This is a genomic window from Inquilinus sp. OTU3971 (genome assembly GCF_038440215.1).
Genome location: NZ_JASATH010000005.1, coordinates 1 through 55294, shown reverse-complemented (window position 1 = coordinate 55294; position 55294 = coordinate 1). Strand labels below are relative to the sequence as shown.

The 55294-nt window shown below is 69.8% G+C and carries 54 protein-coding genes and 1 tRNA gene (1 of these 55 cut by a window edge); 23 read left to right on the top strand and 32 right to left on the bottom strand.

Annotated elements, in window-relative coordinates:
• From AAHM41_RS02425 to hisN, 4 genes are all read right to left on the bottom strand, one after another.
• A protein-coding gene (locus tag AAHM41_RS02425) for a cis-3-hydroxy-L-proline dehydratase (protein WP_342234906.1) crosses the window boundary here: on the bottom strand, positions 1–720 show its 5' portion. It extends 387 nt beyond the left edge of the window; the window shows 720 of its 1107 coding nt (coding positions 1–720); it begins with the start codon at positions 718–720; its stop codon lies off the left edge, out of view.
• Positions 721–824: 104 nt separating this feature from the next.
• The gene (locus AAHM41_RS02420) at positions 825–2030 is read right to left on the bottom strand and encodes an NAD-dependent formate dehydrogenase (protein WP_342234905.1); all 1206 of its coding nucleotides are present in this window, start codon (positions 2028–2030) and stop codon (positions 825–827) included.
• 291 nt (positions 2031–2321) lie between these two features.
• Positions 2322–2771: a nucleoside 2-deoxyribosyltransferase gene (locus tag AAHM41_RS02415; protein WP_342234904.1), complete on the bottom strand. Its 450-nt coding sequence runs from the start codon at positions 2769–2771 to the stop codon at positions 2322–2324.
• A complete protein-coding gene (gene hisN / locus AAHM41_RS02410; RefSeq protein WP_342234903.1) occupies positions 2771–3544 on the bottom strand; it encodes a histidinol-phosphatase in 774 nt (257 codons plus the stop codon). Before hisN ends, AAHM41_RS02415 begins: the two co-directional genes overlap by 1 nt.
• Before the next feature lie 130 nt (positions 3545–3674).
• Between hisN and AAHM41_RS02405 the strand changes: the two genes are divergently transcribed.
• Positions 3675–4181, top strand: a complete 507-nt coding sequence (locus AAHM41_RS02405) for a DUF2199 domain-containing protein (protein WP_342234902.1) — start codon at positions 3675–3677, stop codon at positions 4179–4181.
• 9 nt (positions 4182–4190) lie between these two features.
• Here AAHM41_RS02405 and parA read toward each other — a convergent pair whose 3' ends face one another.
• Positions 4191–4805, bottom strand: a complete 615-nt coding sequence (gene parA / locus AAHM41_RS02400) for a ParA family partition ATPase (protein ID WP_342234901.1) — start codon at positions 4803–4805, stop codon at positions 4191–4193.
• Positions 4806–4945: 140 nt separating this feature from the next.
• Here parA and AAHM41_RS02395 point away from each other — a divergent pair, with 140 nt between their 5' ends.
• The 3 genes from AAHM41_RS02395 (at position 4946) to AAHM41_RS02385 (ending at position 8145) form a co-directional block, all read left to right on the top strand.
• Positions 4946–5920, top strand: coding sequence for an L-threonylcarbamoyladenylate synthase (locus AAHM41_RS02395; protein ID WP_342234900.1), 975 nt, complete (start codon positions 4946–4948; stop codon positions 5918–5920).
• 10 nt (positions 5921–5930) lie between these two features.
• Complete coding sequence (locus tag AAHM41_RS02390) at positions 5931–7343, top strand: FAD-binding oxidoreductase (RefSeq protein ID WP_342234899.1); 1413 nt, start codon at positions 5931–5933, stop codon at positions 7341–7343.
• 97 nt (positions 7344–7440) lie between these two features.
• Positions 7441–8145, top strand: a complete 705-nt coding sequence (locus tag AAHM41_RS02385; protein ID WP_342234898.1) for a DUF899 family protein — start codon at positions 7441–7443, stop codon at positions 8143–8145.
• A 39-nt stretch (positions 8146–8184) separates the two neighbouring features.
• Here AAHM41_RS02385 and AAHM41_RS02380 read toward each other — a convergent pair whose 3' ends face one another.
• Together AAHM41_RS02380 and AAHM41_RS02375 are read right to left on the bottom strand one after the other, a co-directional pair.
• The gene (locus AAHM41_RS02380; RefSeq protein WP_342234897.1) at positions 8185–8430 is read right to left on the bottom strand and encodes a hypothetical protein; all 246 of its coding nucleotides are present in this window, start codon (positions 8428–8430) and stop codon (positions 8185–8187) included.
• Positions 8431–8731: 301 nt separating this feature from the next.
• Entirely contained in the window at positions 8732–9949 is a 1218-nt protein-coding gene (locus tag AAHM41_RS02375) for an OpgC family protein (protein ID WP_342234896.1), read from the bottom strand.
• A gap of 120 nt (positions 9950–10069) precedes the next feature.
• Between AAHM41_RS02375 and AAHM41_RS02370 the strand changes: the two genes are divergently transcribed.
• Together AAHM41_RS02370 and AAHM41_RS02365 are read left to right on the top strand one after the other, a co-directional pair.
• Positions 10070–10987 carry a dienelactone hydrolase family protein gene (locus AAHM41_RS02370; protein ID WP_342234943.1) on the top strand — a complete coding sequence of 306 codons (918 nt, stop codon included), beginning with the start codon at positions 10070–10072 and terminating at the stop codon, positions 10985–10987.
• Entirely contained in the window at positions 10984–12729 is a 1746-nt protein-coding gene (locus AAHM41_RS02365; protein ID WP_342234895.1) for an acyl-CoA dehydrogenase, read from the top strand. Before AAHM41_RS02370 ends, AAHM41_RS02365 begins: the two co-directional genes overlap by 4 nt.
• A gap of 6 nt (positions 12730–12735) precedes the next feature.
• Here AAHM41_RS02365 and AAHM41_RS02360 read toward each other — a convergent pair whose 3' ends face one another.
• From AAHM41_RS02360 to AAHM41_RS02320, 9 genes are all read right to left on the bottom strand, one after another.
• A complete protein-coding gene (locus AAHM41_RS02360) occupies positions 12736–13437 on the bottom strand; it encodes a hypothetical protein (RefSeq protein WP_342234894.1) in 702 nt (233 codons plus the stop codon).
• A gap of 65 nt (positions 13438–13502) precedes the next feature.
• A complete protein-coding gene (locus AAHM41_RS02355; protein WP_342234893.1) occupies positions 13503–14447 on the bottom strand; it encodes an ABC transporter permease in 945 nt (314 codons plus the stop codon).
• Entirely contained in the window at positions 14444–15493 is a 1050-nt protein-coding gene (locus tag AAHM41_RS02350; RefSeq protein ID WP_342234892.1) for an ABC transporter permease, read from the bottom strand. Before AAHM41_RS02350 ends, AAHM41_RS02355 begins: the two co-directional genes overlap by 4 nt.
• Positions 15483–17042, bottom strand: a complete 1560-nt coding sequence (locus AAHM41_RS02345) for an ABC transporter ATP-binding protein (protein ID WP_342234891.1) — start codon at positions 17040–17042, stop codon at positions 15483–15485. Before AAHM41_RS02345 ends, AAHM41_RS02350 begins: the two co-directional genes overlap by 11 nt.
• Positions 17039–18034 carry a BMP family protein gene (locus AAHM41_RS02340; RefSeq protein ID WP_342234890.1) on the bottom strand — a complete coding sequence of 332 codons (996 nt, stop codon included), beginning with the start codon at positions 18032–18034 and terminating at the stop codon, positions 17039–17041. Before AAHM41_RS02340 ends, AAHM41_RS02345 begins: the two co-directional genes overlap by 4 nt.
• A 133-nt stretch (positions 18035–18167) precedes the next feature.
• Positions 18168–19418, bottom strand: coding sequence for a hypothetical protein (locus AAHM41_RS02335; RefSeq protein ID WP_342234889.1), 1251 nt, complete (start codon positions 19416–19418; stop codon positions 18168–18170).
• 206 nt (positions 19419–19624) lie between these two features.
• Positions 19625–20614, bottom strand: a complete 990-nt coding sequence (locus AAHM41_RS02330) for a LysR family transcriptional regulator (RefSeq protein WP_342234888.1) — start codon at positions 20612–20614, stop codon at positions 19625–19627.
• 651 nt (positions 20615–21265) lie between these two features.
• Complete coding sequence (locus AAHM41_RS02325) at positions 21266–22438, bottom strand: isovaleryl-CoA dehydrogenase (RefSeq protein WP_342234887.1); 1173 nt, start codon at positions 22436–22438, stop codon at positions 21266–21268.
• 171 nt (positions 22439–22609) lie between these two features.
• Complete coding sequence (locus AAHM41_RS02320; RefSeq protein ID WP_342234886.1) at positions 22610–25111, bottom strand: calcium-binding protein; 2502 nt, start codon at positions 25109–25111, stop codon at positions 22610–22612.
• Positions 25112–25413: 302 nt separating this feature from the next.
• Between AAHM41_RS02320 and AAHM41_RS02315 the strand changes: the two genes are divergently transcribed.
• Both AAHM41_RS02315 and AAHM41_RS02310 read left to right on the top strand, forming a co-directional pair.
• Positions 25414–25722 (top strand): hypothetical protein, encoded by a 309-nt coding sequence (locus tag AAHM41_RS02315; RefSeq protein ID WP_342234885.1) that lies wholly within the window; start codon positions 25414–25416, stop codon positions 25720–25722.
• Positions 25723–25851: 129 nt separating this feature from the next.
• Complete coding sequence (locus AAHM41_RS02310) at positions 25852–26127, top strand: hypothetical protein (protein WP_342234884.1); 276 nt, start codon at positions 25852–25854, stop codon at positions 26125–26127.
• Between the two features lie 55 nt (positions 26128–26182).
• On the opposite strand, the gene mgtE is transcribed toward AAHM41_RS02310, so the two are convergent.
• The 3 genes from mgtE to AAHM41_RS02295 all read right to left on the bottom strand — a co-directional run bounded on the left by mgtE (position 26183) and on the right by AAHM41_RS02295 (position 30127).
• The gene (mgtE, locus tag AAHM41_RS02305; RefSeq protein WP_342234883.1) at positions 26183–27571 is read right to left on the bottom strand and encodes a magnesium transporter; all 1389 of its coding nucleotides are present in this window, start codon (positions 27569–27571) and stop codon (positions 26183–26185) included.
• Between the two features lies 1 nt (position 27572).
• Entirely contained in the window at positions 27573–29909 is a 2337-nt protein-coding gene (locus AAHM41_RS02300) for an NADP-dependent malic enzyme (RefSeq protein WP_342234882.1), read from the bottom strand.
• A gap of 131 nt (positions 29910–30040) precedes the next feature.
• Positions 30041–30127, bottom strand: a tRNA-Leu gene (locus AAHM41_RS02295).
• Positions 30128–30214: 87 nt separating this feature from the next.
• On the opposite strand from AAHM41_RS02295, the gene lipB reads away from it, so the two are divergent.
• On the top strand, positions 30215–30901 hold the full coding sequence (gene lipB, locus AAHM41_RS02290; RefSeq protein WP_342234942.1) for a lipoyl(octanoyl) transferase LipB: 687 nt from the start codon (positions 30215–30217) through the stop codon (positions 30899–30901).
• 1 nt (position 30902) lies between these two features.
• Here lipB and AAHM41_RS02285 read toward each other — a convergent pair whose 3' ends face one another.
• The 3 genes from AAHM41_RS02285 to AAHM41_RS02275 form a co-directional block, all read right to left on the bottom strand.
• On the bottom strand, positions 30903–31205 hold the full coding sequence (locus AAHM41_RS02285; protein WP_342234881.1) for a CcdB family protein: 303 nt from the start codon (positions 31203–31205) through the stop codon (positions 30903–30905).
• Positions 31205–31462 carry a type II toxin-antitoxin system CcdA family antitoxin gene (locus tag AAHM41_RS02280; RefSeq protein ID WP_342234880.1) on the bottom strand — a complete coding sequence of 86 codons (258 nt, stop codon included), beginning with the start codon at positions 31460–31462 and terminating at the stop codon, positions 31205–31207. The genes AAHM41_RS02285 and AAHM41_RS02280 overlap by 1 nt, the downstream gene beginning before the upstream one ends.
• A gap of 78 nt (positions 31463–31540) precedes the next feature.
• Positions 31541–31711 carry a type II toxin-antitoxin system CcdA family antitoxin gene (locus tag AAHM41_RS02275; protein ID WP_342234879.1) on the bottom strand — a complete coding sequence of 57 codons (171 nt, stop codon included), beginning with the start codon at positions 31709–31711 and terminating at the stop codon, positions 31541–31543.
• 46 nt (positions 31712–31757) lie between these two features.
• On the opposite strand from AAHM41_RS02275, the gene AAHM41_RS02270 reads away from it, so the two are divergent.
• Positions 31758–33296 (top strand): ABC-F family ATP-binding cassette domain-containing protein, encoded by a 1539-nt coding sequence (locus AAHM41_RS02270; RefSeq protein ID WP_342234878.1) that lies wholly within the window; start codon positions 31758–31760, stop codon positions 33294–33296.
• 193 nt (positions 33297–33489) lie between these two features.
• Positions 33490–35061, top strand: a complete 1572-nt coding sequence (locus AAHM41_RS02265) for a methyltransferase regulatory domain-containing protein (RefSeq protein ID WP_342234877.1) — start codon at positions 33490–33492, stop codon at positions 35059–35061.
• A 14-nt stretch (positions 35062–35075) separates the two neighbouring features.
• On the opposite strand, the gene AAHM41_RS02260 is transcribed toward AAHM41_RS02265, so the two are convergent.
• From AAHM41_RS02260 to AAHM41_RS02235, 6 genes are all read right to left on the bottom strand, one after another.
• Positions 35076–35480 carry an NUDIX domain-containing protein gene (locus tag AAHM41_RS02260; RefSeq protein ID WP_342234876.1) on the bottom strand — a complete coding sequence of 135 codons (405 nt, stop codon included), beginning with the start codon at positions 35478–35480 and terminating at the stop codon, positions 35076–35078.
• The gene (locus tag AAHM41_RS02255; protein WP_342234875.1) at positions 35477–35764 is read right to left on the bottom strand and encodes an acylphosphatase; all 288 of its coding nucleotides are present in this window, start codon (positions 35762–35764) and stop codon (positions 35477–35479) included. Before AAHM41_RS02255 ends, AAHM41_RS02260 begins: the two co-directional genes overlap by 4 nt.
• Positions 35761–36237 (bottom strand): hypothetical protein, encoded by a 477-nt coding sequence (locus AAHM41_RS02250; protein ID WP_342234874.1) that lies wholly within the window; start codon positions 36235–36237, stop codon positions 35761–35763. Before AAHM41_RS02250 ends, AAHM41_RS02255 begins: the two co-directional genes overlap by 4 nt.
• On the bottom strand, positions 36234–36536 hold the full coding sequence (locus AAHM41_RS02245; RefSeq protein ID WP_342234873.1) for a hypothetical protein: 303 nt from the start codon (positions 36534–36536) through the stop codon (positions 36234–36236). The genes AAHM41_RS02250 and AAHM41_RS02245 overlap by 4 nt, the downstream gene beginning before the upstream one ends.
• 16 nt (positions 36537–36552) lie before the next feature.
• On the bottom strand, positions 36553–38517 hold the full coding sequence (locus AAHM41_RS02240) for an acetyl/propionyl/methylcrotonyl-CoA carboxylase subunit alpha (RefSeq protein WP_342234872.1): 1965 nt from the start codon (positions 38515–38517) through the stop codon (positions 36553–36555).
• A gap of 81 nt (positions 38518–38598) precedes the next feature.
• Positions 38599–39057, bottom strand: a complete 459-nt coding sequence (locus AAHM41_RS02235) for an Lrp/AsnC family transcriptional regulator (protein ID WP_342234871.1) — start codon at positions 39055–39057, stop codon at positions 38599–38601.
• A 120-nt stretch (positions 39058–39177) separates the two neighbouring features.
• On the opposite strand from AAHM41_RS02235, the gene AAHM41_RS02230 reads away from it, so the two are divergent.
• The 3 genes from AAHM41_RS02230 (at position 39178) to glgB (ending at position 43592) form a co-directional block, all read left to right on the top strand.
• A complete protein-coding gene (locus AAHM41_RS02230) occupies positions 39178–39810 on the top strand; it encodes a LysE family translocator (protein ID WP_342234870.1) in 633 nt (210 codons plus the stop codon).
• Between the two features lie 118 nt (positions 39811–39928).
• Complete coding sequence (locus AAHM41_RS02225) at positions 39929–41239, top strand: hypothetical protein (RefSeq protein WP_342234869.1); 1311 nt, start codon at positions 39929–39931, stop codon at positions 41237–41239.
• Between the two features lie 103 nt (positions 41240–41342).
• A complete protein-coding gene (glgB, locus tag AAHM41_RS02220) occupies positions 41343–43592 on the top strand; it encodes a 1,4-alpha-glucan branching protein GlgB (RefSeq protein ID WP_342234868.1) in 2250 nt (749 codons plus the stop codon).
• Positions 43593–43675: 83 nt separating this feature from the next.
• Here glgB and AAHM41_RS02215 read toward each other — a convergent pair whose 3' ends face one another.
• Positions 43676–44356 (bottom strand): hypothetical protein, encoded by a 681-nt coding sequence (locus AAHM41_RS02215; RefSeq protein ID WP_342234867.1) that lies wholly within the window; start codon positions 44354–44356, stop codon positions 43676–43678.
• A gap of 152 nt (positions 44357–44508) precedes the next feature.
• Between AAHM41_RS02215 and glgX the strand changes: the two genes are divergently transcribed.
• From glgX to AAHM41_RS02190, 5 genes are all read left to right on the top strand, one after another.
• A complete protein-coding gene (glgX, locus tag AAHM41_RS02210) occupies positions 44509–46623 on the top strand; it encodes a glycogen debranching protein GlgX (protein WP_342234866.1) in 2115 nt (704 codons plus the stop codon).
• 101 nt (positions 46624–46724) lie between these two features.
• The gene (bfr, locus tag AAHM41_RS02205; protein ID WP_138888471.1) at positions 46725–47201 is read left to right on the top strand and encodes a bacterioferritin; all 477 of its coding nucleotides are present in this window, start codon (positions 46725–46727) and stop codon (positions 47199–47201) included.
• A gap of 88 nt (positions 47202–47289) precedes the next feature.
• Positions 47290–47553 (top strand): hypothetical protein, encoded by a 264-nt coding sequence (locus AAHM41_RS02200; protein ID WP_342234865.1) that lies wholly within the window; start codon positions 47290–47292, stop codon positions 47551–47553.
• A gap of 25 nt (positions 47554–47578) precedes the next feature.
• A complete protein-coding gene (locus AAHM41_RS02195) occupies positions 47579–47932 on the top strand; it encodes a DUF6152 family protein (protein WP_342234864.1) in 354 nt (117 codons plus the stop codon).
• Positions 47933–47936: 4 nt separating this feature from the next.
• Positions 47937–48440, top strand: coding sequence for a hypothetical protein (locus AAHM41_RS02190; RefSeq protein ID WP_342234863.1), 504 nt, complete (start codon positions 47937–47939; stop codon positions 48438–48440).
• 17 nt (positions 48441–48457) lie between these two features.
• Here the strand turns inward: AAHM41_RS02190 and phaR are convergent, their stop codons facing one another.
• Positions 48458–49096, bottom strand: coding sequence for a polyhydroxyalkanoate synthesis repressor PhaR (gene phaR, locus AAHM41_RS02185; RefSeq protein ID WP_342234862.1), 639 nt, complete (start codon positions 49094–49096; stop codon positions 48458–48460).
• 360 nt (positions 49097–49456) lie between these two features.
• Here phaR and AAHM41_RS02180 point away from each other — a divergent pair, with 360 nt between their 5' ends.
• A complete protein-coding gene (locus AAHM41_RS02180; protein ID WP_342234861.1) occupies positions 49457–50767 on the top strand; it encodes an alpha/beta fold hydrolase in 1311 nt (436 codons plus the stop codon).
• Here the strand turns inward: AAHM41_RS02180 and AAHM41_RS02175 are convergent.
• Positions 50655–51509 (bottom strand): 2-keto-4-pentenoate hydratase, encoded by an 855-nt coding sequence (locus tag AAHM41_RS02175; RefSeq protein WP_342234860.1) that lies wholly within the window; start codon positions 51507–51509, stop codon positions 50655–50657. The two genes, AAHM41_RS02180 and AAHM41_RS02175, sit on opposite strands and share 113 nt — an antisense overlap.
• A gap of 130 nt (positions 51510–51639) precedes the next feature.
• Between AAHM41_RS02175 and AAHM41_RS02170 the strand changes: the two genes are divergently transcribed.
• On the top strand, positions 51640–52812 hold the full coding sequence (locus tag AAHM41_RS02170) for an acetyl-CoA C-acetyltransferase (RefSeq protein ID WP_342234859.1): 1173 nt from the start codon (positions 51640–51642) through the stop codon (positions 52810–52812).
• 87 nt (positions 52813–52899) lie between these two features.
• The gene (gene phbB / locus AAHM41_RS02165; RefSeq protein ID WP_342234858.1) at positions 52900–53622 is read left to right on the top strand and encodes an acetoacetyl-CoA reductase; all 723 of its coding nucleotides are present in this window, start codon (positions 52900–52902) and stop codon (positions 53620–53622) included.
• 32 nt (positions 53623–53654) lie between these two features.
• On the opposite strand, the gene AAHM41_RS02160 is transcribed toward phbB, so the two are convergent.
• Positions 53655–54008, bottom strand: a complete 354-nt coding sequence (locus tag AAHM41_RS02160; RefSeq protein ID WP_342234857.1) for a winged helix-turn-helix transcriptional regulator — start codon at positions 54006–54008, stop codon at positions 53655–53657.
• Positions 54009–54140: 132 nt separating this feature from the next.
• Here AAHM41_RS02160 and AAHM41_RS02155 point away from each other — a divergent pair, with 132 nt between their 5' ends.
• Entirely contained in the window at positions 54141–55157 is a 1017-nt protein-coding gene (locus AAHM41_RS02155; protein ID WP_342234856.1) for a zinc-dependent alcohol dehydrogenase family protein, read from the top strand.
• Positions 55158–55294: the final 137 nt, after the last annotated feature.

Here is a 55294-nt window from a genome sequence, read left to right as displayed (position 1 = left end):
CAGCACGAAGGGCCGGGCGGTGCGGCGGCGGATCGTCAGGCACTCCTCGTAGCTGCGGCAGGGCTGCTCGATATAGACGTCGACATCGCGCACGGCGTCGACCACCCGCGCCGCCTGGTGCATCAGCCAGCCGGTGTTGGCGTCGGCGATCAGCACGTCGCCCGGCTGCAGCGTCGCGGCCACGGCGTGGATGCGGGCGATGTCGGTGTCGGCATCGCCGCCGACCTTGAGCTGGAACTTGGTGTAGCCCTGGGCGCGGTATTCCGCGACCCGCGCGGCCATCGCCTCCGGGCTCTCCTGGCTGATGGCGCGATAGAGGGCGAAATCGTCGCCATAGCGGCCGCCCAGCAACTCCGCGACCGGCAGGCCGGCGGCCTTGCCGAGGATGTCCCAGCAGGCGATGTCGACCGCCGACTTGACATAGGGATGGCCGCGCATCGACCGGTCGAGATGACGGTCGAGCACGCCGAGCTGACGCGGGTCGAGCCCGATCAGCCCCGGCGCCAGCTCGCGCAGCCCGGCGCGGGCGCCCGCCGCATAGGCCGGCAGATAGGCCGGCCCGAGCGGGCAGACCTCGCCCCAGCCGGTCAGGCCGGCATCGGTGTCGATCCGCACCAGGGTGCTGTCGAACACGGTGACGGCATTGCCGCCCGACCATCTGTAGCTGCCCTCGTGCAGCGGCAGGTCGACCTGGTGGACGGCGATCCGGGTGATGCGCATCGGGCTCCTCGCGGCAATGGCGCGGAACCTTCGCGCGCCCCGGCCTGGGCTGTCAAACCGCCGGGGACCGGCCGATGCGGACCGCACCGGCCGGCCGCAGGGGCTCAGGTTGTCTTCTTGAACCGGGCGGCCTCGCCCGATCCGCCGGTGGCGTTGCCGGCACTGTAGGAATGGGCGCCGGCGCCCGCCAGCTTGCCGCCGTCGACGATCAGGTACTCGTCGCGGATGGCCCGGCCCTCGAACCAGCACTCCAGGATCTCGCGCACGCCGGCGGCGTAGCGCGCCTGGGCCGACAGCGACGTGCCGGAGATGTGCGGCGTCATGCCGTGATGCGGCATGGTCCGCCAGGGATGGTCGGCCGGGGCCGGCTGCGGGAACCAGACGTCGCCGGCATAGCCCGCCAGCTGACCGCTCTCCAGCGCCGCGGCGACGGCGTCGCGGTTGCAGATCTTGCCGCGCGCGGTGTTCACGAGATAGGCGCCGCGCTTCATCTTGGCGATCATCGCGGCGTCGAACAGGTTCTCGGTCTCCGGGTGCAGCGGCGCGTTGATGGTGACCACGTCGCAGACCTTGACCATGTCCTCCGCCGTCGGATGCCACGTCAGGTTCAGCTCGGTTTCCACCGCCTCCGGCAGGCGGTGCCGGTCGGTGTAGTGCAGATGCACGTCGAAGGGCTTCAGCCGGCGCAGCACGGCGAGGCCGATGCGGCCGGCGGCCACCGTCCCGACATGCATGCCCTCGACGTCGTAGGACCGGGCGGCGCAGTCGGCGATGTTCCAGCCTCCCTTCACCACCCACTGGTAGGAGGGGATGTAGTTGCGCACCAGCCCGAGGATCATCATGACCACATGCTCGGCCACGCTGATCGAGTTGCAGTAGGTGACCTCGGCGACCGTCAGGCCGCGGTCGATCGCCGCCTGCAGGTCGACATGGTCGGAGCCGATGCCGGCGGTCAGGGCCAGCTTCAGCTTCGGCGCCTTGGCGATGCGCTCGGCCGTCAGATAGGCCGGCCAGAAGGGCTGGGAGATCACGATGTCGGCGTCCGGCAGCTCGCGGTCCAGCCGGGAATCGGCGCCGTCCTTGTCCGAGGTCACGACCAGGGTGTGGCCGAGGGATTCGAGCCAGCGCCGCAGGCCGAGCTCGCCCGAGACGCTGCCCAGCAGCGTGCCGGGGACGAAGTCGATCGCCTTCGGCGTCGGCAGGGTCTGGCCGCCGGGATAGCGCTCGAGCTTGGGCAGGCCGTCGCGGGCATAGGAGGTCGGGTAGCCCGTCACCGGGTCGTCGTAGAGAACGCAAACGATCTTGGCCATTCCAGTCTCCTCCCTTGGAGAAGAGCCGGTCCGATCCGCCGCCGCGGCGGGATCACCGGGCGGTCCGGCGGGATGGCGAAGGGCTGAGCCCGTCTGGTCTCGCGGAGATCTAGGGGCCTGGCCCGGATCGGACCGTGACACCACGGACAGGATGCGACCGGCGAGGCGCTCTGTTCAAATCGATACTTCCGATCGAATGATCGACGTTGTCTATCAATCGTGAGCATTCGATGGACTCAGGATCGCCAAGCGGGTGAGACGCGGGCGAAGCCGCCCCAGCGGCCGCGCCGGTCAGCGAATGCCGGCGAGATAGCCCAGCAGCGCATCCGCATCGTCGAACACGGCGTCGAGCGGCATCGCCAGCATCGGGTTCAGCTTGGCGCCGAGGAAGGCGGCGCGGGCATCGGTGTGCAGCCCGACCAGCCGGCGCCCGGGCTTGGCCAGCTGGCGGTGGGCATAGGCCATGCCGAGCTCCAGCGCCGCGCCCTCGTCCGGCACCCGCCCGTCGAGCACGACCAGCAGCACGTCGCAGGCGAAGACCTGGTCGCGGTCCATCTCGAAGATCGCGCGGCGCCGCTGCTCCGGCGGCATCGACGCCCAGGGCTCGCGGCGGCTCTCGACCCCGTCGCGCTGCGGCAGGAAGACGGTGAAGCCCAGCGCCTCGATCCGCTCCGCCAGCACCGCGTTGAAGACGAGCTCGGCAGCCGAGAATAGCGGCGCGGCGAAGTACAGGTGCGGCATCAGCCGCGGCCGATCACGTCCAGCGCCGCCCGGTGCAGCGCCGGGGTGGCGGCGGCCAGGACCTCGCCCGAGGAGTCGAGGCCGAGCGGCTGCCCCTGCCAGTCGGTGATGACGCCGCCGGCGCCCTCGATCACCGGCACCAGCGCCATGTAGTCATAGGGCTGCAAGCCGCGCTCCATCACCAAGTCGATGCAGCCCAGCGCGACCAGGGCATAGCCGTAGCAGTCGAGGCCGTAGCGGCGGTGCTTCACCGCCCCGGCCAGCCGCTCGAAGGTCTTGATGGTGTCGCCCGAGAACACCTCCGGCGAGGTGGTGGTGAGGATGGCGTTGCCGAGCCCGCCGCAGTCGCGGGTGCGGCAGGGCTTGCTGTCGGCCAGCGACGGGTGGCCGGCATGGCCGACGAAGCGCTCGCCCAGCGCCGGCATCTCGATCACCCCGACCAGCGGCTTCCCCTTCTCGACCAGGGCGATCAGCGACCCGAACAGGGGCACGCCGGCAATGAAGGCGCGGGTGCCGTCGATCGGGTCCAGCACCCAGACCAGGTCGCGGTCGACGCCCTCGCGGCCGTGCTCCTCGCCGAGGATGCCGTGGCCGGGGTAGCGGCCATTGATCATCTGCCGCATCAGCTGCTCGACCGAGCGGTCGGCCATGGTCACCGGCGAGTCATCGGCCTTGTCCTCGACCGCAAGCCCGGTGCGGAACCAGCGCATCGCCGCCGGACGGGCGGCATCGGCGAGGCTTTCGGCGAAGGCGACGAAGGGATCGGCGGTCATGGCGCGGACTCTGGGCTTCAGGCTGAGGGGCGCAGCCTCGCCGGAAATAGAGGCCGGGGCAAGCGTTCAGCGAAGCGGGACGGGCCCCGGCCTGCTATCCTGGCCCGGCTGAATCGAGAAGGGTCGCCGGATGCTGCGATACGCCTGGGCCTGTTCCTGCTGCAACCGGCAGCACGACGAACTGCCGCTCGCCTTCGCCGCCGCCGCGCCGTTGGACTACTATGCCGTCCCGGAGGCGGAACGGGAGGCGCGGACACTGCTGACCGACGACATGTGCACGATCGACGAGGCCTTCTATATCCGCGGCTGTCTCGAGATCCCAATCATCGGCCATGACGAGCCGTTCTCCTGGGGCGTCTGGGTGTCGGTGTCGGGTGAGAGCATGGCGCTGATCCTGGAAACCTGGGAGGCGCCGGACCGGGCCCGGCACGCGCCCCGCTTCGGCTGGCTGTCGGCGACGCTGAACACTTATCCCGAGATCCTGAACCTGAAGACGATGGTACGTCTGCGGCCACCGCCGACCCGCCCCTTCATCGAGCTGGAGCCGACCGATCATCCGCTGGCTGTCGAGCAGCGGCAGGGCATCACCCTCGAGCGCGTCGTCGAGATTGTGGAGGCCCATCTGCCGAGGCATTGAGGGTACGGGCTATTCCCGCAGCGCCGCCGCCAGGGCAGCGATCTCCTCCGCCCCCTTGGTGGACGGCGCGGTCTCGACCAGGGTGCGGCCGGACAGCATCGCCGCGGCGAAGCCGGTGCGGTTGCCGATCCGGGCCGCCAGCACCGGGATGCCGAGCTTGCCGATCTCGATCTCCAGCGCGTCCGCGACCTTGGAGCGCGGCGGCACCCGGTTCAGCACGATCCAGGCCGGCACCTTCTCCTCCGCCGCCAGGTCCAGCGTCGGCTGGGTCGCCCACAGGTCCATCGGGCTGGGCTGGATCGGCACCAGCACCAGTTGCGCCGCCCGCACCGCGATGCGGGCGTCGGAGGCGGCGTGCGGCGGGCTGTCGATCAGCACCAGATCATGCGTCGCCCGGGCGCGGTCGACCGCCGCCGGCACCCGCCAGCCGGTGATGCGCAGATGGGTGAAGCCGGGGTCGGCGCCGCGCGCCTCGACCCAGCGGCTGAGGCTGCCCTGCGGGTCGATGTCCACGGTCGCGACCGTGAGGCCGGAGCGGATGAAGGCGGCAGCGAGATGCGCGACCAGCGTGGTCTTGCCCGCCCCGCCCTTCTGCTGCGCCACGGTGATCGTCCGACCGGCCATTCGCACTCTCCGTTTCGCGGAAGTGTCGCGCGGCTTCTGCTGCAGCGCAACATGAGATCTCCGGAGAACGGCCTCGCGGCGGCAGCAGATGGCCGCTCAGCGCATATCGCCTTGGCCGCGGATCGGGCTATAGAACGGGCATGAGCACCCACGACCCGATCCGGACCGAGATCGTCGATGACGGCCCCGCCGGCATCGCCCGCGCCGCGGCGCTGCTGCGCGAGGGCCGCCTAGTCGCCTTCCCGACCGAGACGGTCTACGGCCTGGGCGGCGACGCCACCAACGACCGCGCCGTGGCCGCGATCTTCGAGGCCAAGCAGCGCCCGAGCTTCAACCCGCTGATCTGCCACCTGGCCGATTCCGGGCAGGCCGAGGATCTGGTGCGGTTCGACGACCGCGCCCGGCGCATCGCCGAGACGCTGTGGCCCGGCCCGCTGACCCTGGTGCTGCCGCGGCGCGACGGCGCGCGCGTGTCACTGCTGGCTTCCGCCGGGCTGGACAGCCTGGCGATCCGGGTGCCGGCGCATCCGGCGGCGCGGCGCCTGCTGGCCGCGGTCGGCCGGCCGGTGGCGGCGCCCAGCGCCAATGTCTCCGGCGCGGTCAGCCCGACCACGCCGCAACATGTTTTGGACGGGCTGTCCGGCCGGGTGTCACTGGTGGTGGCCGGCGGGCGCTGCGCCGTCGGGCTGGAATCGACCGTGCTGGACCTGACCGGCGAGCGGCCGGTGCTGCTGCGCCCCGGCGGGGTGACGATCGAGGAGCTGACCGCCCTGCTCGGCCCCGTCGCCCTGCCCGAGAGGGACCCGGAGCGGCCGGCCTCGCCCGGCCAACTGGCCAGCCACTACGCGCCGCGGGCGCAGGTGCGGCTGAACGCCGGCGCGATCGGGCCGGACGAGGTGCTGCTGACCTTCGGTCCCGACCTGCGCAGCGGGCCGAAGGTGATGAATCTGAGCGACAAGGGCAGTCTGGCCGAGGCCGCCGCCAACCTGTTCGCCATGCTGCGGGCGCTGGACAAGACCGGCGCCGGCACCATCGCCGTGGCGCCGATCCCCGAAGCCGGCCTGGGCGCCGCCATCAACGACCGGCTGCGCCGCGCCGCGGCCCCACGATCCTAGGGAGCGACCCATGACCGACGCCGCGCTGCTGGAGGCCCTGGTCGCCATCACCGGCCCGCAGGGCGTGCTGTACGAGGCGGCGGATCTGGCGCCCTATCTGAAGGAATGGCGCAGCAAGTACCAGGGCACGGCCGGCATCGTGGTGCGGCCGGCCACGACCGCCGAGGTGGCGGCGGTGGTCACGCTGTGCGCCGAGCGCGGGGTCGGCGTGGTGCCGCAGGGCGGCAACACCGGCCTGTGCGGCGGCGCCGTGGCCGTGGCCGGGCAGATCCTGCTGTCCACCGACCGGCTGACCCGGATCCGCGAGGTCGATGCCGAGGGCGACCACATCACGGTCGAGGCCGGGGTGATCCTGGCCCAGGTGCAGGCAGCGGCGGAGGCGGCCGACCGGCTGTTCCCGCTGAGCCTCGGCGCCGAGGGCAGCTGCCGCATCGGCGGCAACCTGTCGACCAATGCCGGCGGCACCGCGGTGCTGCGCTACGGCAACACCCGCGACCTGGTGCTGGGGCTGGAGGTGGTGCTGCCCGACGGGCAGGTCTGGGACGGCCTCAGGGCCCTGCGCAAGGACAACACCGGCTACGACCTGAAGCAGCTGTTCATCGGCGCCGAGGGCACGCTGGGCGTGATCACGGCCGCGGTGCTGAAGCTGTTCCCGCGGCCGCGCAGTGTCGCAGCGGCGCTGGTGGCGGTGCCGGACCCGGCCGCCGCCGTGGCCCTGTTCGGCCGCGCCCGGACCGAGGCCGGCGGGTCGGTCACCGGGGTCGAGCTGATGCCGCGGCTGGCCATCGACTTCGCCCTGCGGCATGTCGCCGGCGTCGTGGACCCGCTGGCCGAAGCGCACCCCTGGTACGTGCTGCTGGAGCTGTCCTCCCCTGCCGCCGACGCCCCGCTGGCGGAGCAGCTGGAGGCGATCCTGGCCGGCGGCCTGGAGGCCGGGCTGGTGACGGACGCCGCGATCGCGTCCAGCGAGGCGCAGCGCAAGGCCTTCTGGCGGATCCGCGAGGCGATCGTCGAAGGCCAGCGCTTCGAGGGCGGGGCGATCAAGCACGACATCGCCGTGCCGGTGGCGAAGGTGCCGGAGTTCCTGGAGCGGGCGACGGCGCTGGCCGAGGCGATGGCGCCGGGCGTGCGGGTGATCGGCTTCGGCCATCTCGGCGACGGCAACATCCATTTCAACCTGAACCAGCCGGTGGGCGCCGACCGCGCCGCCTTCATGGCGCGCTGGGAGGAGATCAGCCACCGGGTGCACGACATCGTCGCCGCCCTGGACGGGTCGATCAGCGCCGAACACGGCGTCGGCCTCTTGAAGCGCGACGAGATCGCCGAGCGCAAGCCGGCGGTCGAGATCGACCTGATGCGCCGGATCAAGCGGGCGATCGACCCGGCCGGGATCATGAATCCGGGCAAGGTGATCGAAGCGTAGGGCACCGCTGGCCATCCCGATCGGTTCTAGAGTCGTCTGCTGTCGAATCCGGCCCTGCGCCGACGACAAGATGCGTCAACCCGTGGAGGACCTCCCGATGGACGCGAAGACCCTGACCCCGGCGGCCGAGCTGGCCCGCGCCAACCCTGTCCGCATCCCCAATGAGAGCGCCGAATACCGCGCCGCCCGCACCGCCCTGCTGGCCGAGGAGATCGAGCTGCGGCGCCGGATCGAGAGCGTCGCCGCCCAGCGCCGCGCGCTGCCGCCCGGCGGCCCGGTGACCGGAGACTACCGTTTCGAGGGCGCGGACGGCCCGACCGACCTGGCCGGGCTGTTCGGCGACAAGCAGACCTTGGTGGTCTACAGCTACATGTTCGGGCCGCAGCGCGAGCGCCCCTGCCCGATGTGCACCAACCTGCTGGACGCCTGGGAGGGCAACGCCGCCGATATCGGCCAGCGCGCCGCCCTGGCCGTGGTCGCGCGCTCGCCCTTCGCCCGGCTGGCCGCGTGGAAGCGCGAGCGCGGCTGGCGCGACCTGCGCCTCTACAGCGACCTCGACGGCGCCTATTCGCACGACTATTTCGGCGTCGCGCCCGACGGGTCGGACATCCCCGCGCTGAACGTGTTCACCCGGCGCGACGGCACCATCCGCCACTTCTGGGCCGGCGAGATGACCGGCGAGACCGCCGATCCCGGCCAGGACCCGCGCGGCGCCCCCGACCCGTCGCCGCTGTGGATGGTGCTGGACTGCACCCCGGAGGGCCGGGGCACGGATTGGTACCCGAAGCTGAGCTACGACTGAGAGGAGCGGCCGGGCGCTGTCGTCCCGGCCGCGCCCGCCTCACCAGTGGCCGCGACGCCCCCAGCCGCCGCCGCGGTAGTGGCGGTGACCGCGATAGCCGTCGTCATCGTCGGCCAGGGCCGCGCCGAGGGCGATGCCGCCGATCGCCAGCAGGCCGGCCGCCACCGCGGCGTTGGTGTCCTGCTGCTGCCGCTCGGCCTGGGCCTGGTACGACAGCGGGCCGACGGAGTCGCAGGCATAGGGATCGCCATAGGAGCATTGCTGCGAGGCGTAGTTCAGCTGCATTTCGCTCGGGGTCGGCCCGCAGGCCGCCAGGGCAGCCAAGACGTCGACGATACCAACCCGCGAGAGTCGGGACCCCAACGAACCGGCAACCATATCCATCTCCACCCGACCGGGTTTCAGCCAGTCGGCACGCCGTTTTCCAATTGAGGCAATTCCATGGCAACTTTACGGCGAACCTTGGAATTACCCACAGGGCGGCGGGATGACTTTCCAGACCCAACGCCCCTTCCGCCTCAATACACGGATGACGCAGATCACTCCGTCGTCTGATTGCGCGGAACGGGGAGGGCTGCCGATCCGGCTACAGCGCCCGGCGGGGGGCCAGGCGCAGCCGGGCCATGGCCGGGGCCGGCATCGGCGCGGTCCGGGCCGGGCGGATGCGGAAGGCCGGGGCAGGCTTGGCCGGCAGATCGCGGCCGCGCTTCCAGGGCTGGCCGTTGAACCAGGCAGCGCCGCGAGCCCAGAACCAGAGCAGCCCGATGCCGCCGAGATTGACCGCGAGATGCGGCAGCAGCCCCTGCCCCGCCTGGTCGAAGACGATGCCGCCGACGAAGGACAGGGCCATGCCGAGCAGGAACACCGACAGCGAGTGGCGGCCCATCACGGCCACCGGCTCGGCCCCGCGCGGGGTGATCAGATCCGGCACGGCGCGCAGCAGCGACACCACGACATAGGCCAGGGCGAAGAAGTGCAGCAGGCGCAGCGGGCCGTTATCCGTCTTGCGCGCCAGCGGCTCCAGGATGTCGCGCATGCCGGCGAACAGGCCGCCGTCCAGCCGCACCAGCGACAGCGCCAGGGCCGCGCAGAACACCAGGTAGATCAGCGCCACGGTGATGCGGCCGCGCGTCACCCGCGGCACCTCGAACCAGCCGGCGCCGTAGCCGTAGCCGGCGACGAACAGCACCTGCCAGGCGAAGGGGTTGAAGAACCAGCCGCGGCCTTCGGTGCTGTCGGCCGTCAGGTTCCAGCCATCGGCCACCGCCCCGATGTAGAGCACAGCCGAGACGGCCACCACCAGCACCGGCGAGATCCGCGCCAGCAGCACCATCGCCGGGATCGCGGCCAGCAGCAGCATATAGAGCGGCAGGATGTCGAAATAATGCGGCACATAGTGCAGCGACAGCAGCTCGAACAGCGATCCGCCGGGGTCCTGGAAGAACCGGTCGATGCCCAGGCGGGAGATGTAGTTCGGCTCGGCGAAGATCCGGTTCGCGCCGATGATGATGCCGCAGATGACGATGAACAGGCCGATATGGGCGCGGTAGAGCTGCCAGACGCGCTGGACCACGCGGCCAAATCCTGCCAGGAATCCGGCGCGGTCGAAGCTACGGCCGAACGCCATCGCCGAGGACAGCCCGGCCAGGAAGATGAAGATCTCCGCTGCGTCGCTCAGACCATATATCCGCGGCGTGAACATTCCTGCAATGTTCCCGGGGACATGGTTTATGAAAATGATGATCAGCGCCAGACCACGGAAGAAATCAATCCGAATGTCCCGCGCCGGCTTCTGTGCGGTCATTTCATCTCTCCGGCTGCATCAGCCCGACGAGGCGATGCAATTGGGGAACGCTTCATACAGGACGAGGTTCCCTCGAAAACCAGGGTGTGGAACACTGCCGCACGGAGGGGCGGATTGAGCATGTTTCGCCTGTGCATCGCGATCCTGCTGCTGGCCGTCGCGCCGGTGCTGGACCGGCCTGCCCGAGCCCAGGGCATGGCGCCGGCCGAGACCGTGATGTTCAAGAGTCTGTCCGGCGAGGTGATCACCGGACGCCTGTTCCTGCCCAAGGGCGCGGGCCCGTTCCCGGCCGTCGTCGGGCTGCACGGGTCCGGCGGCTATGCCCCGGCGCATGACCGCTGGGCCACCCGGCTGACCGCCAGCGGCTATGCCATGCTCCTGGTCGACAGCTACACGCCACGCGGCTACCGCGAGATCATCTCGGTCGGCCTGTCGACGATCCCGGTCGAACTGCGCGTCAAGGACGCGGTCGGAGCCCTTGAGTATCTACAAACTCGCAAGGAAATCAATCCCAAACAGATCGCCGTGCTGGGCTGGTCGCAGGGCGCCACCACCGCCGTCGCCACCACGGCGACGATGCGGCAGTCGCTGATCGCCAAGACCGCGCCGCATTTCGCCGCGGCGATCGCCCTCTACCCCCGCTGCAACCAGTACATGACCGACGCCCAGCCGGTCGGCGACACGCCGCTGCTGGTGCTGATGGGGGCGGCCGACAGCGTCACCCCGGCCGCGGCCTGCGACACGCTGTTCGACGCCTGGCTGTCCAAGGGCGCCGCGGTCAGCCTGATCGTCTATCCCGGCATGCAGCACAATTTCGACTTCACCGCCCCGACCACGGCGATGCTGGACCGGGCCCAGCCGATCGCCGACCCGCCGGCGCTGAGCCCGAGCTGGACCCCGGTCGACGACGCCGAGGTGCGCGCCTTGAGCTTCCTCGACAAGCGGCTGGGGCTTGATTTGGGCGCCGGTTCGGTGAAATCTCCCCTTTACGTAAACGGAAACCCCAATCCACCGGGGAACCAGGGAGTCGTCCGATGACCGCCTATGCCGCGCCGCTCGCCGACATGCGCTTCGTGCTGCGGCATCTGGTCGGGCTCGACCGCATCGCCGCCCTGCCCGGCAAAACCGAGACGACGCCGGAGCTGGTCGACGCGGTGCTGGAGGAGGCCGGCAGGCTGGCGGCCGAGGTGATCGCGCCCTTGAACGCCATCGGCGACCGCGAGGGCGCGAAGCTGGAGAACGGCGTGGTGCGCACCGCCCCCGGCTTCCGCGAGGCTTATGCGCAGTACCGCGACGGCGGCTGGAACGCCCTGCCCTTCGAGGCGGCATGGGGCGGCCAGGACCTGCCCTGGGCGGTGGCGATGGCGGTGTCGGAGATGTGGCAGTCGGCCAGCCTGGCGTTCGGCCTGTGCCCGGTCCTGAACCAGGGCGCGGTCGAGGCGCTGCAGGCGCATGGCTCGGACGAGCAGAAGCGGACCTACCTGCCGAAGCTGGTCTCCGGCGTCTGGACCGGCACCATGAACCTGACCGAGCCGCAGGCGGGATCCGACGTCGGCGCGGTGCGGACCAAGGCGGAGCGGCGGGCGGACGGCAGCTACCGCATCACCGGCCAGAAGATCTTCATCACCTATGGCGACCACGACATGGCCGAGAACATCGTCCATCTCGTGCTGGCCCGCACGCCCGACGCGCCGGCCGGGATCAAGGGCATCAGCCTGTTCCTGGTGCCCAAGCTGCTGCCCGACGCCGCGGGCGAGCCGGGCGAGCGCAACGACCTGCGCTGCGTCAGCCTGGAGCACAAGCTGGGCATCCATGCCAGCCCGACCTGCGTCATGGCCTATGGCGACGCCGGCGGCGCCACCGGCTTCCTGATCGGCCAGGAGAACCGCGGCATCGAGTACATGTTCACGATGATGAACAACGCCCGGCTGACCGTCGGGCTGCAGGGCGTGGCGATCGCCGAGCGCGCCACCCAGGCGGCCGAGGCCTATGCCGCCACCCGGGTCCAGGGCAAGCCGATCGGTGCGGAGAACGGCACGCCGATCGCGGCCCATCCCGATGTCCGCCGGATGCTGCTGTCGATGCGCTGCCTGACCGAGGCGGCGCGGGCCCTGACCTACAGCGCCGGCGCGGCGCTGGACCTCGCCCGCTTCCACCCCGACCCGGCCGAGCGGGCGAAAGCGCAGGCCCGGGCCGACCTGCTGACGCCGGTGGTGAAGGGCTGGTCGACCGATGTCGGCTGCGAGGTCGCCTCGACCGGCATCCAGGTGCATGGCGGCATGGGCTATATCGAGGAGACCGGCGCCGCCCAGTTCCTGCGCGACGCCCGGATCACGCCGATCTACGAGGGCACCAACGGCATCCAGGCCAATGACCTGGTGTTCCGCAAGGTCGCGCGCGACGGCGGCGCGGCGGCGCTGGCGCTGTTCGAGGAGATGGCACAGACCCAGGCGGAGCTGGCCACCCACCCGGGCGCGGCGCCGATCCGCGACCGGCTGGTGGAGAGCCTGGCGGCGCTGATGGCGGCGACCGACTGGGTGGTCGAGACCGCGCCCTCGAACCCGGCCGCCGTCGCCGCCAGCGCGGTGCACTATCTCCGCATGTTCGGCCTGGTGGCCGGCGGCTGGCTGATGGCCCGGGCGGCGCTGGCCGATGAGAGCGATCCCGAGCTCCGCGCCGCCAAGCTGGCCCATGCCCGCTTCTTCGCCGAGCAGTTCCTGCCCCAGGCCGCGGCCCTGCTGCTGCCGATCACCGAGGGCTGGCGGAGCGTGGTGGAGTAGCCGCCCTCAGGCGTGGATGCCCAGCCGCTCGACCTCGGCGGCGGCGTCGCGCCATTCCTGGGCGTAGTCGACGTCCTGGTAGTTCTCGAACCACGGGCCGCCGCGGGTATAGTGCACCGCCTGCGGATATCCCTTCGCCGGCTTCGGGTACCAGCCCTCGAGCCAGTTCCAGCCGGTCTCGAGTGAACCGATCTGGTCGTCCGCCAGCCACTGGAAGCGGTGCAGGAAGGCGCCGGTCTCGCGGTTCACCACCTCCGGCGTCAGCGCCGCGTTCGCCGGGTGGCCGCAGTTGAACAGCATCAGGCTGGACCAGTTCTTGCGCGGATAGGCCGCCTGCGGCTTGCCGTCCATCTTCACCGCCTCCTTCGGCTGATAGTCGTGCTGCACGACCATCACCGCGTAGCGGTCCTGGGCCTGGGCGAAGAGGTCGGCGATGTCGCGGAACCACAGGAAGTCGCAGTCGCAGAACACCGCCCAGCCATGGTACCCGGCCAGGGCCGGCACCAGGAAGCGGCTGAAGGTGAACTCGGTCGAGCCGAGCGTGTCGACCGGGCGGGTGTAGATGCCCTGCGCCCGCAGCTCCGGCAGCTTCAGGGCCGAGACCTCGACCGGCTTCGAGGCGTGCTGCAGCACCGAATGACGGCAGACCTGCCACGCGATGTCCTCGCGTGAATCGTAACCGACATAGAGGCGCAGCTTTTCGCTCATTCCCATACTCCCGCTTTGCGACCGGCTCGCAACGCCCCTTCCCTAGCACGGGCGCGGGCCACAGTCTAACGCTCGCCCTTGCGGTACGGCACCATCAAAGCCTTGGGCACCGTGGCCCGGCGCGACATGGCGATCAGGGCGAGGATGCTGAGCAGATAGGGCAGCATCAGGAAGATCTGGTAGGGCACCACGCCGCCGGCGAGCTGCTGCAGCCGCACCTGGAAGGCGTCGAAGGCGCCGAACAGCAGGGCGCCGAGCAGCGCCTTGCCCGGCCGCCAGGAGGCGAAGACCACCAGGGCGATGCAGACCCAGCCGCGGCCCGCCACCATCTCGAAGAAGAAGGCGTTGAACGCCGACATGGTCAGGAAGGCGCCGCCGACCGCCATCAGCGCCGACCCGGCCATCACCGCGCCGAGGCGGACCGCGACGACATTGATGCCCTGCGCCTCGGCCGCCGCCGGGTTCTCGCCGACCGCGCGCAAGGCGAGGCCGAGCGGGGTGCGGTGGAGGATCCAGGCGGTGACGGCGACGGCGGCCAGCGCCAGATAGGTCAGCGGCGTCTGCTGGAACAGCACCGGGCCGACCCAGGGCAGGTCGGACAGGCCGGGCAGCGCCACCGGCTGGAACGGCTCGATCCGCGGCGGGGTCGAGGCGTTCGGCAGCACCATGCGGTAGGTGAAGTAGGACAGGCTGGTGGCCAGCAGCGTGACGCCGATGCCGGTGACGTGCTGCGACAGGCCGAGCGGCACGGTCAGCAGGGCATGCAGCAGGCCGAAGGCAGCGCCGACCCCGGCCGCGAAGATCACGCCGGTCCACAGGTCACCGCCCTGGTACACCCACATCCAGCCGGCCATGGCGCCGGCGGTGAAGATACCCTCGATGCCCAGGTTCAGCACCCCGGCGCGCTCGCAGATCAGCTCGCCCAGCGTGCCGAAGATGAGCGGCGTGGCGATCCGCAGCGCCGCCGCCCAGAAGCTGGCGGCCAGCAGGATGTCGAAGACCTCGCTCATCGCCACCTCACCCGGTAGCGCAGCACGATGCCGGACAGCAGCACCGTCAGCAGCGAGGTGGCGACCACCAGGTTGGCGATGTAGCTGGAGACGCCGATCGCCCGGCTCATGCTGTCGGCGCCGACGAAGACCGCGGCCACGAACAACGCCGCCAGCAGCACGCCGAGCGCGTGCAGCTGCGCCAGCATGGCGACGACGATGCCGGCATAGCCGTAGCCGGGCGACAGGTCCTGGGTCAGGTAGCCCTTCAGCCCTGCCACCTCCCCCACCCCGGCCAGGCCGGCCAGCGCGCCGGAAATCAGGCCGACGCGCAGCACCACCCTTCCGACCGGCATGCCGGCGAAGCGGGCGGCGGAGGGGTTGGCGCCGGTGGCCCGCATCTCGAAGCCCCAGATCGTGCGTGCCAGCATCAGCCAGACCAGGATGGCGGCGACGACGGCGATCACCAGCCCGGCATGGATGCGGCTGCGCGGGATCAGCTTCGGCAGGGCCGCGGCGTCGAGGATCGGCGCCGATTGCGGCCAGCCCATGCCCATCGGGTCCTTCATCGGCCCTTCCAGCATCATCGAGACGAGCAGCAGCACGACGAAGTTGAGCAGCAGGGTGGTCACCACCTCGTCGACGCCGAACCGGGTCTTGAGCAGGGTCGGGCCCAGCATCCACAGCCCCCCGGCCAGCGCGCCGGCGGCGAGGATCAGCGGCAGCAGCGCCCAGCCGGGCAGGTCGAGCACGCCGGAGCCGAGCGCCGTCGCCGCCAGGGCGCCGAGATAGAGCTGCCCCTCCGCCCCGATGTTCCACAGCTTGGCCCGGAAGGCGACGGTGGCGGCCAAGCCGGTCAGCACCAGCGGCGTGGCGCGGGACAGGGTCTCGGCGATGGCGAAGCGCGAGCCGAAGGCGCCCTGGGCCATCACCTGATAGGCCTCGAGCACCGGCGCACCGGCCCACAGCAGCGGGATGGCGCAGAGCAGCAGCGCCAGCACGGCGGCACCGGCCGAGGCGCCGAGCATCAGCAACGGCGAGGCGCGCTCGCGCGGCTCAAGCCACATCGGCCGGCTCCTGCCCCGCCATCATCAGGCCGAGGGCACGGATGGTCAGCCGCTCCGCAGGCAACGGCGGGGTGAGGCGGCCGTTATGGATCACGGCGATGCGGTCGGACAAAGCGAACAGTTCGTCGAGATCCTCCGTGATCAGCAGCACGCCGGCGCCGCGATCGCGCGCGGCCAGCAGCCTGCCGTGGATCTCGGCCACCGCGCCGACATCGAGGCCGCGGGTCGGCTGGCAGGCCAGGACCAGGCCGGGCGACCGCTCCAGCACCCGGCCCAGGATCAGCTTCTGGATGTTGCCGCCGGACAGCAGCCGGGTGTGCGCCTCCGGCCCCGGGCCGCGCACGTCATAGGCGCCGATCAGCCGCCGCGCCCGGTCGCGCAGGGCGGCCCGGCGCATCAGCCCCCAGCGCTGCGCCGAGCGGCCGCGGTAATCCTCCAGCGCCAGGGTCTCCCACACCGCCATGTCGCCGACGACGCCGTCGCGGTGGCGGTCCTCCGGAATCCGGCCGACCCCGGCCGAGACCATGGCGGCGGGCGACCCGACCGGCGCCGGGTGGTCGAACAGGGCGACCCGGCCGGCATCGAGCCGGGCCAGACCCGAGACCAGCCCGGCCAGCGCCGCTTGGCCGTTGCCGGAGACGCCGGCGATGCCGAGCACCTCGCCGGCCCGGAGCTCGAACGTCACGCCGTCGAGGAGCTTCCGGCCGTGCACTCCGCGCAGGGTGACGCCGTCCAAGGCCAGCACCGGGGCGCCGGGCGCGGCCGGGCTCTTGCGCGTCTCCGGGACGGCACGGCCGATCATGGCCTCGGCCAGGGCGGCGCGGTCGGCGCCGGCGGTCGGCCGTTCCGCCACCACCCGGCCGGCGCGCAGCACCACGACGCGGTGGCTGATCGCCAGCACCTCGGCCAGCTTGTGCGAGATGAAGACGATGCCGAGCCCCTGCCCCGCCAGCCGGCGCAGCACCGCGAACAGCCCGTCGGCCTCCTGCGGGGTCAGCACCGCCGTCGGCTCGTCCAGGATCAGGATCCGGGCGTCGCGGTACAGCGCCTTCAGGATCTCGACCCGCTGCCGTTCGCCGACCGACAGGCCGGACACCATCGCGTCGAGCGGCACGGCCAGGCCCGAGGCCTCGATCAGCGCCGCCAGCTTCGCCCGCGCCGCGCGCCGCCGCAGCGCCGGCCGCCACAGCGGCTGCGAGCCGAGCACGATGTTGTCGAACACGCTGAGATTGTCGGCCAAAGCGAAGTGCTGGTGCACCATGCCGATGCCGGCGGCCAGCGCCGCCTGGGGCGAGCCCGGGCGCAGCGGCTGCAGGGCGCCGGCCAGCCCCGCCACCTCCACCGTCCCGGCATCGGCCACGTAATGGCCGAACAGGATGCTCATCAGCGTGGTCTTGCCGGCGCCGTTCTCGCCGAGCAGCGCCAGCACCTCGCCGCGGGCGAGGTCGAGGTCGATCCCGTCATTGGCGAGCAGCGCGCCGAAGCGCTTGGTGATGCCGCGCAGGCGCAGGGCCGGCGCGGCACCCGAGGTTTCGGCCGGCGAGATCACAGCGTCGGCTTCGGCTCGCTGTCATCGACCTTGACCGTGAAGGCGCCGCTCTCGATCTCCTTCTGCCGGGCGGCCACCTTGTCGATGATCGCCTGGTCGACCAGCTTCGGATCGAGCGGCGCGAGCGTGGCGCCGCCCGCCTTCATGGCGCTGTACGGGCCGTAATCCTCGGCCTTGAAGCTGCCGCCGGCCACCGCCTTCAACGCCCGGTCGATGGTCGGCTCCATGTGCCACAGCGCGCTGGCCACCACCGTGCCGGGATATTCCGACTGGGTGTCGATGACGTTGCCGATGGCGAACACCTTGCGCTCCTTGGCCGCGTCGGAGACGCCATAGCGCTCGGCATACAGCACGTCGGCGCCGGCATCGATCATGGCGAAGGCGGCTTCCTTGGCCTTGGGCGGGTCGTACCAGGAGCCGATGAAGGTGATCGAGAACTTGACCTGCGGGTTGACCTCCAGCGCCCCGGCCATGAAGGCGTGCATCAGCCGGTTGACCTCGGGGATCGGGTAGCCGCCGACCATGCCGATCTTGTTGGACTTGGTCTTCAGCCCGGCGACCATGCCGGTGAGGTAGGAGGCGTCCTGGATGTAGTTGTCGAAGACAGCGAAGTTCGGCTCGGCCGGCGGCAGGCTGGAGCCCATCAGGAAGGCGGTGTCGGGATAGTCCTTGGCCACCGCCCGGGCGCCGCGCTCGACCCCGAAGGCCTCGCCGATGATCAGCTTCTTGCCGGCCTCGGCGTATTCGCGCATGACGCGCTCGTAGTCGGTGTTCGACGTGTTCTCGGAATAGACGTAGTCGATCTCGCCGCGGTCCTGCGCCGCCTTCAGCGCCTTGTGGATGCGGCTGACCCATTGCTGCTCGACCGGCACGGTATAGACCGCCGCCACCGCCAGCTTGTCCGCCGCGCGAGCCTGCGGCAGCGCCGCGGCCCCGAGCATCGCCACCGCCGCGCCGAGCAGCGCCCGGCGGCTCCAACATCCCAGCATCATGTGCCCCCTGTTCTTCTGATTTTGACCAGCCGGTCAAGTGTGCAGAAAGCGGCGCGCGGCGCAACAGGCCGGCGGCGGGACCGAGTCTCTCCTGTTTGCGGGCTCGCGGAAATCTATGGCCTTGTCGGGCGTCCTACGGAGTTCCGGCGAGATTCGCGGCTCTGTACCGCTCGATCAGATACATTCCGACGGCGCCCATCGTGAGGGTGATCAGCGGCGTGACCACTTGGGACACTCGTGTCCAGCTGATCTGAGAATCCGCCCTGTCCCTGTACTTGCTGTCCTCGCCCTTCTTGCCGATGTCGGAGAGGATCTTGGATACGCCTTCCTGGAACTTGGCTTCCGTGATCTCGTTGGCGATGGCCTGACGGGCAAGATCCCGAACCTGGCTCCTGAAGCTCTCCAGTTGCAACGCGAGGGCGCCGTCCATCTCTTCCTTGAAGCAGATCGTGATGCCCTGGTCGATGGCGACCATCGTGGCGTGGACGAACTGGTCCATGGCCTTCCTGTGCTCGGCGGGCGATACCCAGCGGCCATTGTGGGCGTCGTATTTCACAGCCGGTCCGTCGGGCTCGTCCTTGGAACCCGGCTTCCTTTGCAATACAAGCGTGCCTTCCCCCCATACTCCCGGCGTCGAGGGGCGATACTCAGCGTGCACCATTTCCGCCGGGTTGTCCTGAATGCGGGTCCCTCCTGCGGTGTTCTCGACCTTCTGCGTCCGGACGAAAACCGGAATGTAGAACTTGCGGTCGTCGTCCTTGCCGATCTCGACGAGGCCGCTCTTCGGAAACTCCTTCACCGGGCTTCCGGTCGTCGCTTTCGCTTTCGTGATCGTGCTGGGCTGGTTCCTGTTCGAGAACGCAATCGCGGGGGCGGCTTCGGACAACGAGGCGTCCTGCAGCCTGATCGCCCAGTCGACGAATTCCGCGCTTCCCTCCCGGGCAGGCTTGACAATGGCCCCGGGCTTCACCCGCATCACCGCGCCGCTGCCGTCGCGCTCGACCTCTTTGATCCAGAAGCCATCCGAGCCGGGCCTGCGCAGCACCTCGACCAGTTGACCGTCATAGGTTCCATCATAGACTTCGTAGGTGCCGTCGTCCGGCAGGGATTCCGTGCCTTTCGGGTCAAGCCTGTCCGGAATGAACGCTCCGCTGCCGCCGGCGGACAGGACCTTTTCTCCGGGCGCGAAGGTCGATGTGAGCAGCCGCATCTCGCCATTCTGGGCCCGTTCAACCACGACGGGCCGACCATGGACGGAGCCGGCCAGCACCCGTCGAGCATCATCAAGCCGACCAACGGTGCAACCGTTCTCGACCTCGTCGTTGCTCCACTCGACCGCGCTGATCGGTGCGAGGTCCGCCCGCGAGATCCACTCGAGCTCCATCGCATCCGCCTCCGGCTCGGGCCCGGTGTTGCCCCGTTGGGCTTCGAGGTCGTCAGCGGGGCGTATGTGCCTTGTCCCACAGAGCTGGGACAACCACGCCGAGAGTTTGTCGACCGATGTGGCCATCTCTTGAGCGCCTTCAATCAAGTGTTGGAGAGGTTTCAGCGACCGCCGTGCCGGTGCGCCCGGCCGCCGCACCGTTTCGGTCAGGCCGCAGAGGAGGACGGGATGAGACCGTCGGACTGGACCATTGTGCGGACGGCGGCCACGCTTGCAGCTGCGATCTCGGCCCGAAGCCAACTGTGCTCGACACTGCGGTGGCAGCGTTCGTGCCAGATCAGCGAGACTTCATAGGACGGGAATTCGACCGGCAATTCCTTGACGATCAGTGGCAGCATCGACGATGCCTGCAGAGCGACCCGGTAGGGCACTGTGAGCACGAGGTCGGTTTGGGCCACGATCATCGGAGCAGCCATTGTGTTCGGCACGATCAGCGGATCGCGATCCGGCAGGTTGAGCTTGCTCAGGGCATCATAGACGTGCCCGAACCTCTCCTCCGATCCGGGTGCGATCACCGCATGTCGCAGCGCCGAGAACCTGTCCGCCGTCCATGTGTGCCGCAACGCCGGATGGCCGCGCCGAAGCAGGCAGACGAAGCGGTCGGTGTAGAGACTGCGCCGGAAGAAGCCCGGCGGGGCGTCATCGACCTGCCCGACAACGAAGTCGATCTCTCCATTCTCCAGCCCCTTGAGCGACCCGGCGAGCAATGAATGAACGACAAAGTCGAGGTCGGGCGCAGTCGCCCGAAGACGCGGCATCAATTGCGGCAACAGAACCAGAGCCTGATGTTCCGGCATCGCGACACTCATCTTTAGCCGGGTGGCTTCGGGTTTGAAGCTGCGGGGTGTCAGAATCTCCCGGATCATCGCCAGGGCCGGGGGCAGCTTCCGTAAAAGTTGCTCGCCACATGTCGTCAGGATGACGCCAGTGGTGGTGCGCACCAACAGATCGTCTTTGAAGATGTCGCGCAGCCGCGCGAGAGTTCGGCTCATCGCCGGCTGACTCAGTCCCACCCGTTGACCAGCGTACGTAACGCTTCGCTGCTCCAACAGCGCCTCCAGCGCAACCAGCAGGTTCAGGTCGACCGAGGCGAGATTTATGCCGCCCGCCGAGGCTGGCCCTGTGCTGGTGGACACCGTGGCTCTCCCGATCGTCACACGCACCTCCGCGGTTCAACCGGCCTCGTCCAACAGGCAATGTCGCGCCAGGATAGACGAGCAATCATGTCTGCGCGCATACATCTCTCCCACACCTGAACCGGCCCCTCAGTGCCGCCACAGCCGCCGCGGGGAACGGCGTATCGACAGCTTCGGCAGACATTGTGGATACCTCACCTGCAACCAACGAAATATTTCAGATAAAAGACAGAAATATTTAAGATTTCGGCAAGATCACCTCACTGATGGATAAGACTACATGCCCAATTGAATGATTCCGAAGGAACATCACTGAGTCAACAATCAAAACTGATGCCTTAAATTCAACGAAATTTCAGATCAGCATATCCCAGATATCTGAAATGTTATTTGAATCGCCAGCATTCCGCCGGAAATTTGGCTTGTATTGAGTGGATTTCAAATGATGATCGGCGCGCATCCGAACTTGAGATCGCGCAGGTCATCCCGCGGCTCGCCGCCTCGGGGCGTGGCCGGTGTCGAGGACCATCCAAAAGGGGCATCCGGATCGACGGCTGAGCGAGATCGGAAAAGCGCCGTCGCCGACGACTTCACCCTGGTCCTGCCCGGGTCTCCGCCGGCCGTGACCGGTCACACCCGGCGTGAAGCGCCCTACCCCTTCAGCCCGATCACCTCGCGGCCGATCAGCATGCGGCGGACCTCGGAGGTGCCGGCGCCGATCTCGTAGAGCTTGGCGTCGCGCAGCAGGCGGCCGGTGGCGAAGTCGTTGATGTAGCCGTTGCCGCCGAGCGCCTGGATCGCCTGCAGCGCCATCCAGGTCGCCTTCTCGGCGGCGTAGAGGATGGCACCGGCCGAATCCTGCCGGGTCACCCGGCCGCGGTCGCAGGCCTGGCCGACGGCGTAGACATAGGCACGGGAGGCGTTGAGGGCGACATACATGTCGGCGACCTTGCCCTGCATCAGCTGGAACTCGCCGATCGCCCGGCCGAACTGCCTGCGGTCGCGGACATAGGGCAGGACGATGTCGAGGCAGGCCTGCATGATGCCGAGCGGCCCGGCGGCCAGCACCGTGCGCTCGTAGTCGAGGCCGCTCATCAGCACGCGCACGCCCTCGCCGACCCGGCCGAGCACGTTCTCTTCCGGCACCTCGCAATCCTGGAACACCAGCTCGCAGGTGTTGGAGCCGCGCATGCCGAGCTTGTCGAGCTTCTGCGCGGTGGAGAAACCCTTGAAGCCCTTCTCGACCAGGAAGGCGGTGATGCCGCGCGGCCCCGCCGCCGGATCGGTCTTGGCGTAGACCACCAGCGTGTCGGCGTCCGGCCCGTTGGTGATCCACATCTTGGTGCCGTTGAGGACGTAGCGGTCGCCCGTCTTCTCGGCCTTCAGCTTCATGCCCACGACGTCGGAGCCGGCCCCGGGCTCGGACATCGCCAGGGCGCCGACATGCTCGCCCGCCACCAGCTTCGGCAGGTACCGGCGCTTCTGCTCCTCGGTGCCGTTCAGCTTGATCTGGTTGACGCAGAGGTTGGAATGGGCGCCGTAGGACAGGCCGACCGAGGCCGAGGCGCGGGAGATCTCCTCCATCGCCACGATGTGCTCGAGATAACCCATGCCGGCGCCGCCATATTCCTCGTCGACCGTGACGCCGAGGACGCCGAGGTCGCCCATCTTGCGCCACAGGTCCATCGGGAACTGGTTGTCGCGGTCGATGTCCGCGGCGCGCGGCGCGATCTCGGCCTCGGCGAAGCCGCGCACTGAATCGCGCAACATGTCGGCGGTGTCGCCGAGCATGAAATCGAGGCCTTGCGGCTCATTGGGGATCATGGGGCATCGCTCCCGTGCGGATGTTTACCGGCACTGTAGCGCAGCCGTTGCCGCAAAAGAAAAGCCTCGCGCTGCCGAGGCACCGCGAGGCTTGCCCTCATTGGTGGATCGGGGTCCCGGACGCCCGTGGGCCAGGCGTCCGGGCCGATCCCCCCGATCGGCCGAAGCCGATCAGAGCACGAAGTCGCTGACCACCAGAGCGGCCGCACCCTTGACCTGGACCTCGAAGTCGGCACGGCCGTCGCCGTTGACGTCGCCGCTCAGGATCCCGCCCTGGAAGTGCAGCTGCCCGGCCACACCGGTGAAGTTGGCGCCACCGATGAAGGTGAAGGCCTGGTCACCGGCCGCCTTGGTGCTGGCGTCGATGAAGTGCAGGTCGATCTTGTCGCCCTGGGCATGGCTGAAGTCGGTGATCACGTCCCGACCCGCACCGACCACGCTCTGCGCGAGCGCCTGGAACCGGAAGGTGTCGGCACCCGCGCCGCCGGTCAGGGTGTCGGTCCCCCAATTGCCGTCGAGGACGTCATTGCCGCCCTTGCCTTCGAGCGTATCGTTGCCCGCCCCACCGCTGAGGCCGTTGACGGCCTCGCTGCCGATGATGCGGTTGTTCCCGGCGTTGCCGAGCGCGTTCCTGGCCGTGCCCGAGAGGGTCAGGATCTCGATGTTGTCGGACATAGCGAAGTCGATGGACGAGAACACCTGATCGGTGCCGCCATTCGCCAGTTCCTGGACCCGATCGCCGTAGCTGTCGACATAGTAGACGTCGTTGCCGACGCCGCCGATCATGATGTCGGCACCGGCACCGCCGGAGAGCTGGTCGTTGCCCAGGCCACCGGTGATGGTGTCATTGCCGGCATCGCCCCAGATCAGGTCGCTGCCCGTGCCGCCGCTGATGCGATCGTCACCGGCATTGCCGTGGATCACATCGTTGCCGAGATAGCCGTTCAGGATGTCGGCAGCGGCGCCGCCGTTGACGGTGTCGGCCGAGCCGACCGCGTCGCCGGCGATGTTGGCCAGCGAGTTGGAGCCCAGGGCGACAACGTTCAGGACCGAGCCGAGCAGGCCGGAGACGACACTGAGCGGGCCGACATTGGTCAGGCCGCTGACATCGATGCTGAACACCGCATCGCCGAGCGAGGACAGGATGGTGTCGAGCGCAGCCTCGAGGCCGACGCCGCCGCCGAGCAGGCTGCCCAGCACGCCGTCGAGATCGATGATGCCGCCGAGACCGTCGCCGCCGAGCAGGCCGCCGACCACACCCTCGACCGTCGCCAGCACGCCGCCGAGGACGCCCTCGACCACGCCGCCGAGATTGCCGAGGTCGAGGCCGCCGAGGGTGCCGCCCAGGACGTCGCCGCCGAGCAGGCCGTCGAGCAGGCCGGTGACCGTGCCGAGCAGGCCGCCCAGCAGATCGCCGCCCAGCAGGTCGCCGCCGACCAAGCCACCGAGCAGATTCTCGACCGTGCCGAGGACGCCACCGAGCAGGTCGCCGCTGAGCACGCCGCCCAGCACGTCGCCGCCCAGCAGGCCGCCGAGCACGTCGGTGATGCTGCCGAGCAGGTCGCCGCCCAGCAGGTCGCCACCGAGGACGCCGCCGAGCAGATCGGTCACCGTGCCGAGCAGGCCGCCCAGCAGGTCGCCGTCGAGGATGCCGCCGCCAACGCCGCCGAGCAGATCGCCACCCAGCAGGCCGTTCAGCAGATCGCCGACCGAGCCGAGCAGGCCGCCCAGCAGGTCGCCGCCCAGCAGGTCGCCGCCGAGCACGCCGCCGACGATGCCCTCGACCGTGCCGATCAGGCCGCCCAGCAGGTCCTCGCCGCCGAGGATGCCGCCCAGCAGGCCGCCGATCGCGTCGTCGCCGCCGACCACGCCGCCGAGCAGGCCCTGGACCAGACCGACCACGCCGCCGAGCAGGTCGCCACCCAGCAGGTCGCCGCCCAGCAGGTCGCCGCCCAGGATGCCGCCGAGCAGGCCATTCACCGTGCCGAGCAGGCCGCCGAGCAGGTCGCCGCCGAGGAGACCGCCAAGCAGGTCGCCACCGAGCAGATCGCCGCCGAGCACGCCGTTCAGCAGGTCGCCGACGGTGCCGAGCACGCCGCCGAGCAGGTCGCCGCCCAGCAGGTCGCCGCCGAGCAGGTCGCCGCTCAGGATGCCGCCGAGCAGGCCTTGGACGGTCTCGATCAGACCGCCGACGACGCTGCCGACGTCGGCGTTCAGCACGCCGCCGAGCACATCGCCGCTGAGGATACCACCGAGCAGGCTGCTCACCGCCTCGAGCAGGCCGCCGGTGGCGCCGCCCAGCAGATCGTCATGCAGGATGCCGCTCAGCAGATCCTCGACCGAGCCGAGCAGGCCGTCGGTCAGGTCGCCGGGGAGCACGCCGCCGAGCAGGCCGTTGAGCAGCCCATCGACCAGGCTGAAGACGCCGCCGAGAAGCCCATCAGCCTCGGAGTCACCAAAGACCAGGCCGTCCAGCGAGCCCAGGACGCTCTTCACCGTGCCGAGCACGCCGCCGAGAGCGTCATCGCCCAGAAGACCTCCGAGCAGACCGTCATCACCGAGCAGCCCGCCCAGAAGGCCGTCGCTGCCAAGCAGGCCGCCGAGGAGACCGTCATTGCCCAGCAGACCGCCGAGCAACCCGTCATCTCCGAGCAGGCCGTCAAGAAGACCCATGTTTTCCTCCTCCAAGAAACCCTTGCCAAGCCGACAGCCCGGCCGCCGCCCACTGGGCCAGCCAGCCGGCATTCAGGCAAAAAACGATAGGTCTGTCTATGGAAATTCCCGTTTTTTACTTCTCCACGACGAAATAGACGGATGAATTTGGGGCCGTATAAACTCCATCTCCTAAACAGGTTTTATCATTTCTTTTGTATGGATATTTAATTACTTGTTATGGCAATATTATTTCCCGCCTGGATTCAAGAGAGACAGTTTCCTGCGAGAAAAGAACCCTTTGGCCCGACAGGATCGAACGGATGCGGCCCATCGCGAATCGCGCCGGCGGTCCGGGCGACGCCACCGGCACGATGCGAATCCGGCGGAAACGCCGTGAAAACCCCGACCCGGCGCCGTCGGCGGCGACCGGCCTGCACTTGTCATTTCTTGCCGCCGCGGCGCGCGGCTGCGGCATTGCTTGCCCCGGGGGCGAGGCCGAGGGGCCGGGACCTGCAGACGGCAGCCAGACGACTGCCGCTGATCTGTCACACGCGCCGGAGTCGCGCCTCGACGACCGGGACGAGCCTGGCCGCGAGGCGATGGTCGCATTGCCGGGACGGGCAGGGTAGAATCGCCAGGTTCCGTGAGAACGGCTGGACATCGGCCGGGATCGCCTCGTACAACCCTGAGTATTCATGACGGGCTATGCACTGCAATTGCGCATGGTCCCGGATCCGGTGAGGGAGGGCATATTGAGCGTGGAATCCACAGGTATCAGCGAAGCCGATCTGCGCGAGGCATTGAAGAAGCTGGCGGTGGCCAGCGACCTGCGCTTCGGCCAGGTGGTCGGGCTGGCCGCCGTGGTGGCGATGCTGCCGGGCGTCGAGGCGATTCCGGTCGAGAAGATCGAGGCGGTCGTCGAGCGGCTGACCCGCGGCGTGCCGGGCGGCCAGAACCTGAAGATCCCGGCGGTCAACATCGCCCGCAACGTGATCACCGCCGCTGCCGAAGCCAAGAGCTCCGGCACCGCCTGAGGCGGCAGACCCATCCCGTCGCCGGCCGGAGATCGGCCCGACGGGATGGGACGCATCAGAGCAGGATCAGCGCCGCCAGGCCGAGGAAGGCGAAGAAGCCGACCACGTCGGTGACAGTGGTCAGGAACACGGCGCTGGACACCGCCGGATCGATCCCGAAGCGCTGCATCGCCAGCGGGATCACGGTGCCCGAAAAGGCCGCCGCCAGCAGGTTGATGATCATGGCGGCGCCGATCACCACCGCCAGGCGCGGATCCCCGAACCACAGCCACACCACGCCGCCGGCGATCGCCGCGAACAGCACGCCGTTGATCACGCCGACCAGCACCTCCTTCCACAGGATGCGGGCGGCGTTGCTGTCGGTCAGCTCGCGCATCGCCAGGGCCCGCACCGCGACCGTCAGGGTCTGGGTACCGGCATTGCCGCCCATCGAGGCGACGATCGGCATCAGCACGGCCAGCGCCACCACCCGGCTGATGGTGTCCTCGAACAGGCCGATCACCGACGAGGCCAGGACCGCGGTCAGCAGGTTGACGAACAGCCAGGAGAAGCGCGAGCGGGTGGTGGCGGCGACGTCGCGATAGAGGTCGCTCTGCTCGCCGATGCCGCCGAGGCGGAAGATATCCTCCTCCGCCTCCTCGTCGATGACGTCGACCACGTCGTCGAGGGTGATGACGCCGAGCAGCTTGCCGTTGCGGTCGACCACCGGCGCCGAGACCATGCCGTAGCGCCGGAACAAGAGTGCCACCTCCTCCTGGTCCATCTCCGCCGGGATCGGATGGATGTCCTCCAGCCCGAGCTCCGCCAACTTGGCCGGCCGCCGGCCGCGCAGGAAGCGCGACAGCGGCAGCTGGCCGCTGGGGTTGCCGTGCAGGTCGACCAGGAACAGGCTGTAGAACTCGTCCGGCAGGTCCTCGGCGGTGCGCAGCCAGTCGATGGTCTTGCCGACGGTCCAGTAATCCGGCACCGACACCAGCTCGCGCTGCATCAGGCGGCCGGCGGAGTATTCCGGGAAATCCAGCCCTTCGAGCAGGACCCGCCGCTCCTCGGCCGGGACATTGGCCAGGACCGCGTCGCGCTCGCCCTGGTCGAGGGTCTCGATCAGGGCCAGGGCGTCGTCGGAATCGAGCTCCTGCAGCGCCGCCGCGACATCCTGCGGCCCGAGCAGATCCAGGACCTCCTGGCGGACGTCCTCGTTCAGCCAGGCCAGCGCCTCCGCGTCGGTGGTCAGCTGCACCCGGATCAGCCCGACGACGACGCGGCGGTCGTCCGGATGCAGCGCCTCGATCAGCGCCGCCAGGTCGGCGGAGTGCAGCGGCGCCAGCCGCTCCTCCACCTCGGCGAGGCGATGGTCGTCCAGCGCCTCCTCGATCCCCTGCACGAAGCCGGGCGGCAGGCCGTATTCCTGGGCGTCCGCCGTGGAGCCGTCGGGCGCCGCCGTCACCTCACACCGACAGGGCTTCGAGCGCCACGTGCGACGCCTGCCGGGCATGGGCGTCGATCGGGCAGACCGCCCCCGCCAGCTGCGCGTCGACCGTGGCGATCGCGGTGATGTTGACCAGGCCGCGCACCGTCACCGACGGGGTGACGATATGGGCCGGCCGGGCGACGCCGAGCAGCATCGGGCCGATCGAGATCGCCTCGCCCAGCACCTTCAGCATGTTGAAGGCGATGTTGGCGGCATCGAGCGAGGGCAGCACCAAGAGGTTGGCGCTGCCGGTCAGCTTGCTGTCGGGGAAGATGCGCTGGCGGACCTCCTCCGACAGCGCGGCGTCGGCATGCATCTCGCCCTCGACCTCGAGGGCCGGCGCCTGCTCGCGGATCAGGGACAGGGCGTGGCGCATCTTCACCGGCGACGGCCCGTCCATGGTGCCGAAGTTGGAATGCGACAGCAGCGCCACCTTCGGCACGATGCCGAGGCGCCGGATCTCCTCGGCCGCCAGCAGCGTGGTCTCGGCGATCTGCTCCGGCGTCGGGTCCGGGGTGATGTAGGTGTCGGCCAGGAAGAAGGTGCCGCGCGGCAGCACCAGGGCGCTGAGCGCGGCCGGGGTGGTCACCCCCGGCGCCAGGCCGATGACGCTGAGCACGTCGCGCAGATGCGGCCGGTACGGGCCATAGCTGCCGCAGACCATGGCGTCGGCTTCCTGCTTCTGCACCATCAGCGCCGCGATCACGGTCGAGTTGGTGCGCACCACCGTGCGGGCGACGTCGGGCGAGACGCCGCGCCGGGCCAGCAGCTGGTGGTACAGGCGCCAGTATTCGGTGTAGCGCGGGTCGCTCTCGGGATCGACCAGCTCGACGTCGCGGTCGAGCTTCAGCCGCAGGCCCAGCCTCTCGATCCGGCGCTCGACCACGCCGCGGCGGCCGATCAGGATCGGCTTGGCCAGTTGGTCGTCGAGCGCGATCTGGACCGCACGCAGCACGCGCTCATCCTCGCCCTCGGCATAGACGACGCGCTTGGGCTCCTGCTTCGCCAGGGTGAACACCGGGCGCATCACCAGGCCGGAGCGGAAGACGAACTCCTCCAGCTTGCCGGTGTAGGCGTCGAAATCGGTGATCGGCCGGGTGGCGACGCCCGACTCCATCGCCGCCTTGGCCACCGCCGGCGCGATCTTGATGATCAGCCGCGGGTCGAAGGGCTTCGGGATCAGGTATTCCGGGCCGAAGCTGAGCTGCTGGTCGCCATAGGCGGTGGCGACGATGTCCGACCCCTCCTGCATCGCCAGGTCGGCGATGGCCTGCACCGCGGCGATCTTCATCGCCTCGTTGATCGCGGTGGCGCCGACGTCGAGCGCGCCGCGGAAGATGAAGGGGAAGCAGAGGACGTTGTTGACCTGGTTCGGATAGTCCGACCGGCCGGTCGCCATCACCGCGTCGGGGCGGATGGCCTTGACCTCCTCCGGCATGATCTCCGGCGTCGGGTTGGCCAGCGCCATGATGATCGGCCGGTCGGCCATGCGCTGCACCATCTCGCCGGTCAGCACCCGCGGCGCCGAGAGGCCGAGGAAGATGTCGGCCTCGCCGATCACCTCGGCCAGGGTCCGCGCCTCGGTCTTGCGGGCGTAGCGCTGCTTGCGCGGGTCCATCAGCTCGTTGCGGCCGTCCCAGACCACGCCGGCGATGTCGGTGACCCAGATGTTCTCGATCGGCAGCCCCATGTCGACCAGCAGGTCGAGGCAGGCCAGCGCCGCGGCGCCGGCGCCGGAGGTGACCAGCTTGACCGATTTCAGCTCCTTGCCGACGACGCGCAGCCCGTTGGTGATGGCGGCGGCGACGATGATGGCGGTGCCGTGCTGGTCGTCGTGGAAGACCGGGATCTTCATCCTGGCGCGAGCCTTCGATTCGACCTCGAAGCACTCCGGCGCCTTGATGTCCTCGAGGTTGATGCCGCCGAAGGTCGGCTCCAGCGCCACGATGATGTCGACCAGCTTGTCCGGGTCGGTCTCGTTGACCTCGATGTCGAAGACGTCGATGCCGGCGAACTTCTTGAACAGGACGCCCTTGCCCTCCATCACCGGCTTGGCGGCGAGCGGGCCGATGTTGCCGAGGCCGAGCACGGCGGTGCCGTTGGTGATGACGGCGACGAGGTTGGCGCGGCTGGTCATCTGCGACGCTTCGGCCGGATCGGCGACGATCGCCTCGCACGCCGCGGCGACGCCGGGCGAATAGGCCAGCGCCAGGTCGCGCTGCGTCGCCAGCGGCTTGGTCGGCGTGACCGCGATCTTTCCGGGCGTCGGCAGGCGGTGGTAGTCGAGCGCGGCTTCGCGCAGATCGCTGGACATCACGGGATCCGGGACAGCGTTACGGGTCGACCCGTTATAGGGAGCGTTCCGTCCGGGCGGAAGGGCCGCGTCGGAAGACCGCCCGCCAGAAACGCGAAAGGCCCGCCGGTGAGGGCGGGCCTTGCGAAGAATGGTGCGGTCGAGAAGACTCGAACTTCCACGGGGGTTAGCCCACAGCGACCTCAACGCTGCGCGTCTACCAATTCCGCCACGACCGCACGGCAGGCACGCCCACGAGGGGCCTTGCCTTCCGAGGTGCGGGGGGATTAGCAGATCGGATGCGCCCGATCAAGCAGCCCGATGAGATGATCGCGATTCCGTCTCCCATCCTCGCCGAAACCACCGTTCCGGGCGGCCCGGCCCGGCCTGTGCCGGACTGGCGCATCGACGACGGCGCCGTGCCCTACCCCGAGGCGCTGGCGGCGATGGAGGCCCGGGTGGCGGCGATTCGCGCCGGCGCCGCGCCGGAGTTGGTGTGGCTCCTGGAGCACCCGCCGCTCTACACCGCCGGCACCAGCGCCCATGACACCGACCTGCTGACGCCCGACCGCTTCCCGGTCTACCACACCGGCCGCGGCGGCCAGTACACCTATCACGGGCCGGGGCAGCGGGTCGGCTACGTCATGGTCGATCTGAAGCGGCGCAATCCGGATGTGCGAGTCTATGTCCATTCCCTGGAGGAGTGGTTGATCCGCACCCTGGCGCGGTTCCAGGTGAAGGGCGAGCGGCGCGAGGGCCGGGTCGGCATCTGGGTCGAGCGCGATGGCGTCGAGAAGAAGATCGCCGCCATCGGCGTGCGGATCCGGCACTGGGTGACCTTCCACGGCGTGGCGCTGAACGTCGACCCCGACCTGTCGCATTTCGCCGGCATCGTGCCCTGCGGCCTGGCGCAGTACGGCGTCACCTCGCTGGTCGATCTCGGCCTGCCGGTGACCATGGCGGATGTCGACCTGGCCCTGCGCGAGGCCTGGGACGAGGTGTTCGAGGGGTGAGTCAAAAGCCCTGAAACAGGAAGTCCAGGGCGTCGACGATGACCGAGTGCTGGTCGGCCAGTGACCCGATGGTATCTCCCAGGTCGCTGACCGAGATGGCAGCCATCTCCGTCGTGACGAGGACATAGTCATGTCCGCCGACGGGCAGGACCGGCTGCAGCCGCTTCATCGGCATTGCAGAATATGAATGAACCGGGACCATCGGAACGATGATTCGCCCCGGCAAATGATCATGAAATTCCGATTGTATGTTCAGCGCCAGGACGTCATCGACTCCTCGTAGCCGATGGACATCAAAACGCATCAGAAACGCCGATACTTCGCCAGGAGGAGTCCCTCGCGCGCCACTCGCTCGTTGTAGCTCTTGATCGCCTCGGCGTTCTGCTCTTTCCAGAGCTCGCCTTCACGGCGGCGCACTGCTTCAACGATCGCGTCCTCGGCAATTCGGGACACGTTCAGCCCATACTCCTTGGCCCGGCGGGTCGCCTCGACCGAGAGGTTGAGATTGGTCGGACGGCGCAATGCCCGATCCAGAGTCTTGCGGCTGTCGAGCTTGGACATGGATCAGTCTATGCGCAATTTTATGCGCATAGCAAGCGCTACTCAGCGGTGGCGAATCGAACCCGCGAGCCCAAAGGATCAAAACAACCGATACTTTTCCAGGGTCAGGCCTTTTCGCTCCACCCATTCGTTATGGCTCCGGATCGCCTCGGCGTTCTGCTCCTTCCAGCGCGCCGCTTCGTCCCGACGCTTGGCCTCGGCGGCCGAACCCTTCGGGTCACGATCTTTCGTCTTGTTCCGATCGGGCATCTGGTACCCTCCCCGGTCCGATCGCCGCATCCATCCGAGTCCTACTATGCTCCTCCAGGCCGAAGCCATCACCCTCAAGATCGGCGGCCGGGCCCTGTTCCAGGATGCCAGCTTCGCCGTCCACCCGGACGACCGGATCGGCCTGGTCGGCGACAACGGCAGCGGCAAGTCGACGCTAATCCAGGCGCTTCTCGGCGAGATCGAGCTGGACCGCGGCCGCATCGCGCGCCGGCGCGGGCTGCTGATCGGCCATGTGCCGCAGGCGGTGCCGGCCGAACTGCTGCCCCTGACGCTGCACGAGGCGCTGGTGACGGCCCTGCCCGAGGCGGCACGGGACGATCAGGCCTGGCGCGCCGACATGGTGCTGGACGAGCTGGGGATCGAGCCCGAGCAGTGGCACGCGCAGAAAGTCGCCGCGCTGTCCGGCGGCTGGCAGCGCCTGCTGCTGGTGGCGCGGGCGACGCTTGCCGATCCGGATCTCTTGATCCTGGACGAGCCGACCAACCATCTCGACGTCGGCAAGGTGATGCGGCTGGAGCGCTGGCTGACCGAGCATCTGCGCCTGCCCTTCCTCCTGGTGTCGCATGACCGCGAGTTCCTGGACCGGGTGACCGACCGCACCATCATCCTGCGCGGCGACCGGGTGCGGAGCTATGGCACCTCCTTCTCCCAGGCGCGGCAGGAGCTGATCCGCGAGGACCTGGCGGCGCTGCAGCAGGCCGAGCGCGACGAGAAGGAGGTCGAGCGGCTGGAGCGCGCCGCCAAGCGGCTGGCGATCTGGTCCAACCTCAAGGGCCACAACCCGGACATGGCCCGGCGCGCCAAGGCGGTGGCGTCCCGCGCCGAGCAGCGCCGGGCGGAGGCCACGGTGGCGCATCGCGAGGCCCGGCGGGACATCAACCTCGACAGCAGCGAGGTGCAGCGCGCCACGCTGGTGCGGCTGAAGGACCATGTCGTGCGCACGGAGACCGGGCGCGAGCTGCTACGCATCGAGCAGGAGTTCATCCGCCGCGGCGACCGCATCGCCCTGCTGGGCCTGAACGGCACCGGCAAGTCGCACCTGATCCGCGACCTGATGGCGGCGATCACCCGGGCGGCGGCAGGCGACGCGCCGCTCGGCCAGTCGATCACCGCCAACCCGCAGCTGCGGCCGGGCTATCTCGACCAGCACCTGTCCGACCTGCCGCGGCAGATGCCGGTGAACCGGGCGCTGCAGGCCGCCTCGACCCTGCGCGACGCCGAGCTGGTGCGCGAGCTGCACAACATCGGCATCCCGATCGAGAAGCAGGCGACGCCGATCGGCAACCTCAGCTATGGCGAGCAGCTGCGGGTCACCTTCCTGCTGCTGCGCCTGCGCCAACCCAACATCTACCTGCTGGACGAGCCGACCAACCACCTTGACATCGCCGGGCGGGAGCGGCTGGAGGACCTGCTGTCGCGCGACGACACGACCTGCGTCTTCGTCACCCATGACCGGCGCATGCTGCGCGGCATCGGCACCCGCTACTTGGAGATCCGCAACCGCCGGCTGATCGAGGTCGACGGGCCGGACGAGTTCCTGGAACGGGCGGCGGCTGCGGCCTGAATCGGGCTGGGAGACATCCCCGAACGCTCCCCGTTGCCCACCACACTGCCGGCTAGGAAGAATCTCCGCCCTGCTGTTAGGATAAGGTTATTTTGAGGGGCGACCATCCTTTCGGACGGGCCACCGAACGGCTGCCAGCCTGAGCCTGCCAGGCGAGGAAACTCGCCGGCGATTACGAGCCGACGGAGCGCGCATGTCCGACATCATCGATCAGATCAGGGACGCGTACGACACGGTCCCGTACGACTCCCATTCCTTCCCGACCACGTCCCCGGACCACCTCGAGACGGTCGCGCATCTCTTAGGTCTGTCGGCCCCGAGGGTCGCGACCAGCCGGATACTGGAGCTGGGTTGCGCATCCGGCGGCAACATCCTGCCGCTCGCGCTCCGGTATCCGGAAAGCCATGTGGTCGGTATCGACCTGTCGCTGGTCCAGATCGACGCGGGGCGGAGAGCCGTCGCCGAACTCGGGCTGAACAACATCGAGCTGCACCAGGGCGATCTGAGCGAGATCGCCCCGACGCTCGGGGTCTTCGACTACATCATATGCCACGGCGTCTACAGCTGGGTCCCGCCGGAAGTGCGGGAGGCGATCCTTCGCGTCTGCCACGAGAACCTCGTACCCGACGGCGTCGCCTTCGTCAGCTACAACTGCTATCCCGGCTGGAAGGCGAAGGAGGTCGTCCGCGACGCCATGATCCTGCGCGGTCGCCATGCGGGGTCGAAAGAACGGCCGCTCGCCTACGCCCGGGGCATGATCGATTTCCTCTCCGGCGTCACCGACCCCAACAGTCTGATGGGCCGCATCGTGGCCGAGCAGAGCGGCGTCCTGAAATCGTTCCACGAATCCTACATCCAGCACGAGTTCCTCGAGCTCTACAACTCGCCCTGCTATTTCGGGGACTTCGTCGCGGCGGCGGAGAAGGCCGGGCTGGCCTATCTCGGCGATGCGGTGCCTGCGTCGATGTTCGCCGCCAATTTCGGCGCCTCCGTCGCCGGTCCGTTGCTGAGGGAATGCGGCGACAGCCAGGTCCGGCTCGAGCAGTATCTCGATTTCGTCAGCAACCGGACGTTCCGTCAGACCCTTCTGGTCCATGCCGATCGGGCCGAGGATATCCGCTACCGCCTCGACGGCGAGCGGCTGCAGGCGCTCCACCTCGCCGCCTTCCTTCCGCCCCAGGGAGAGGCCGTGCTGGACGATACGCCGCGGCTCTACGGCCCGCCCGGCCACTCTCCTCTGATCCTGCCGCAGCGGTCGGTCAAGGCAGCGGCGGCGGCGCTGACGGCAGCCTGGCCGGGGACGCTGGATTTCCGGTCGCTGATGGTGGCGGTCGAGGCCGCCCTCCCCGGCGAGATGCCGGCCGAAGCGGAAGCCGAGGTGACCGATTTCGTCGAACTGCTGGTGATGCGCGATCGCGGGAGGTTCCGGCTGAACCCGGTGGACAAGCCGGGGCCGGCGTTTGCGGTGCCGGAGGCGTGGCGGCGCTATGCAGCGTGCACGGCGGAGGCGGGCATGGCCCGGATCACCAACGCCTGGCACGAGTCGGTCGTCCTCGATGTGGTGGAACGCTGCCTGATGGCGCATCTTGACGGAACACGGGAGGAAGAGGACCTGATCGAGCGGCTCGTCGAATGCGTCGCGAAGGGCGATCTGTCCTTCAGGCTTGCCGACCGGATGGTGAGCGACCCCGACGACATCCGGCGCTGCGCCCGGGAGCACCTCGATCGGGTCATGGCTCGGTTCCCCCTGCGTTTTGTGTTCTGACGCATTGGCGAGGTCTAGGCCGACCTCGCCGCCTCCAGCGCCACGCGGGTGGCCAGGGTCAGCGGCTGCGGCAGGGAGTCGAGGGCGAACCAGTCGATCGCGGCCAGGGCGGCCGGCTCGCGGTTGACCGGGTCGCCCGCGGCAATGGCGGCGCGGTACACCGGCGCCACCCAATGGGTGCCGGCGGCGCGGTCGATCTGGTCGACCAGGCAGAGCAGCCCGTCGAGCCGCAGCGCGACTCCGAGCTCCTCCTCGATCTCCCGCACCACCGCCGCCTCGACCGTCTCGCCGAAATCGACCTTGCCGCCGGGCAGGCCCCAATGCCCGGACTCCGGCTCCCGCCGCCGCTGCACCAGAAGCAGCCGGCCCGCCGCGTCGCGGATGAAGGCGCCGACGCCGAGCCGCGGCGCCCCGGTCACAGCGTCCGTCCTTGCGTGAATCCGGGATGGTCGGGCGGCTCCGCCTCGATCATCTGCACCCGGTCGACCAGCGCCACCGGCGGCCCGCGCCGGCAGGCGGCGGCCACCTGATCGACCGCCTCGGCCGGGCCGGACAGCAGCGCCTCGACCGAGCCGTCACGCCGGTTGCGGACCCAGCCGTCCAGCCCGGCCGCCATGGCCTGGCCGGCCAGCCAGGCGCGGTAGCCGACGCCCTGGACCCGGCCGGTGATGCGCAGCGACAGCGCCTTGCGCTCCCCGCTCATTCCTCTTCCTCCGGTTCCTCCGGCAGCGCGCCGCCATAGAGCGCGGCGGCGACCAGGCGAATGGCGAAGCGCGCCTCGGCCTCCAGCCGCTCGGCCTCGAACCAGTGCATGTCGACCGTCAGCGTCGGCGGGTCGGAGACGTGCAACGCCCGGTTGCGGGCGCGGCGCAGCACGTCGAAGCGCTCGTCCAGCCCGGCCTCGGCGAACAGCGTGCCGGCGTTGAGATAGGGGTCGATCACCCGGCCAGCGACGATCGCCTGCTCGCGCAGATGCGCCTCGATCACCGCGACCGCGAGGATTGCGGTGGCGACCCAGGCGCCGGCGCCGAACACGGTCTCGAGCTCGACCAGCAGGGCCTGCGTGTGGTCGCCGACCGCCATGGCGGCATCCCGCCGCTCCCCGGTGCCGCGGCCGGCCATGACGTCGGCAAACCAGCGGGTGCGAGCCTCGCTTTCGTCGCCGGTCGCCTTCACTGGGCGAAGATCTCCTCGCATTTCTTCAGGTCGCCCTCGATCCGGGTCTTCTCCGCGCTCGGCGGGCGGTTCGGGCCGGCCATGTCCTTGATCCGGGTGCAGTAATCGGCCCAGGCACCCAGCGCCTGGTCGTCGACCCGGATCATGAAGGGATCGGTCGGGCCCGGCGGCGGCTGCAGGTCGTCGCCCCTGATCGAGGCGATCGGCGGCGGCGGCCCCGGATTCTCCGGCGGGGTCAGGCCGTCGCCGCAGCCCGCCAGCAGCAGCACCGGCAGGAGGATACGGAGGGTTCGGTTCATGGCGCTCTCCCGGCCATCAGGCCGCTGCGAATTCCAGGATCTTCTGATCGACCGCCAGGCTGTCGCCCGGCTTGGCGTGCAGGGTCTCGACCACGCCGTCGCGCTCGGCCCGCAGGATGTTCTCCATCTTCATCGCCTCGACCACCGCCAGCTCCTGCCCGGCGCGCACCGGGTCGCCCGCGGTGACCGCGACCGAGACCAGGAGCCCGGGCATCGGCGACAGCAGGAAGCGCGACATGTCGGGCGGCACCTTGACCGGCATCAGCTCCGCCAGCGCCGCGGCGCGCGGCGTCAGCAGCACCAGGTCGGATTCGCCGCCGGCATGGGTCAAGCGCAGCCCCACCGGGCGGCGGTCGACCTGCGCCACCATGCGGGCGCCGTCCACCGTGCCGTCGAACAGCGTCTCGCCCGGCCGCCAATGTCCCTGGATGGCGAAGGACCGGCCGGCGAGCGTCACGCGCCAGCCATCGGCATCCGCCGCCACCGTCACCGGCCGGTTCTGCCGGGCGCCGCGCAGCACCCAGTCCCGCGCCCCCGCCGCGGTGCCGCGCAGAACGGCCTGGCGGTGCAGCAGGGCGGCGCCGAGGGCGGCGACCCGATCGGCGGCCTCGCCCGCCGGGGCGGTGCCGTGGAAGCCGTCCGGGAACTCCTCGGCGATGAAGCGGGTGGTCAGCCGGCCCTCGACGAAGCGCGGATGGTGCATCAGTGCCGCCAGGAACGGGATGTTGTGGCTGACGCCGCGGATCACGAAGCCGTCCAGGGCGCTGCGGATCGCGGCGATGGCCGCGGTGCGGTTCGCCCCGATGCCGATCAGCTTGGCGATCATCGGGTCGTAATGCATCGAGATCTCGCCGCCCTCCTCGACGCCGGTGTCGACGCGGACCTGCGCCCCCCCCTCCGGCGCGCGGTAGCGGGTCAGCCGGCCGATCGAGGGCAGGAAGCCGCGCAGCGGATCCTCGGCATAGACCCGCGCCTCGATCGCCCAGCCCTCGAGCCGCACATCCTCCTGCCGGAACGGCAGCTCCTCGCCGGCGGCGATGCGGATCATCAGCTCGACCAGGTCCAGGCCGGTCACGGCCTCGGTCACCGGATGCTCGACCTGAAGGCGGGTGTTCATCTCCAGGAAGTAGAAGGAGCGGTCGGCGCCGACGATGAACTCGACCGTGCCGGCGGAGCGGTAGCCGACGGCGCGAGCCAGGGCGCAGGCCTCCGCCCCCATGGCCCGGCGCATCGCCTCGTTCACGAAGGGCGACGGCGCCTCCTCGATCACCTTCTGGTGGCGGCGCTGGATCGAGCATTCGCGCTCGCCGAGATACACGGTGTTGCCGTGCGCGTCGGCCAGCACCTGGATCTCGATGTGCCGCGGCTCCTCGATGAACTTCTCGGCGAAGACGCGGTCGTCGCCGAAGGCGGAGCGCGCCTCGTTGCGGGCGGAGCGGAAGCCCTCGCGCGCCTCGTCATCATTGCCGGCGACGCGCATGCCCTTGCCGCCGCCGCCGGCCGACGCCTTGATCATCACCGGATAGCCGATGCGGCGGGAGACTTCGACCGCCTCCTCCTCGTCGAGGATCGGCGCGAGGTGGCCGGGCACGGTCGAGACGCCGGCGGCCTGGGCCAGCTTCTTCGACTCGATCTTGTCGCCCATCGCCTCGATGGCGCCGACGCCCGGGCCGATGAAGGCGATGCCCGCCGCCTCCAGCGCCGCGCAGAAGCGCGGATTCTCCGACAGGAAGCCGTAGCCGGGATGCACCGCCTGGGCGCCGGTGGCGCGGCACGCCTCGACGATGCGGTCGATCACCAGATAGGACTGGGCCGAGGGCGCCGGGCCGATCGGCACCGCCTCGTCGGCCATGCGGACATGCACCGCGTCGGCATCGGCCTCGGAATAGACGGCCACGGTCTTGATGCCCATGCGCCGCGCGGTGCGGATGACGCGGCAGGCGATCTCGCCGCGATTGGCGATCAGGATCTTGTCGAACATCGTCCCTTCAGAGGCGGTCGGCCATTGCGGGCAGATTGCGGCGCGGGCGTGCCGCGCCGCAACAGGAAAGCGGTCGAGGGGTCACTCGCCCGCCGGCGGCAGCACCCGGCCGGCGACCGGCGAGGACAGGATCAGCGAGGAGGTGGTGGCGCCGAAGGCGGCGAGGCGCAGCAGGATCTCGTCGAGATGCTGGATCGAGCGGGCCACCACCTTGAACACATAGGCGTCCTCGCCCGCGACCTCGTGGCACTCCACCACCTCGGGCACGGTGCGGGCGAAGCTCTCGACCGCCGGGAACGTCTCCGCCCGGCAGCGCAGCCGGACGATGGCGGACAGGCCATAGCCGAGCCGGGCGCGGTCGACCTCGGCCCGGAAGCCCTTGATCACGCCCTGGTCCTCCAGCCGCTTCACCCGCTCGGCCACCGCCGGCGGCGACAGGCCGACCAGCCGGCCGAGCTCGGCATAGCTGGCGCGGGCGTTCTCCTGCAGCGCCAGCACCAGGGTGCGACCGATGGCATCGAGGCGGAGTTTCACGTCCATCCGAATCGCCCCCGTTGGTTTCAACCTCGCATTGGTTTAATCGAAGGGCCGGCGAACCACCATTCGCGATCGTTCTGTCGTAACACGTCGTAACACGAGGCCGGCGGCACCCCACACGTGATGACCGATCCCTTCCTGTTCGCCAAAGGCATCGCGCTCGGTATCGCCATTGCCGCGCCGGTCGGCCCGATCGGCGTCCTGTGCATCCGCCGGACGCTGATCCACGGCACCCGCTTCGGCATCCTGACCGGCATCGGCGCCGCCTTCGCGGACGGGCTGTTCGGGCTGATCGCCGCCTTTGGCATGGTGGCGCTGAGCGCCTGGCTGATCACGGTGAAGGACGCGCTGCACCTGATCGGCGGCACCGTGCTGGCCGTGCTGGCCGTGCGCACCCTGCTGCATGCCGGCCATATCGAGCGCGACCCCGAGACCGGGCGGACCGAGGGCAGCGAGATCACCGCGGTCGTCACCGCCTTCCTGCTGACCCTCAGCAACCCGATGACGATCCTGACCTTCGCCACCGCCTTCACCGCGGTCGGGCTGGCGGAGACGCTGTCCTTCGCCTCCGGGCTGATCCTGGTCGCCGGCGTGCTGGTCGGCTCCGCCTCCTGGTTCACGGCGCTGAGCTTCATCGTTTCGGCCACCGGCGGCCGGCTGACGCCGCGGACGCTGCTGTGGATCGACCGCGTCGCCGGGGTGCTGCTGCTGGCCTTCGCCGCCTACATGTTCCTGGCGCTGTATCTGCGCTGGTAGCCGCTGCGCTGCGTTCTGGCGGATTGACAAGCCGCTCTGCCTTGGACGAGTGTGGCCCGCCCTGCGGGAAAGGCTCGAGACTGACCCGCCCGGATACATCATACGGACGCGTCCTGGAATGAATCTTTCGACCCTCCGCGCCGGCGCGGCGCTGCTCCCGCTCCTGTTCGCCGTTCCGGCGATCGCGCAGCAGGCCACGCCCCCGGCACAGCCCGCCAAGCCGGCGGAGGCGCCTGCCGCCCAGCCGGCTCCGGCCCAGGCCGCGCCGCCGAAGGGCCAGCAGGCCCCGCTGCCGAAGGAGTTCAAGATCGATGTCGGCGGCTGGAAGGGCGGCGCCGTTCCGAACCCGCAGAACCAGCAGTTCAGCCATTGCGACGTGTCGAAGCCCTATGATGGCGGGCTGACGCTGGCGTTCACGCTGAACCCCAACTACCTGTTCAACGTCGCCGTCGTGAAGCAGAACTGGGGCCTGAAGGAAGCCGACAAGGGCAAGGGCCGCATTCGGGTCGATGCCGCCTACGACAAGCAGTTCGACATCGTTCCGGTTTCCCCGGTCGCCTATGTCCTGCCGGTCGGGCAGGACGGCGAGCTGTTCCAGCTGCTGGCCAAGGGCAGCAAGGCGATCGTGACCACCCCGAAGGGCGAGTTCACCTTCCAGCTCTCCGGCACCGGGGCCGCCCTCGGCGGGCTGCGGGACTGCATCGAGACCGCGCGCAAGCTGATCGCCCAGGCCCAGGGCAATGCCGGTGCCGGCGGCCAGCCGCAGGGCGGCGATCCGCGCACCCTGATCGGCGCCCAGGGCTTCGGCATGCCGGTCGGGGCGCTGCAGGACATCCTGAACGGCGCCGGGATCCAGAATGTCGGCATCGCCGACCCGCGCAAGCTGCCGCGCGACCCGCTGCAGATCAACCAGGCCTGGCAGGTCGGCACCGACGGCAAGGTCGTCGGCGGCCTGCACCAGGAGCCGCGCGGCGACGCGGTCGAGATCGACCAGTTCGCCAAGCGCTATCTCGAGATCATGAAGTCGGTCTGTGGCACCGACTGGCAGAGCAGCGACCAGCCGGCCGTCATCGAGGGCCCCTACGCCGTCAAGCGCGCCGAGCTGAGCTGCACCATGAACCAGCAGAAGATCGCGGCATCGCTGGTCTTCACCCTCGACGACAACTACTACAGCGCCTTCTTCCATCAGGCGCTGCAGACCGAGAAGGCGCTGGCGGACGACGCCTCGGGCAAGCTGGCCACCTTCATCCAGACGCAGATGGCGGCGGTCGAGGCGGAGCGGCAGAAGCAGCAGAACGGCGAGGCCGCCCCGCAGGGCGCGGCGCCGGCGGCACCGGATGCCGCCACTCCGGCGACGCCGCCGGCCGAGGGCACCACCCAGCCGCCTGCGGCCACCCCGGCACCGGCCACGCCTCCTTCCAGCAACTGACCGGTCCCATCCCGGAACTCGACGCGAGGGCGGATCCATCCCGGATCCGCCCTTGTTGTTTGCGGAGAGAACCAGTCAAGATCGCGGTAGGATGGAGGTGCCGATGACGCGAACCGATCCCCGCCCGTCGGCCGAGACGGACGCCCAGGCCAGCCTGACCGACCCGGCCGACATCGCGGCGCTGATCGCGTCCGACCACCGCGACCCGTTCGGCGTGCTCGGCCCCCATCCCGACGGCGACGGCGACGGCACGGTGCTGCGCTGCTTCCGGCCCGACGCGGCGGCGGTCGAGGCGATCGATCCGGACAGCGGCGCGGTGCTGGCCCGGCTGGAGCGGCGCCATGCCGACGGGCTGTTCGACGGCCGCATCGCCCGTCCCTTCCCGCCGCGCTACCGGCTGCGCATCGATTACGGCACGGCCGGAGGGGTGTGGGAGATCGAGGATCCCTACCGCTTCCCGTCCAGCTTCGGCGAGATCGACCTGCATCTGCTCGGCGAGGGCACGCATCTCGAGCTGTATCAGCGGCTCGGCGCCCATCCGCGAACGCTGGACGGGGTGGACGGCACGGTGTTCGCCGTCTGGGCGCCGAACGCCCGCCGCGTCGCCGTGGTCGGCGAGTTCAACAGCTGGGACGGGCGGCTGCACCCGATGCGGCTGCATCCCGGCATCGGGGTGTGGGAGGTCTTCCTGCCCGGGGTCGGTCCGGGCGCGGCCTACAAGTTCGAGATCCGCGGCCAGAACGGCGACCTGCTGCCGCTGAAGACCGACCCCTTTGCCTTCCGGGCCGAGCATCCGCCGAAGACCGCCTCGATCGTGCACGGCCTGCCCGACCCCAGCTGGGACGACGGCCAGTGGCTGGCCGGGCGCGCGGCGGCGCAGCGGCGCGACGCCCCGATCAGTATCTACGAGGTCCATCCCGGATCCTGGCGCCGGGTGCCGGAGGAAGGCGGCCGGCCGCTGTCCTGGCGCGAGCTGGGTGACCAGCTGGTGCCCTACGCCGCCGGCCTCGGCTTCACCCATATCGAGCTGCTGCCGGTCAGCGAATATCCGTTCGACGGCTCCTGGGGCTACCAGCCGATCGGCCTCTATGCCCCGACCAGCCGCTTCGGCCCGCCGGAGGATTTCGCCGCCTTCGTCGACCGCTGCCACCGCGCCGGCCTCGGCCTGCTGCTGGACTGGGTGCCGGGGCATTTCCCGACCGACGAGCACGGCCTGGCCCGGTTCGACGGCACCGCGCTCTACGAGCACGCCGATCCGCGCCAGGGCATGCACCAGGACTGGGGCACGCTGATCTACAATTACGGGCGGGCCGAGGTGCGCAACTTCCTGCTCGGCAACGCGCTGTTCTGGCTCGACCGCTTCCATGTCGACGGGCTGCGGGTCGATGCCGTGGCCTCGATGCTGTATCTCGACTACAGCCGCAAGGCCGGGGAATGGGTGCCGAACCGCTTCGGCGGCCGCGAGAACCTGGACGCGGTGGAGTTCCTGCGCCAGACCAATGTCGAGGTGTTCGGCCGGCACGAGGGCGTGACCACCCTGGCCGAGGAATCGACCGCCTGGCCGGCGGTGTCGCGCCCGGCCCATCTCGGCGGGCTCGGCTTCGGCTACAAGTGGAACATGGGGTGGATGAACGACACCCTGCGCTACATGCAGAAGGACCCGGTGCACCGCCACTGGCACCATTCCGACCTGACCTTCGGCCTGCTCTACGCCTTCAGCGAGAACTTCGTGCTGCCGCTGAGCCATGACGAGGTGGTGCACGGCAAGGGCTCGCTCCTGGGCAAGATGCCGGGCGACGACTGGCAGCAATTCGCCAATCTGCGGGCCTATTACGGCTTCATGTGGGCCCATCCGGGCAAGAAGCTGCTGTTCATGGGCGGCGAGTTCGCCCAACGCAACGAATGGAACCACGACCGCAGCCTGGACTGGCACCTGCTGGAGGGCGAGCGCCATGCCGGGGTGCAGCGGCTGATCGGCGACCTGAACCGGCTGTACCGCGAGCTGCCGGCCCTGCATGTGCATGATTGCGAGCCGCAGGGTTTCGACTGGGTCGACGCCAGCAACAGCGCCGATTCGATCCTGGTCTGGCTGCGCCGCGGCGACGAGGGCGACCGGCCGGTGCTGGCGGTGTCGAACTTCACCCCGGTGCCGCGCCAGGGCTATCGCATCGGCGTGCCCCATGGTGGCCGCTGGGTCGAGCGGCTGAACACCGACGCCCAGGCCTATGGCGGCTCCGGCATGGGCAATTTCGGCGGGGTCGAGGCCGAGGCCTCGCCCTGGCACGGCCGCCCCTGCTCGATGGTGGCCACCCTGCCGCCGCTGGCGACGGTGCTGTTCGAATGGGCGGGGTGAGGCGGCGGTCCCGTCCGAGGTAGGTTGGGTTCGCGGCAGCGAACCCCAGCCTACGACTTCCGGACGGAACTGTCGCCCCGCCCTTACGGCTTCGGCGTCTCGGCCTGGCGCTTCAGCTCTTCCTGCGTGCGGGCGATCTGGGCCTGCAGGTCGGCGAGCTGCTGGCGGGCCGTGGCGAGGTCGCCCTGGGTCTTGCCGAGCTGCTCGGTCGCCTGCGCCAGCTGGCCGTTCACCGCCGCGGAATCGGCGTTGAGCTTGCCATAGGCGTCGCGCTGCGCCGCCTCCTGCGCGCGGAGCTGCTCCAGCCGGCCATTGGCGTCGGCGATCTCGCCCTGCTTGGCGGCAAGCTGCGAATCGGCGGCCTTCGCCTGGTCCTGCGTCGCCTGGACCCGCGCCGCGGCCGCATCGGCCTCCTGCGCCGCCTGGTCGCGGCGCTGGGTGGCCTCGGCCAGGGCGGCCCGGCCCTGCTGCAGCAGCGCCTGCAGCTTCTCCGATTCGGCCTTCAGCGCATCACGGTCGGCGCCGGCCCGCTTCAGCGCCGCCAGTTCCTGCTCCGCCATCTCCAGCTTGGCCTGCAGCCCGTCGCGCGACTGGCCGGCGCTGCGGCTTTCGACGCCGAGATAGATCGCCGCCACCAGGGCGACGAAGGCGACGATGATCGCAGCGATGACGGCGATTCGCGGCCCTTCCGAATCGCGCGGGGGAACGGGATGCGGGTCGGCCGGCCCGGCCGGGCTGTGATCGGGATCGGCGAGGGTCGTCACGCGGTCGGTCCTTTCGGCAGGTCGGCTGGGCAACGCCTAGCGGCGAAACTTGGTGAAAAAGTGTCGGCGGTCGCGGCGGAGCGATGCCCGGTGGACGGCCGCCGCCCGCGGGCCCCATCCTGCCCGCGGGACAGGATCGAAGGAACCCCGCAATGCCACTGCCCGATCGGATTCCGGCCGGAAGCCCCTGGCCGCTGGGCGCCACGCTGACCGAGGGCGGGGTGAACTTCGCCCTGTTCTCCGCCCATGCCGAGCGGGTCGAGCTGTGCCTGTTCGACGCGGAGGGCCGGCAGGAGGCGGCGCGCCGGGACCTGACAGCCTGCACCGACCAAGTCTGGCACGGCTTCCTGCCCGGCGCCGGGGCCGGCACGGTGTACGGCTTCCGCGTCCACGGCCCCTACGCGCCCCTGGACGGCCACCGCTTCAACCCGAACAAGCTGCTGCTGGATCCCTATGCCCGCGGCCTGGCCGGCGGCTTCCAATGGGATGATTCGGTGCATGGCTACACCCGCGGCGACGCGGCGGCCGACCTGTCCTTCGACCCGCGGGACAGCGCCCCCTTCGTGCCGAAATCGGTGGTGATCGACCCCACCCATGACTGGGAGGGCGACGAGGCGCCGCGGACGCCCTGGGCCGACACGGTGGTCTACGAAGCCCATGTCCGCGGCCTGACCATGCGCCACCCGGGCGTGCCGGAGCCGCTGCGCGGCACGCTGGGCGGGCTGGCCCATCCGGTGATGGTCGACCATCTGCGGCGGCTGGGCGTCACCGCGGTCGAGCTGATGCCGGTGCACGCCTTCCTGGACGAGCGGGCGCTGGTCGAGCGCGGCCTGAAGAACTATTGGGGCTACAACACCACCGCCTTCTTCGCCGTGCATCCCGCCTATGCCGGCGCGCCCTTTTCCGCCTCCCATAGGGCGCCGCTGGAGGCGCTGCGCAACGCGGTCAAGGCGCTGCACCGGGCCGGCATCGAGGTGATCCTGGACGTCGTCTACAACCACACGGCGGAGAGCGACGTCTTCGGCCCGACCCTGAATTTCCGCGGCATCGACAACCTGTCCTACTACCAGCACGCGCCGCATGACCGACGCGAGCCGTTCAACCCGACCGGCACCGGCAACGCGCTGGATCTCGGCCATCCCCGGGTGCTGCAGATGGTGATGGACAGCCTGCGCTGGTGGGTCGAGGCGGCGCATGTCGACGGCTTTCGCTTCGACCTGGCCACCACCCTGGCCCGGGTGGAGTGCGACTTCACCGCCGCCGCGCCGTTCCTGCAGGCGGTGGCGCAGGACCCGGTGCTGGCGCATGCCAAGCTGATCGCCGAGCCCTGGGACATCGGGCCGGGCGGCTGGCGCGTCGGCGGCTTCCCGGCGGGATGGTCGGAGTGGAACGACCATTATCGCGACGGCATCCGCCGCAGCTGGCGCGGCGATCCCGGTTCGCGGCCGGAGCTGGCGCGCCGCCTGTCCGCCTCCGCCGACCTGTTCGACCATGACGGCCGCGGCGCCAGGGCCAGCGTCAATTTCGTCACCGCCCATGACGGCTTCACCCTGGCCGACCTCGTCTCCTATGCGCAGAAGCACAACGAGGCCAATGGCGAGGGCAACCGCGACGGCACCGGCGACAACCATTCCGACAATTGCGGCGCCGAGGGGCCGACCGACGACCCGGCGATCCTGGCCCGGCGGCTGCGGCGGCGGCGCAACCTGCTGGCCACTCTGCTGTTCAGCCAGGGCGTGCCGATGCTGCTGGGCGGCGACGAGCTGGGCCACAGCCAGCAGGGCAACAACAACGCCTATTGCCAGGACGGGCCGCTGACCTGGCTGGACTGGGGGGCCGCCGATCCCGGCTTCCTCGATTTCGTCGCCCGGGTCGTGGCGCTGCGCCGGGTCCATCCGGCCCTGCGCCAGCCGCGCTTCCTGCACGGCACCCCGGGCGGGCCGGACGATCTGCCCGACATCGCCTGGCTGCGGCCGGACGGCCAGCCGATGGCCCCGGCCGACTGGGACGACCCGACGGGCGCCGCCCTCGGCGTGCTGCTGAGCGAGCCGAGCGCGCCGCCGCTCCTGCTGCTGCTCAACCCCGGGCCGGAGGGGATGGAGTTCGCCCTGCCGCCGCTCGGCGCCTGGCATCCCTGGCTCGACACCGCCCGGACGCCGAGCGTGCCGCGGCTGGAGGCGGCGACCTATCCGCTGGCGGCGGAAAGCCTGGTGCTGCTGGCGCTCGGTGTTGCCTCACCAGCAGAGATCGCGAATGACTTGCAATAAAGCTGCGACTGTCTCTCAATCACAGAAAGTAAAACTTTACGGATTCCTGTAATCGTTCTAAGGTGCGCTCCTCGAATTGACGAACACTGGCCGAGGCGAAGATGCAGGGCGACAAGAAGGTTCTCACCCACCTGAACGCGGTGCTGAAGAACGAGCTGACCGCGATCAACCAGTATTTCCTGCATGCGCGGATGCTGAAGAACTGGGACGTCAAGCGCCTGGCCAAGAAAGTGTATGAGGAATCGATCGGCGAGATGAAGCACGCCGATCTGCTGATCGAACGCATCCTGATGCTGGAGGGCCTGCCGAACCTGCAGGATCTCGGCAAGCTCGGCATCGGCGAGAACGTGCCGGAGATGCTGGAATCGGATCTCGGCCTCGAGACCTTCAACCAGAAGACGGTGAAGGAGGCGATGGTGCACTGCGAATCGGTGCGCGACTTCGTCTCCCGCGACATCCTGCTGAAGATCCTCGACGACACCGAGGAGCACATCGACTGGCTCGAATCGCAGCAGTACCTGATCAGCCAGATGGGCCTGCAGAACTACATCCAGCTGGTGTCCAGCGAAGAGAGCTGAGCCCGGCCTCTCCGCGCGCTTCGACAGAGCCCCGCTTAGGCGGGGCTTTTTTCGTGGTAGGCTGGGCCACTCATCAGCGAAGCGCGCCATGCCCGCAGAAGCCCAGATCAGGGACCTCTTCACACTGACCGGCCGCGGCACGGTTCTGATCCTGGACTACGGCTTCACCGGTCGAGTCCGCATTGGCCAGACCGTCTGCAGCAATCGTGGCCAAGCGACGGTTCTTGGTGTGGAAATGGGAGATCCGGGAGGTTGGGTCGGCATCCTGGTCGACATTCCCGATGCCCGCGAGATCTTCCGGCCCGGCGACGCGCTGCGGTTTACTGATCCGGTGGAAGACACATCTTCATAGGGCTGGACTCGCAGGGAGTTGCCTCATGCCCAAGATCGCGTCCCTCCCCGTTCTCCTGCTGGCGGCCCTGGTGCCCGCCACCGCTTTGGCCCATCACGGCTGGAGCTCCTACGACGCCAACACCGCGCTCACGCTCTCGGGGCCGATCGAGACCGCGAGCTACCAGAACCCGCACGGCCAGATCACCCTGACCCAGGACGGCAAGACCTGGCATGTGGTGCTGTCGCCGCCGTCGCGCATGGACCGGCGCGGCCTGCCGCGCGAGGACCTGACCGTCGGCAAGCCGGTGACCGTGGTCGGCTATCCCAGCCGGGTGGTCGCCGACGAGATGCGGGCCGAACGCATCACCATCGACGGCCGCACCGTCGAGCTGCGCTGAGCCGATGGAGCACGGCCCCAGGGGCAGCGGCCTCCTCGCCGAGAGCGCGGCGCTGCTCGAGCACTCCGCCTTCGGTGCACTGATGCGCGATTCGCTGTGGCTCTATCCGGTTGCCAACCTGCTGCATCTGCTCGGGCTGGTGCTGCTGGTCGGCGGCATCGGACTGCTCGACCTCCGCCTCGTCGGCTTCGGCCGCGGGTTGCCGGTCCTCGTGGTGTCGCGCCTGCTGACCCGGGTCGCGCTGGCCGGGCTGGTGCTGATGGCCGCGACCGGCGCGGCGCTGTTCGCTGCCGATGCCGGACCGCTGGCCGCAACCGACGTTTTCCAGCTGAAGATCCTGGTGATCGCGGCGGCGCTGGCCAATGCGCTCGCCTTCCGCTGGCTGTGGCAGCGGTCGCTGCCTGATTGGGACCGCACCCCACCGCCGCTCGGCCGGGTCCAGGCGGCGGGGTCGATCGTGCTCTGGTTCCTCGCCGGCGCGCTCGGCCGGTTGATCGCTTACGGTTGAGCGCCGGCCGGGCCGGATCACCGCTTCGGCTTGGTGATCTCCTCGATCTGGCGCTGCAGGTCGTCCAGCTTCTGGCGCAGCGTGTCGATCGATCCCTGCTCCGCCGGCGCCGCCGGACCGGCCCCGGCCGGGTTGCTGGCGGGCGGCTTGCCGGCCTGCCCGGCGGCGAAGGGCGTGAACATCTGCATCGCCCGCTCGAACAGCTGCATGTTCTGCTTGCCCATCTCCTCGAAGGCGCCGAAGGGGAAGACCCCGCTGACGTCCTTGAAGTATTGGCGCATCTGGTCCTGGTTGCGGGCGAAGGCCTCCATCGAGGATTCGAGGTAGCGCGGCACCATGAACTGCAGGTTGTCGCCATACAGGCTGATCAGCTGCCGCAGAAAGCCGATCGGCAGCATGTTCTGGCCGCCCTTGCCCTCTTCCTCGACGATGATCTGGGTCAGCACCGAGCGGGTGATGTCCTCGCCCGTCTTGGCGTCATAGACGACGAATTCGACGCCGTCCTTGACCATCTGGGCCAGGTTCTCGAGCGTCACATAGCTCGACGTCGCCGTGTTGTAGAGGCGGCGGTTGGCGTATTTCTTGATGGTGATGGGAGCGCTCTTCGGCTCCTCGGCCGACGGGGCGGTTCCAGGGGCGGCCTGACTGGTCGGCATGGGGGTCCCTATCGCTTCTTCCGGCCGCGGGCTCACGGCCGCTTTGACTGAATTGAGGCCTATACTGGTCCGACCAGGCCGGCATGTCACGATCCTTTCGCATCGCAACACGCGCCGGGCATAGGCAGGCCCGGCGGGGCCGACTATGATCGCCGCCGATGACTGCGCCGAAACCACCCCACCACCCGCCGCCCGGCGACGGCGACCGCCCAGACGACCTGGCCCGCCGCTTCCTCGATCTCTGGCAAGAGCATTGGACCGCAACCCTGACCGACCCCGAGACGCTGCGCGGCTGGGCCGCCCTGCTGGATCCAGGCCATGTGTCGCGGGTCATGGCCGGGCTGGGCGGGAGGGCAGGTGATGACGCTGCGCCTGGGGCCGCGGCCGCTGCCGCTGCATCTGGCCGCAGCGGCGACGAGCTGGCTGAGCGGGATCGCCGCATTGCCGCTCTCGAAGAGCGCGTTGCCCGGCTCGAGGCCGCTCTGGCCGGAGCCGCTGCGCCGCGCCGCCGACCGCCTCGCAAGCCTGCCGCCTGACGCCGCCGGGGCGGCCCTGGCGCGGGAAGGAACCCGGCGCGCCGCCGCCTTCCTGACCGGGCTGGAGCGCTACATCCGCCACCCCTACCACCGCAACCTGCCGGCGTCGCCGGTGCTGTGGCAGGACGGATCGGCCCGGCTGCGGGATTATGGTCTTGCCGGCGGGCTGCCGCTGCTGGTGGTGCCATCGATGGTCAACCGCACCTATGTGCTGGACCTGACGGTGGAGCGCAGCCTGCTGCGCTTCCTGTCGGCGCAGGGCCTGCGGCCGCTGCTGCTGGAATGGGATGTGCCGGACGCGGCCGAGCGCGACTTCACCCTGACCGACGTGATCTTGCGGCGGCTGGAGCCGGCGCTGGATGCCGCTCTCGCGGCTGCGAAAGGGCCGGTCGGGCTGCTGGGCTACTGCATGGGCGGCACGCTGGCGGCGGCGCTGGCGGCGCGGCGGCCGGACGACATCGCCGGCGTCGCCTTCATGGCCGCGCCCTGGGACTTCCATGCCGATGCGCCGCACCAGGCCGAGATCGGCCGGATGGCGGCGGCGGCCAGCCTGCCGATCATCGCGTCGCTCGGCGTGCTGCCGGTCGACGGCATCCAGGCGCTGTTCACAACGCTGGACCCGCTGACCGCCCTGCGCAAGTTCAGCGCCTTCGGCCGGCTGGACCCGACCTCGCCCGAGGCGGCGCGCTTCGTCGCCTTGGAGGACTGGCTGAACGACGGCATCCCCCTGCCCGGCCCGGTGGCACTGGAATGCCTGGCCGGCTGGTACGGCGAGAACATGCCCGGCCGCGGCCTGTGGCGGATCGACGGCACGGCGGTGCGGCCGGAGGCGATCCGCCGGCCCAGCCTGCACCTGATCCCGGCCCGCGACCGCATCGTGCCGCCGGCCAGCGCCCGCGCTTTGGCCGACCGCATGCCGGGCGCCGAGCGGATCGAGCCGAGGCTCGGCCATATCGGCATGGTGGTGGCGGGCGGCGCCGAGGCCCAGGTGTGGCGGCCGTTGGCCGAATGGCTGGCCGGCGCTATTCGAAACGGACCGACAGCGACACCGGCGCGGCCGAAAGCCCGTCGTAGCGCGCCGTCACGGTCCCGCCGGGCACCGGCTGGGCCGGCGGGCCGAACGAGCCGAGGCTGATCAGTTGCCCCGGCTGCAGCGCCTCGCCCCTTGCCGCGAGATCCTGCGCCAGCCAGATCACCGCGTTGAGCGGATGGCCGAGGATGGCGGCCCCCGGCGCCTCGGCCAGCACCTTGCCGCTGCCGTCGGTCAGCGAGACCTTCATCGTCGCCAGCCGCTCGGCGAGGCCGGGGTCGATCGCGATCGGCCGACCGGCGATGCCGAGCCGGGCGCCGACATTGACGGCGGCGATCGAGGCCGCGGTCGGCTTCTCGTCCGGCGCCAGGGCGAGGTCGGCGAGCTCGATGAAGGGCCTGAGCGCCGAAAGATGCGCCAGCACCTCGGCCGGCGACTTCGCCTGGTTGACGCCGGCATCGCCGATCACGGCGATCAGGTCCGCCTCGACCAGCGGCCGGGCCGCGTAGCCGGCCGGGACCGGCGAGCCCGGTTCGCTCAGCATCCGCTGCAGCAGCACGCCCGAGACCGGATGATCGACGCCCAGCCGCTCCTGCATCGCCTTGCCGGTCAGCCCGACCTTGTAGCCGACCGGCTGCCCCAGGTCGCGGGCGAGGTTCTGGACCAGCGTCTTCTGGACGCAGGCGGCGGTGATGGCGTCGATCCCGGCGAGGCCGGACACGATCGTCGTCGCCCGCCAGGCCGCGGCCGCGCGCGCGGCGATGGCAGCACAATCCTCGGCCGCCGCCGCTGGCATCGTTCCCACCAGCGCGGCCAGCACCAAGGCCCGCAGCAACGGCTTGCGCATCGATCCCCCTCCCCTTCGACCCAATCCTCCCGTCGTGGTTGCGCGGGCGGAACGGCAGTGGCTATCGTCAGTCTAGCGCAATTCGACCGGTGCGGCCCGACCGCGCCGGACAGCATGAGGAAATGCCTCCATGGCCAATGTCGTCATCGCCGCAGCCGCGCGCACGCCGGTCGGGGCCTTCGCCGGGGCCTTCGCCGCCGTGCCGGCGCATGAGCTGGGCATCGCCGCGATCACCGGGGCGCTGGGCCGGGCCAAGGTCGAGGCCGCCGAGGTCGACGAGGTGGTGCTGGGCCAGGTGCTGACCGCCGCAACCGGCCAGAACGCGGCGCGCCAGGCCGCAATCGGCGCCGGCATCCCGAAATCGGCCACCGCCTACGGCATCAACCAGGTCTGCGGCTCCGGCCTGCGCACGGTGGCGCTGGGCGGCCAGGCGATCGCGCTGGGCGACGCCCGCATCGTCGTCGCCGGCGGGCAGGAGAGCATGTCGCTGGCGCCGCATGCGCTGCATCTGCGCAGCGGCACCAAGATGGGCGACGCCAAGATGGTCGACACCATGATCCGCGACGGGCTGTGGGACGCCTTCAACGGCTACCACATGGGCAACACGGCGGAGAACGTGGCCCGGCAGTGGCAGATCACCCGCGACGAGCAGGACCGCTTCGCCCTGGCGTCGCAGCAGAAGGCGGCGGCAGCGCAGCGCGAGGGCCGGTTCAAGGAGGAGATCGTGCCGGTCACGGTCAAGGGCCGCAAGGGCGACACCGTGATCGACGCCGACGAGTACCTGAAGCCGGACACCACGATCGAGGTGCTGGCCAAGCTGCGCCCGGCCTTCGACAAGGAGGGCACGGTGACCGCCGGCAACGCCTCCGGCCTCAATGACGGCGCCGCGGCGCTGGTGCTGATGAGCGAGGAGGAGGCCGCGCGTCGTGGCATCACCCCCCTCGCCCGCATCGCCTCCTGGGCCACGGCCGGCGTCGACCCGGCGGTGATGGGCTCGGGCCCGATCCCGGCCAGCCGCGCGGCCCTGAAGAAGGCCGGCTGGACCGCCGAGCAGCTGGACCTGGTCGAGGCCAACGAGGCCTTCGCCGCCCAGGCCTGCGCGGTGAACAAGGATATGGGTTGGGACCCGGCCCGGGTGAACGTCAATGGCGGCGCCATCGCCATCGGCCACCCGATCGGCGCCTCGGGCGCGCGGATCCTGACTACGCTGCTCTACGAAATGGGCCGGCGGGACGCGAAGAAGGGCCTCGCCACCCTGTGCATCGGCGGCGGCATGGGCATCGCGCTCTGCGTCGAACGCTGAGCGCGGCAGCCGTCGATTTTCCCGGGCCGCCCGCCGAGTTCTCGTCGCGGCCGGCGGCCCTCAAATCCAACCCTGGGAGGACGTCACATGGCACGTGTAGCGGTTGTGACCGGCGGGACGAGAGGGATTGGCGAGGCGATCTCGCTGGCCCTGAAGGAGAAGGGCTACAAGGTCGCCGCGACCTATGCCGGCAACGATGAGGCCGCCCGCGCCTTCAGCGAGCGCCACGGCATCAGCGTCTACAAGTTCGACGTCGCCGATTTCGAGCAGTGCCAGGCCGCGATCGCCAGGATCGAGGCTGAGCTCGGGCCGGTCGAGATCCTGGTCAACAACGCCGGCATCACCCGCGACGGCACCATCCACAAGATGGACCGCCAGGCCTGGGACGCCGTGATCGACACCAATCTCGGCTCCTGCTTCAACATGTGCCGCTGCGTCATCGACGGCATGCGCGCCCGCAGCTTCGGCCGCATCGTCAACATCGGCTCGATCAACGGCCAGGCCGGCCAGTACGGCCAGGTGAACTACGCCGCGGCGAAGTCCGGCATCCACGGCTTCACCAAGGCGCTGGCGCAGGAGGGGGCCGGCAAGGGCATCACCGTCAATGCCATCGCGCCGGGCTACATCGACACCGACATGGTGCGCGCGGTGCCGCCGAACGTGCTGGAGAAGATCGTCGCCAAGGTGCCGGTCGGCCGCCTCGGCAAGGCGTCGGAGATCGCCCGCGGCGTGCTGTTCCTGGTCGACGACGAGGGCGGCTTCATCACCGGCTCGACCCTCTCGATCAACGGCGGCCAGCACATGTATTGAGGCCTTCGGGGAGGGCCTGGACCGGCCCTCCCCTATGCGGCTTCGGCCGTTCCCTCCACGCGCTCCCGGAAGCTCTGGCCCCAGGCCTTCATGGCGTCGAGCACCGGGGCCAGGGTGCGGCCGTATTCGGTCAGCGAATACTCCACCCGCGGCGGCACCTCGGCGAAGACCTGCCGGTGCACGATGCCGTCCGTCTCCAGCTCGCGCAGCTGCAGCGTCAGCGAGCGCTGCGACACGCCGCCGAAATGCTTCCGCAGCTCGCCGAAGCGCCGCGGCCCGTCCAGCAGCTGATACAGGATCACCGGCTTCCACTTGCCGCCCATGACGGCGAGCGTGACCTCGACCGCACAGCCATAGGACCGGCGGGCCTGTTCTCGTGGCGGCATTTCATCTCCATAGGTGCAAAAGAGTATCCTATGGCAAGAAATGTTGCCTTCTTGCGCGAAGGCCTGCAAGCCGCAACATGGCGCCCATGCCGCCGATCCGGCGGCGATCCCGACACATCGGAGCTTCGAGCCATGCGCCAGTACCGCTTCCCCCGCATCGGCAGCATCGACGACCTCACCCTCGCCGAGACCGAGACGCCGGTCGCCGGCCGCGGCCAGGCGCTGGTCCGGCTGCGCGCGGCGTCGCTGAACTACCGCGACCTGATGGTCGCCACCAACCGCTACAGCCGCGGCGCGCCGCTGCCGGACCTGGTGCCGCTGTCGGATGGCGCCGGCGAGGTGGTGGCGGTCGGCCCGGATGTCACCAGGGTCAAGGTCGGCGATCGCGTCGCCGGCATCTTCATGCAGAGCTGGATCGGCGGCGAGATCGACACCGCCGATCCGGCCAGCGCGCTGGGCGGGGCGGCCCATGGCGTGCTGGCCGAATACCGTGTGTTCGACCAGGACGGGCTGGTGCACCTGCCCGACCATCTGTCCTTCGAGGAAGGGGCAGCCCTGCCCTGCGCCGGGGTGACCGCCTGGAACGCGCTCTATGGCGGCCAGCATCCGCTGCAGCCGGGCGAGACCGTGCTGGTGCTGGGCACCGGCGGCGTCTCGATCCTGGCGCTGCAATTCGCCCGCGCCGCCGGGGCCCGGGTGATCGCCACCTCCTCCAGCGACGCCAAGCTGGAGCAGGCGAAGGCGCTGGGCGCGGCCGAGCTGGTCAACTACCGCCGCCATCCGGACTGGGAGAAGGAGGTGCTGCGGCTGACCGGCGGGCGCGGCGTCGATCATGTGATCGAGGTCGGCGGCGCCGGCACGGTGCCGAAGTCGATCGCCGCCACCCGGATCGGCGGCTTCGTCCAGCTGATCGGCGTGCTGACCGCCGGCAGCCCGTTCGAGCCGACGCCGCTGATCGGCCGGTCGGTGACGCTGCGCGGCCTCTATGTCGGCTCGCGCCAGATGTTCGAGGCGATGAACCGGCACATCGCGCAGGCCGGCATCAAGCCGGTGATCGACCGGGTCTTCCCGTTCGAGCAGGCGAAGGACGCCTACCGCCACCTCGAGGCAGCCGGCCATGTCGGCAAGATCGTGATCGCGATCGGGTGAGCTCAGAAGGGATTTCGAGGCGGCCTTTGCCAGCCTCGCCACCTCTCGAGCCCCAGATCGGCCCGGAGATGGTCGGAGAGGTCGCCCGGCCGCAACACCGGGCGCCGGCGCCGCAGCAGCGACGCGCACCACAGCAC

Coding starts and splice junctions, on each gene's coding strand:
- AAHM41_RS02420 (WP_342234905.1), bottom strand. CDS start 2,030: ATGGCCAAGATCGTTTGCGTTCTCTACGACGACCCGGTGACGGGCTAC.
- AAHM41_RS02415 (WP_342234904.1), bottom strand. CDS start 2,771: ATGCCGCACCTGTACTTCGCCGCGCCGCTATTCTCGGCTGCCGAGCTC.
- hisN (WP_342234903.1), bottom strand. CDS start 3,544: ATGACCGCCGATCCCTTCGTCGCCTTCGCCGAAAGCCTCGCCGATGCC.
- AAHM41_RS02405 (WP_342234902.1), top strand. CDS start 3,675: ATGCTGCGATACGCCTGGGCCTGTTCCTGCTGCAACCGGCAGCACGAC.
- parA (WP_342234901.1), bottom strand. CDS start 4,805: ATGGCCGGTCGGACGATCACCGTGGCGCAGCAGAAGGGCGGGGCGGGC.
- AAHM41_RS02395 (WP_342234900.1), top strand. CDS start 4,946: ATGAGCACCCACGACCCGATCCGGACCGAGATCGTCGATGACGGCCCC.
- AAHM41_RS02390 (WP_342234899.1), top strand. CDS start 5,931: ATGACCGACGCCGCGCTGCTGGAGGCCCTGGTCGCCATCACCGGCCCG.
- AAHM41_RS02385 (WP_342234898.1), top strand. CDS start 7,441: ATGGACGCGAAGACCCTGACCCCGGCGGCCGAGCTGGCCCGCGCCAAC.
- AAHM41_RS02380 (WP_342234897.1), bottom strand. CDS start 8,430: ATGCAGCTGAACTACGCCTCGCAGCAATGCTCCTATGGCGATCCCTAT.
- AAHM41_RS02375 (WP_342234896.1), bottom strand. CDS start 9,949: ATGACCGCACAGAAGCCGGCGCGGGACATTCGGATTGATTTCTTCCGT.
- AAHM41_RS02370 (WP_342234943.1), top strand. CDS start 10,070: ATGTTTCGCCTGTGCATCGCGATCCTGCTGCTGGCCGTCGCGCCGGTG.
- AAHM41_RS02365 (WP_342234895.1), top strand. CDS start 10,984: ATGACCGCCTATGCCGCGCCGCTCGCCGACATGCGCTTCGTGCTGCGG.
- AAHM41_RS02360 (WP_342234894.1), bottom strand. CDS start 13,437: ATGAGCGAAAAGCTGCGCCTCTATGTCGGTTACGATTCACGCGAGGAC.
- AAHM41_RS02355 (WP_342234893.1), bottom strand. CDS start 14,447: ATGAGCGAGGTCTTCGACATCCTGCTGGCCGCCAGCTTCTGGGCGGCG.
- AAHM41_RS02350 (WP_342234892.1), bottom strand. CDS start 15,493: ATGTGGCTTGAGCCGCGCGAGCGCGCCTCGCCGTTGCTGATGCTCGGC.
- AAHM41_RS02340 (WP_342234890.1), bottom strand. CDS start 18,034: ATGATGCTGGGATGTTGGAGCCGCCGGGCGCTGCTCGGCGCGGCGGTG.
- AAHM41_RS02335 (WP_342234889.1), bottom strand. CDS start 19,418: ATGGAGCTCGAGTGGATCTCGCGGGCGGACCTCGCACCGATCAGCGCG.
- AAHM41_RS02325 (WP_342234887.1), bottom strand. CDS start 22,438: ATGATCCCCAATGAGCCGCAAGGCCTCGATTTCATGCTCGGCGACACC.
- AAHM41_RS02320 (WP_342234886.1), bottom strand. CDS start 25,111: ATGGGTCTTCTTGACGGCCTGCTCGGAGATGACGGGTTGCTCGGCGGT.
- AAHM41_RS02315 (WP_342234885.1), top strand. CDS start 25,414: ATGCGGCCCATCGCGAATCGCGCCGGCGGTCCGGGCGACGCCACCGGC.
- AAHM41_RS02300 (WP_342234882.1), bottom strand. CDS start 29,909: ATGTCCAGCGATCTGCGCGAAGCCGCGCTCGACTACCACCGCCTGCCG.
- lipB (WP_342234942.1), top strand. CDS start 30,215: ATGATCGCGATTCCGTCTCCCATCCTCGCCGAAACCACCGTTCCGGGC.
- AAHM41_RS02285 (WP_342234881.1), bottom strand. CDS start 31,205: ATGCGTTTTGATGTCCATCGGCTACGAGGAGTCGATGACGTCCTGGCG.
- AAHM41_RS02280 (WP_342234880.1), bottom strand. CDS start 31,462: ATGTCCAAGCTCGACAGCCGCAAGACTCTGGATCGGGCATTGCGCCGT.
- AAHM41_RS02275 (WP_342234879.1), bottom strand. CDS start 31,711: ATGCCCGATCGGAACAAGACGAAAGATCGTGACCCGAAGGGTTCGGCC.
- AAHM41_RS02270 (WP_342234878.1), top strand. CDS start 31,758: ATGCTCCTCCAGGCCGAAGCCATCACCCTCAAGATCGGCGGCCGGGCC.
- AAHM41_RS02265 (WP_342234877.1), top strand. CDS start 33,490: ATGTCCGACATCATCGATCAGATCAGGGACGCGTACGACACGGTCCCG.
- AAHM41_RS02255 (WP_342234875.1), bottom strand. CDS start 35,764: ATGAGCGGGGAGCGCAAGGCGCTGTCGCTGCGCATCACCGGCCGGGTC.
- AAHM41_RS02245 (WP_342234873.1), bottom strand. CDS start 36,536: ATGAACCGAACCCTCCGTATCCTCCTGCCGGTGCTGCTGCTGGCGGGC.
- AAHM41_RS02240 (WP_342234872.1), bottom strand. CDS start 38,517: ATGTTCGACAAGATCCTGATCGCCAATCGCGGCGAGATCGCCTGCCGC.
- AAHM41_RS02235 (WP_342234871.1), bottom strand. CDS start 39,057: ATGGACGTGAAACTCCGCCTCGATGCCATCGGTCGCACCCTGGTGCTG.
- AAHM41_RS02230 (WP_342234870.1), top strand. CDS start 39,178: ATGACCGATCCCTTCCTGTTCGCCAAAGGCATCGCGCTCGGTATCGCC.
- AAHM41_RS02225 (WP_342234869.1), top strand. CDS start 39,929: ATGAATCTTTCGACCCTCCGCGCCGGCGCGGCGCTGCTCCCGCTCCTG.
- glgB (WP_342234868.1), top strand. CDS start 41,343: ATGACGCGAACCGATCCCCGCCCGTCGGCCGAGACGGACGCCCAGGCC.
- glgX (WP_342234866.1), top strand. CDS start 44,509: ATGCCACTGCCCGATCGGATTCCGGCCGGAAGCCCCTGGCCGCTGGGC.
- bfr (WP_138888471.1), top strand. CDS start 46,725: ATGCAGGGCGACAAGAAGGTTCTCACCCACCTGAACGCGGTGCTGAAG.
- AAHM41_RS02200 (WP_342234865.1), top strand. CDS start 47,290: ATGCCCGCAGAAGCCCAGATCAGGGACCTCTTCACACTGACCGGCCGC.
- AAHM41_RS02195 (WP_342234864.1), top strand. CDS start 47,579: ATGCCCAAGATCGCGTCCCTCCCCGTTCTCCTGCTGGCGGCCCTGGTG.
- AAHM41_RS02190 (WP_342234863.1), top strand. CDS start 47,937: ATGGAGCACGGCCCCAGGGGCAGCGGCCTCCTCGCCGAGAGCGCGGCG.
- phaR (WP_342234862.1), bottom strand. CDS start 49,096: ATGCCGACCAGTCAGGCCGCCCCTGGAACCGCCCCGTCGGCCGAGGAG.
- AAHM41_RS02180 (WP_342234861.1), top strand. CDS start 49,457: ATGACGCTGCGCCTGGGGCCGCGGCCGCTGCCGCTGCATCTGGCCGCA.
- AAHM41_RS02175 (WP_342234860.1), bottom strand. CDS start 51,509: ATGCGCAAGCCGTTGCTGCGGGCCTTGGTGCTGGCCGCGCTGGTGGGA.
- AAHM41_RS02170 (WP_342234859.1), top strand. CDS start 51,640: ATGGCCAATGTCGTCATCGCCGCAGCCGCGCGCACGCCGGTCGGGGCC.
- phbB (WP_342234858.1), top strand. CDS start 52,900: ATGGCACGTGTAGCGGTTGTGACCGGCGGGACGAGAGGGATTGGCGAG.
- AAHM41_RS02160 (WP_342234857.1), bottom strand. CDS start 54,008: ATGCCGCCACGAGAACAGGCCCGCCGGTCCTATGGCTGTGCGGTCGAG.
- AAHM41_RS02155 (WP_342234856.1), top strand. CDS start 54,141: ATGCGCCAGTACCGCTTCCCCCGCATCGGCAGCATCGACGACCTCACC.